Below are 57,671 nucleotides of genomic sequence, written 5' to 3'. Positions count from 1 at the left end.
GAGCTGATTTGCACACCGGGAACTTTTCCTGTAAGGGCGTTTACAAAGTTTACTTCTTTTGCTTCCTGTACGGCATTACCGCTTACTTCCTGTATGGCATAACCTACGGAGCGGGGATTCTTTTTAATGCCGAGGGCCGTGACTACTACTTCTCCCAAAACTTTTTTGGTAGCATTGGAGGGAACCAGGGTAACATCGAGTTCACCTCTTTTTTCTACCGGGATAGACTGTTCACCGAAAGTAGGAGCTGTGACGAGTATAGTATCGCGTACGGCCGCCTTAATGGTGTATTGACCAGTTGGGTCTGACTGTGCGTTTAGTTTAGATGTTTTATTCCGGATAACGGCGCCGGGAATAGGAGTTCCTTTATCATCTTTCACTGTTCCTGTAAGCTGGAATTTTCCAACTTCGCTTTTGGCCGTAGCTGAGTCCGGGGGAAGGATGAGTGCGGTATCCTCTTTAGGTTTTACTACAGCCGTTTTGGCGGTATCGGTTACTGGTTTGGAAGTATCCTGTTTCGGTTTAACAGTGGAATCGGTAGCAGCAGGTTTAATGACTACCGGAGCAGTGGTATCCTGTTTAGGTTTAACACTGGTATCAGCAGCAGCGGGTTTAATCACTACCGGAACGGTGGTATCAGCTTGCAGCTGTTTTGCTGTGAGATACCCTTCGGGTTTTGCGTATGCGCTGCTGGAGGTATAGCAGAAAAAGGCATAGCACAGCCCCGACCAGGCTAGTACATGGCTTCTCATCGTATTATGAAAGATTTGGTTACAAAATTTTTTGACAGGATTCCTATGCTGTCTGTTGTTATATTGGTTATCCATCAATATAACAATACAATCAAAACGCCTTCTACAATGGGTTGCAGAAGCAAAAAAATAAAAAATAATTAATTCAGGTTTTTCCTCATTTCGTAGTGCGGAATGCCCACCTCTGTAAATTCTTCTCCACAGATTTTATAGCCCAGTTTCTGATAGAATCCCGTGGCTTCTTTCCGGGCGTGCATGGTTAATTCATCAAAGCCGTTGCTACGTGCATATTGTTCCGCGAATACCACAATTTCTCTGCCTATTCCTTTGCCCTGCAGGCGGGGCGACACTGCCATTTGTCTTAACTGTACTGTGTTTTCACTGACAGGAGTGAGAATACAACAACCGGCGAGTATTTCATGATCGTTCCCTTGTGTAAAGCCGGCAATGAAAATATCATTGATTTCTTTTTGTAATTGTTCGGCTGAAAACGTAAGCCCCAATGGTTTTCGAAGCACCTCGCTACGAAGGTCAATCATGGTGTGGTAGTCGCAACTACCGTATTCGAGTATACGAAAATCAAGCATAATGATTTGTCAGATTTGCAGATGGCCGATTTATGCCATTTCAATTTCAGGAATTACCGCTGCATGGTTCACAAGTGTCTGGATGACAAATAGCCTGCCAACAGGAATCAGGAGTGCTGTGACTGAAAATAATTGACGATCAGCTGGTCGACTGATTTAACAAGCAACATATCGTCGTTGATGGTGATGGCATTGGGATGGGTATCTGTGCAGACTACCTTTTTAATGAGACCTGATTGCTTGATTTTTTCGAAGCCATTTCCTGCAAAGATGCCGTGGGTGGTGATAACGAAGATATTTCCGGCACCGGCATCACGATAAGATTGTGCGGCATGGATCAGAGATCCGCCGGTGCGGATCATGTCATCGTAGATGATCACTGTTTTGTCTTTTACATCGGCGCTAATGGCAGTAATAGCTGTTTCATCGCCGGAAAGGCGGCGTTTGAACGCGAAAGCCGCCGGTACATGCAGGTCGTTGGCAAGGGATTCTACCCATTTAGCCCTGCCCGCATCCGTGCTGGCCAGCACAAAAGGCTCTCCGGCTGCGAGCTCCATGGCCGTATTCATTACAAATTCCTTTGCATATAAATGCACCGGGCGAACATCGTTTTCAAAATACCAGGTAATACCATCCACATGAAGATCAATCATTACGATCCTGTTACCACGGGAGGTATTGGGTAAAGACGAAAACAATACAGCGCGTGTTTTGGCCTTTACAATTTCGCCATATTTTACGGCGCGTTCCATAGTAGAATATCCAAAAAAAGGAATGATGATGGTCAGGGAATAAGCTCCCAGCTGGATACAACCGCTGGCCAGATCATATAGTTCCAGCGTTTCTTTATCGTCGATAGTGCCACCGAGCAAAATCACTTCTTTGTTGCTGACATTACTCAAAATGCGGTGATAATGCTCCCCATCGGGGAAATCACGTATGTCTAATTCCCCATTTTCCCAGGTGGAGCCTGCAATTGAGAGGATCCTGTTTTTCAGATACTGATAATGTTGGGTAGCAAAGATGATTTTCTGTGGCATGACTTTTACACAATAATGGGTGATAACCGTAAAAATAAGTGATTAGAGGGATATTTATAATGTTGATAATTAATAATTTTGCTGCTGAGCACTCATATTTCTCCCGTTTTTTAACTTTTCATTTGCGGGTGGAACATTAAATTTGAAGGATTAGTATATTCATGATTCGTATTACAGCATATATCGGAGCACTGTTTTTTTTCTTTTTCATTAACATGCAGGGAACCTTCGCACAGGTGCGTTTGTCCGGTATGGTGGCGGATCAGGATTCCAAAACGGGATTGCCTTTTGTTTCTATTGTTAACAAGAGGACAATGACGGGCACATTAAGTAATGAAAATGGCCGTTTTTATATTGAGGCACTGCCGGGAGATACCCTTGAATTTTCCATGTTGAGCTATACACCTAAAATGTTGCTTGTTCCGGGAATGTCAGCTTCCCAGGATGTATATATGCAGAAGCGGTTGTTTGAATTGCAGGGGGTAAATATCCGGGGTAAGAACTACCGTAACGATTCTATGGCGCTGAGAGATGAATATGGACGATACTTTGATTACCGTAAGCCGGGGGCGATGGATGTACTTAAAACCTTGCCGGCAAACCCTATTACGGCTTTAAGTTATCTAGTGCCAAGTAAAGTGCGTAAAAGAAAAGAGCAGTTTCATGAACAGCTGGTTTATTGGGAGAAGGAGAAGTTCATCGACTATCGCTACTCTCCTGAACTGGTGGGAAGAATGACCAAGCTACAGAGCCCGGAACTGGATTCGTTTATGTATAAATACAGGCCGGGATACCAGTTTTTAAATTCCGCTTCAGACTACGATCTGTTACTTTATATAAAACAATCGTTTGAAGAATATCAGAAGCGAAAGATAGAAAAGAAAGAACCTTAAATAATGTTACGCCGGAGAGTTATCTCCGGCGTAATTGTTTATATCTGCTATGAATTTTTTTAATATTTATGTTTTTACCATGTGGTATGCTGACGGCGAACCCACGAATTTTAATCAGCTGGTTCCAATTCCTGTTTTAAGGCCGGCAATGAAAAATAGCGATGTTGTTTGAGAAAATCCTCCAGCCCTTTGTCTTCGTTAAGCATATTTTCCAGTACCGATGAACCCGGCCATATACCTGGATTTTTAGGCATAAGCTGGTGCTGAAGTGGTTCATAAATATTGGCGATATAGGCCACAATTTTTCTTTTTTCATCCAGCGAAAATGTTTCAAAGGGATTATTAGCGAATATGTCGTTACTGGTATTGCTATATAAAGAATAGGCGTATTGCTCCAGCGCCCGAAGCAAGGCGTTATCATTGACACGGGTATGATCCGAAATCCATTGTAGTAATTCCTGCTTTATTTCTAACACACCTTCTGCGTTTTTTACAAAGATGATCTCGCCTACTGTAGGCATGTGATTATTGTCGAGATCCAGGTAATCGTTCATAGCCAGCGTATTTATCTTTTCTTCTTTGGTATAGCCGAATGATTTGACCAGTGTTTTGAGGAAGAGCGTATCTTCGGCGAGAAGATAGGCAAGATCTGATTGGCTGTTGTTGAAGAGGTATTTGTTGCGTGAGATTATTTTTGGATGGAGATCAATTTTATAACTGTTGTTATCTTCAAATTCAATGAAATCCCCTAATAGAGGAACCCAGGAGATAAATTTGTATTCTATGGAAACGAAGATATTCTCGATTGTATAGTCATATTCATCTTCTTTTTCGTATCCTTCTTCAATAATAGTATTGAATTTGTTATGAAACCTGACTCCGTCATTTTTACGACTAAGTATTTTTCCAAATATATCGGTCAGCGCTTTATTAAAAGAACTATCGCTGAGCTGTTTAAACCCTTTGTCTTTTAAACCTTGAGCAATAATAGGTAAAGCGATATTAACATCTTGCTCTGTATACGTATAGCTTGCAGGTATTCCGTCCTCCGTTGATTCTATGTGGGATTGCCATTCTATGTGTCGTTTAATGGCGTCTATATTCATGGTGTACATTTTTTCTTTTTTGATAACGTTATTCTTTCCAATGCTTTGTACTGGTTGCTGCTGGGTGTTTTGACAGCTTACATTGCTAAGTATAAAGACTATCAGTATTAAATTTACTGTTCTCATTTTTTTATTTTTTTCCTGAGACCGAGATGAAAATGATCTTGATGTGCGATTGTAGAACTGCCAAGCGTATTATTAATACGTTTGTTATAAGCGAAATTGTTTCTAAATTCCCATTTAGTGGCAATGTTGAGTAGCTTCTCCAACACTTTCAGAAATTCTTTTTCGCTGCCATATGTCTCCATCGCTTCCGTCCATAATACAGATCCTTTCCTGTTTGAGCTTCCGGGGTACCTGATATCAATGTCGTTCCCATTAATATGTCCTTTATGACCTATGTTCCGTTTGTCTCCGGCGGAGATATCGTTATAATAAAGTGTATCTGTGTAGCCATTCTGTGGTAACGAATAGAAGAATCCAAACAAAGGAGCGGCAATATCAGGAGCTATATAATTATCATCTCCTCCATCCCTGGTGCCGTATCTTCCCCAGTTGGGACCAGTTTCGGGGAATGGCAGCAGGCCGTATCTGTTTTTTTGCAGCAAGAATGTTTTAATATGTGTACCGGCGTTGTACAGGTCGTATTTGTATTGATTGGAAGTAACATTTTGTTCCACCAGTGTGTAGCTGAAGGCATCTATTTTGACAATATACCTGTTCAATGCACCTTCGGATATTTTTCGATGCCGGCAGTTGTTTACCTGGAATAAGACAGATGAATTTGTGTCGAAGAAATGTTTCTTTTCAGCATGTGAACTCTTGCCATTTGAAATCGCATCCAGGCCTACTACCTTGCTTATTTTAGCGGTTACTTCTGTATTGCCATTAGCAGCAAGCTGCAATCCCTTCCATTTCCAGAAAGCCATTGAAGATAGTACGGCAATTTTTATATCTGTGGCTACCAGGTCTGGTTGAAGAAGAATATCGGCCTTTTCTTTCCGGGTAAACTTGTTTGCATAAGTATAAGCTTCCCGGCCGGTAAGCTGGATCAGTCCCCTGCCTCGGAATTTCCATCCATCTCCCGGTTGTATGTTGCCCAATGATTTCCCCTTTACCGAATCGGGACCGTATACATAATCAGCAATATGCCGTTGGTTTTCTTTTGTTACGCCAGGACGAGCCGGTTTTCTTATCGCTCTCCCCCATGCTTTCGCTTTTATTTTACCTGCCGCTGTTCTGAATGGGGGAAAGTTCTTTCCCAGGTCTTCCCAATACCAGTTGAAGCTTTCTCCTTCTTTAACATTCAAACATCCACCGCTTTCTATAGCCACCTGGGCGAAAAAGTGTGCCTTATTCCAGCAGGTATTCATACCGGTTTGTTCCATAAACCTGTTGTAAGTGGCGGCTGCAATCTGCAATGAGGAGGTTGTTGCATGAGGGAATATTTTAGCCAGCTGTTCTATCGTAATCATCTCTTCGCATGCCGGACACCTGGAGTCAAGCTCATTTATTTCAAGTTGCTCGCCCAGTACTACCGGTGCATTTGCCCTGGAATGCCTGTTTATAAAATTATCAAACCAGTTGGATAGTTTTATATGCTGGTAGTAACTGATATTATCAGGGTTCAGGATATTTTTATCCGCTATCTCATGTGGATAGAAATAGTTATCCGGAGAAGACTTTATTACTGCATAGAAGCAGCGGAGAAAACTATCTTCCAGTGTATTCCCCGCTTTCAGCTGGTTTGAATCTATTGTTGCATTTGCGGTTCCATATTCATTTATATGCAACCTGCCGCTGAACCAATGTTTATCTTTTCCCTGATACCGGTTTTCCCATATCTGAAAGGATAATTCCTCTCCGGCAAGGTTAGCGGTTTGTACGAGCATGCTGAATTTCTGTCCGTATTTGTAAACTTTATAGGCAGGATATTTACGCTGATCGTGAAAGTGTACAGATACTACACGTCGTTTGTTATTGAGCTCCAGGTACCCTCCCTTTTCCTGCATACGTTTGTTGCTTTGCTTTTGCGGCACCCAGTATGCTGTTCCTTCACAGGTAATGGTTTTCATTTCAGCAAACCGGATGCAATTAGCAGACAAAGGTATTGCGAACAACAGGCGAAATGTATCCCATTCGAAACTGGTATTAGTTAATAATGGTTTCAGGCTATTTATGCTAACATCGAGTTGCAATAGTCCATCCGTATTGAAAGCCACCTCTCCCAGATCCTTTACATGATGAATGCAGTTTGCAGGATTTATCTGCAACAGGTGAAGCGGTATCTTTTCATTTGCCGCTTCATGGCTACTGATAACTATACGGACTATCTCCTGCCAACCAGCCGATGGTCTATAAATTAATTGCTCATCCGTAAAACACCAACGTGTGAGCGTGGCTTTTATGGCACTGATACTGAGCGTTTTCCGGGAATTTCCCAGACGGGCACTGATCATGAAGCTTCCTTCCTGTGAAGCTGATGCAGTTGATATCTTATTGGTATGAGCTCCATAGGGATTCCAGAAAACAGGGCCATCGAGTGTTTCCTCATAATCCATTAGTGTTTGCGCAAAAACAGTATAATACCTTCCAACGATCCAGTTGGTACTATCTCCCGGCACCAGCATCTTTAATACTTCATTGTTTTTTACTTCAAAGTGCCAATAGGCTTGTTGAATATTATTACGCTCCCCCTCCATGATATTTACACGTACTTCTACTGTATACTTTCCGGGAAGTATAAGATGAACATCGCCATTGATTGTAATGTGGAGCCCTATGCCTACTGGCCGGCCGTTTAACAACCATTGAATAGCTGCTGGAGGTACTGGTGGCAGTTTAGTATGCAGCATTTGTGAAACGTGGAAATTCATATTTGTGCGGGGCCTTACCACATGTGTTGACGCCCCGTTGCTCACTGATATGGCCCCGTTGTTTTGGGTATGGATTTCTTTGCGGATCTGTTGCGGATGTATACCCGTACGCATGATGGCTGAAACAACGTAAGTGGCAGATGCGTTGGTGGGCGTGAACCAGATTTTATCATTATCGGATATGGCAATTATGTTTTTGCTGTTATCGGTTACTTGCATAGACACCAGCGCTCTTTCTGCTTCAGTTGGGGGAGTTATCTTGTATACAGCTTCTGCACAAACCGGAGTTCCACTTTGCAGGTAGCCTGACTTATAAGGTGTTTCACTAATGATGAATTCCTCTTTAAGCGTGTTGTTATTCGCATATAGATCAATGAAGGCATCGCTATCTGTTTGTTCTTTTCCGAAGGCCTGTACCCTGTAGTGCCCGGATGCATCGAATGAAAATGTTAACCGTGAGCCGGATGATTCGATTAACACCACATCGTTGCCGTCATTGTGAAGATTGAGTACTTTCCATTGTACCGCTGATTCGTCCGGGATCACATGATTATAATAGCTTTCAACCTCAAACAATAACGGCTCCATGATCCTGACGGAAACCTCCTCCTTCTTTTCACTGGTAAAGATTGCCGCAGGGTTACGTTTTTCAATACATAAGGTAATTGTGCGTATGGCAGGAACTTCCCTGCACTTCAAACGGCTGGCAACTAGGGGATTTAGCGCCGGTATAATAGCGGATTCATTTTCCGCAATGCTATCCTCAGCTACATAAGCTGTTTGACCGTGATGGATAATACAAACACAAGGAGCCCCGGCTGCCGCGCAAACAGCAGTGCTTTTTTCTGTTAGTATTTTCCCTCCGTTCGAAAGTGTAACGCCGGGCAATACATTGTCCCATTGAATGATGTTAGGCGTGCAAGGCTTGTGGGTTAACATGCACATTCCAAATGTGCCTGGCATGAAGGGATTGCCTATCTCATTGGAACCTGCAGCTGGTTTGGAGTTTCCACTGACGTCGTTCATGTATTCTGCATTTGCGGAAACCTGTATTTTAGCGGGAGCATTACCGAAATTACATCTGCATAATGCTCCTTGCACCACAACGTGTTTATCAGCCATCTTTTTAATGCAATTTTATTTTTCAGGATTATGAATGTCTGATGATATTTTATGGAATTTTACACCCTTCTGTTTGCCGTTGATGATTACTGATTTGCCGGAATGAAGAAACAGTTCTCCTGAACTATGCCAACGAATGCTCTTCCCTGTTTCTATATATTTTTTGCAGACAATCAGCATGCCTCCTGTGGGGGTATCTCGCATTTGTTGGTGTTTTAGAATAGTTTTGACTTTTCTGTACTCTTTATATTGACTGACTTTCCTGAGCTTATCTGCATGTTTTCTTTGGAGCTGTCGATGTTTATTTCTTCCGCATGTTTATCTATTTCTCTCGCCTGCAGGTTGATATTTTCCATCGCTATTTTTGTGATATTGGTTGCGGTTAATTGATAATCGTTCACCGTATATTGATAAAGACAGTTACCTGCCTGTTGAAGAATATCCATCCCTGCGGAGTGGTTGATGTTACTCCCGGCATTTATATTGATATTTTCAGTGGCATTAACGTCGATATTTTTGGCGGTTAGGTTTATTCTTTCGGGCGCCGAAATTGAAATGTTCTGTCCCTGGGTATCCATCGTGATCATGTTGCCACCTTTATCGGTGATGATAATATTTTCGTTGCCATCTGTATCGTCGAGGCGGATCATGTGGCCACTACGTGTTTTAATTGCTTTAATGTTATTCATTGGATCCCCGAAGGCAGCAGTTGCTTTTCCGTTGTACGCACAGCCGGTAACGTATGGTGCTTCAGGGTTACCGCCTTCGAAATCTACCCATACCTCTTCATTTATTTCAGGAATAAAGTAAAAACCTTTATTGATTCCGCCATGCGGTTGATGAAGTCTGATCCAGGGCGTACTTCCCTGCTGCCAGTTAAATTTTACCCGGACGCGTCCAAGACCTTTGGGGTCATTGTTATCCGTTACTAAGGCGCTCTGGGCTTCGCAATATGGCATGTTTTTCAGGTTCATAGCAGGTACTGCTATATCGGCCGGAATACCTTCAAATGTATTGTAATAGTCGCCATTCCCATTACAATGGTGTTCCAGCCTTGTAAGTATAAATTCACCATGATCTTCACGGGCGGATAGCTGTTCCTTTACGTCAATAATGTTTCCGATACACAGACCGGTATTCCTGCTACTGCCTTTTATGAAAACCAATTCTGCTATTCGTCCTTTATAGAAGCGATTGGTAAATGCAGAAAGTTCTGCGGCGGCATTCTTGCCAAATACATGTGGTACTTTATAGCTGGTTTTATAAGGATACAGTTTCCTGCTCACTGATCCCGCGTGATACGAGTGATGGTTCATGTTGCCGAAGGCTGCATTACAACTATCTTCCGCTACTATATTATGTAACCTGTATTCATATGTTTGAAACGTTTGATGGATGGGTGAAACTTTATATTCCAGCTGGAAATCAATCAGGTCTTTCTGATGTACCAGGTCGTTTTTTGGGGAGCTGTACTGACCGAAAATAATTTGCTGCCCATTGTAGAAGAAATGTTCTCCAAAACGCTGAGAAAGCCGCTGAAGAAAGTCGAATCCGGTTTCTTTGTATTGTACAATATACTTCAGCGGTTGTGTGAAATTGGGATTCACCTGCGGATGCGCAGCAAAGGGATAACAGTTTTTCATGACGGTGTTTACAATGGATGATAAGGCCAGTTGCTCATAAGATTGCATATGTGGATTACCTGAAAGCAATATGGTAGGACTGTTGCCATGAAGTATGCAGCTGCCGGTATTGCCATTATTTTCTTTTCCGGCGTGGACTCCTGTAATGATACCATTAAACAGCAACTGGTTAAATGTTCCCAGGGATTCGACAGGCCGGATACAGATGCTGATTTCTTTTCCCAGTAACGACCTGCCTGCTGCAACCGCATTCGATCCGTATTGTGATAGCCAATCGTATTGTATCCCTATCTCAAATTCGTGGTGCTGGTCCATGTATTGTTTCAGGTGCAGGAAGTTGAATTGACTGAACTGTTGTTCGTCTACTGATATGGTTGTTTTTGTATACAGTGCCATGACTAAATGAGTTGAAAGAGTTGAGGATATGTTTTGGTGAGGAGTTAACTTGAAGTTATTGTTGATAACAAACGTGAAAACTAAATTATGCAATTAATTTTAATTGATGAAAAATTAATTAAGATTCCTACCTAAAAATTATTTTTATCTTTTCATTTTTCAAAATTTATTTTTAGTATCATTTTGATACAACTCATATCAACATTGCCTTTCCTGAGATTTCGTTTTAGTGTAGCAAACGAAAGTATTTTTTACCTGTGTTTATTTTATCCGGAAAAAATAATAAATTGTGACGTTGTTCGCTGGTTTATTACCGGAAATACTTTCACAACAACAGGTGTTCCATCTATAGTAAATGTATGTTGCAAAGGGCAGGTTAAACTGATCTATTCATTCAGTTATAGTCTGGTTCTATGATTTATTGTTCATGTTAATCTATCATGGAAATGATTCACGCAACACGGCCTGGATTGGTGCTTGGTTTTCACGGTTGTGAAGAAGACGTACGAGACGCATTAGTGAGAGGGAGTATTAGAATGAGTCCCAGCAGTAAGCCATATGATTGGCTGGGAAGTGGCTGCTATTTCTGGGAGAACAGTTATGAACGGGCATATGATTATGCCTGTAATCCTCCGGGAAATAAAGTAATCCGCTCACCGGCGGTATTGGGAGCAGTTATTGATCTGAAGTTCTGTCTTGATTTGCTGGATGCAACATGTTTAAACCTTGTACGTGAATCCTATCATGCATTGTTCAAAGCTGTTGTTAATGATAAAAGAACGCTACCCGTGAATATGCCGGCACGAGGATCACAGGATTTATTGTTAAGAAATCTCGATTGTGCAGTAATTGAGAACCTGCATATCGACAGACAAATGAAGAATTTAATACCCTACGATTCTGTGAGAAGTGTTTTCATGGAAGGTAATGAGCTTTACCCTAACGCGGGATTTAAGGATAAAAACCACATACAGATCTGCGTCCGGAATCCTAATTGTATCAGAGGCTATTTTAACCCTGTGAAGGACATACACTGGCAAGGTCGGGTTCCATTAAGAAATACCGGCCCTAAAAGGTTTGACGAGATCTGATTTTCCTGGTTGATAAATTTATAAGATGACAGAGAAAGATTACAATGAGATGCTACAGATTCTTAAAGAACAGCAGGAGCTTGTTAGCAGTGACGCTGACGCTGCCCATGAACTTCTGGTAAGACTTAACATTCTTCATCTTTGCATCCCCAAAGATGCCTATACAGAGATGGAAGTAGTATATCCTGTAGACACCTTTTCAGAAGGGATTTATGTCGAAACTAAGCTTCGCACTTTTCTATGTGACTAAACACCAAATAAAAAAGGCTTTAAGAACACATGTTCTCAAAGCCCGACTTCTAACTTATCAATCAACAATCTTAATTTAGTTTCAGATTCTTCCAGTCCCCGCCGGAGCCGTTACCAACCCAGTAACCAATCATTCCTGTTTTTTGTTTGCCGAGTAATGTAACTGTTAAGCATCTTTCGCCATTCAGATAGGTACTTGCTTCCGTATCAGTTACTACTATCTTTACATGAAACCATTTGTTGGGATCTGTGGAAGGATTTACTTCATGCTCATATTTTCCGGGGTATTGTTCTCTTAAAAATGGCCAGTCGTTTCCGGGAAGTGAAATGTATTGCACCGCGTGCCCTCTTCTGCCGGCTTCAGGAACCTGGAAATTGAACGGTCTGAAATAAATGGCGTCATAAGTAGAATCGTTTACGCCATGGAAAGCAATACCTACAAAACTCTGTTGCAAAACATTCTTTCCTTTTACATCAAACTCAATAGTGCCACTGGCAAATTGTTTATTTTTAATCCAGGCTATTCCTGCGCTTGGCGCTTCGTTCAAATGGATAATGGAGTCACTGACCATTGCGCGGTTTACCACCCGCAGCTCCTGGGCTGTACATATGTAGGTAAAGCAGATAATGCCGCTTAAAGTAAGCATAATGTAACGTAACATGTGTATCGTGTTTTATAATCCGGTGGAGATATTTGCAAAATCATGCCGGACGAATCAGCTTTGAGTGGTAATCCTTTTTATATTGTCTATTATTTAATGTGTTCGTTAATGATACAAGTGCCTGTTCATGCCCGTACAGTTGATGATAAGATCAAAAAAAGAAGCGGATAAGCAGGATATATCTCCCTTACTTATCCGCTTCTGATATAAAAAAATAATCTATTGCAGCAATGCGCCGTTCAGGCGACCCAGCTCCGTTTCCGCAAGCTTGGTATTATAACGCGCCTGTATAAGCCGGTAATAGGAATCTTCCAGGCTTTGTTGCGCTATTTTTACTTCAAGAATGGTAGATACGCCTTGTTTGAAGCGCTCCAGCGCAACCATCGCATTCTCTCTGGCAAGATCGTTTGTTTCTTCTTCCAGCGACACTTGTTTTTTATAGTATTCGTAGTCTTTGAACGCGTTGTTGAGCGACAGGTCTACCTGGGATCTTACGTTATCCAATGTGATATTCTGGAAATCAAAGTCGATCCGCGCATTTTGCACCTGTCTTTTTACATTAAATCCATTGAAGATAGGGATAGCAGCGGTGAAGCCGTAGTTGAAAACGGCATTCCGGCTGAAACGGGGACTGAATGCGTTAGATGCAGCATTGGAGGTATTCCTGTTATAATTATATCCTGAATTGAAGGAGATAACCGGGAAGTAATCTGCTTTACGCTCCCTGACCGTCAGGGCAGAAATATTCACATTCTGTTGCTGTACTTTAATAGCGGTATTGTTGTTAGCAATGTTTTGTTGCAGCACCGAAAAGGATAGCCCGCTGTTAAGCGGAATGGAATCTACCACGTCATATCCGGTAGCGCCGGCGGGTACGGCCATCAACTGGTTCAGCAGGGCTTTACTTTGTTCTATCAGCGTTTGCTGGCGGATGTATAATGCCTTCTGCGCATTCAGGTCTACTTTTGATTGCAGCAAATCCGTTTTGGGCGCGAGACCTGTACTGAATTTGGCGTCAGACAATTTTACCCGTTCTTCGGAGATGGACATCTGCTCTGCCAGGGCTTTCAACTGTTGCTTTTGTTGTACAATGTTATAGTATCCGCCGATGATAGTGGAGATGGAATTCTGCACCTGGTCTTTTATGGCCAGTTCCCCTAGGTCGCGGATAGATGCTATTTTATTGCGTGTAGCGAACATCTTTAAACCGTCAAACAACGTCCAGCTGAGGGTTACGTTGCCAGTGAGATTGTTGCCCTTGATGCCGCTGGTATCGCGTTTGGTACCGTTTACAAACTCCTGTTTGGTAGCGGTGCTATTCCAGGTAGTACCTGCAGTAGCATTCACGCGCGGTACAAATGCAAAATTCGCATAGGCGTAGTCGTTAGCAGACAGTTCAGCTGTATTCCTGGCCAGGCGGATATCAAAGTTGTTTTTCAGCGCCACATCTATTGCCTGTTCAAGGGTAAGCACCTGTTGCTGTGCCTTTAACGCACCCGCACTTAGGAGTAACAGGAATAAGAAGAAACACTTCTTTATATTTTTCATCATAAATAGCATAATCGTGATCATTCAAATCTGTTATTATCAGGCATGTGCTGCTGCTACCTGTGCTTCCTCATTGTTTGCCATTTCGTCTTCCTCGTCAGTATTATTATTTCTGCCTCTGCGCGACAGGAAGGTATACATCGCCGGAATTACAAATAAAGTTAACACCAGTGAAAAGATGATTCCACCCACTATAACGATTCCCAGCGGAATGCGGCTGGTGGCGGCAGCGCCGAGCGACATCGCAATCGGCAATGCACCCAGCGCCATAGCGAGGCTCGTCATCAGGATAGGACGTAAACGCATCGAGGAGGCATGGATTACGGCATCGGCTTTTGCCATCCCGGTATCACGCTGATGGTTGGCAAATTCCACGATCAGGATACCATTCTTCGTTACCAGCCCTATCAGCATAATTACACCGATCTGCGAAAAGATATTCCAGGTTTGGTCAAATACCCATAGCGACAGCAACGCTCCAGCAAATGCCAGCGGTACCGTTAACATGATGATCAGCGGATCCACCCAGCTTTCAAACTGTGCGGCTAATACCAGGTAAATGAGTACCAATGCCAGTCCTAATGCAAACATAGTATTGGAGCCGCTTTCCGCATAGTCGCGGGAGGAACCGGACAAGGCGGTATTAAAGGATTCATTCAGCACACTTTCATTTTGCAGTTTATTATAGATCCGGTACATTTCGGTGATACCATCGCCAATAGTTTTGCCCGGCGCCAATCCTGCTGACACCGTAGCGGATTTGTAACGGTTAAAGTGATAAATGATCGGCGGACTGGTTTCTTCTTCTATACTTACCACGTTATCGAGCTGTATCGCTTCGCCACGTGAGTTACGTACATAAAGGTTTTGCAGATCCATTGGATCATCACGGTCGGCGCGGAACACCTGTCCCATTACCTGGTATTGTTTACCATTCCTGATAAAATAACCATAGCGGAGGTTACTCAGTGCCAGCTGCAGTGTGGAGGATATATCCTGTACAGATACGCCGAGTTGTGTTGCTTTATCGCGGTTAATATGTATGCGCAGTTCCGGTTTATTGAATTTCAGGTCCACATCCGTTCCCTGGAAAACAGGGCTGTTGCCCACTTCTTCCATAAACTTGGGCAGCACCCTGGTAAGACTGTCGAAGTTGATATGTTCCAACACAAAAGACACCGGCAATCCCGCGCGGCGGCCTACCTGGATAGTCTGGGATTCGATGGCAAAAACTTTACCCTCCGGAAACTTGTTCATGCTCCGGTTTACCATATTCACGATATCTTTCTGGGAGCGGGTTCGATCGTGCGGCTCTGTGAGCATTACGTTGGCAAAGGCGGTGTTTACCGCACCGGACCCACTGAAGCCGGGAGAAGTTACGCTCAGGATGATCTTCTTTTCAGGAATAGAGTCCATCATGAACTTAGTAAGCTTGTCCACATAATTATCCATGTAATCGAATGCGGTGCCCTCCGGAGTGGTAATAGACAGGCGGAAAGTGCTGCGGTCTTCCAGTGGCGCCAGTTCCGACTGCAACGTTTTAAAGAGGAAGTAAATCATTGCCAGGCAGCCGACGATGATTAGTCCGGCTACCCAACGGATACGCATAAACGATTCCAGCGATTTTCTGTATCCGTCTTCCATCCAGCGGAAGAAAGGTTCCGTTTTGGTATAAAACCAGGAATGGGTATGTGTTTTACGGCCCAGCTTTACGTTTAGTACAGGCGTTAACGTGAGTGATACAAAGGCAGAGATGATTACTGCGCCGGCCACCACGATGCCAAATTCACGGAACAGTTGTCCCACGAAGCCCTGGAGGAAGATGATCGGTAAGAATACAAAGGCCAGTGTGATCGACGTAGCGATTACGGCAAAGAATATTTCTTCAGATCCTTCGCGTGCAGCCCTCATACGAGGCATTCCCTGTTCTATCTTCTTATAAATATTTTCTGTTACCACAATACCATCATCCACTACCAGACCGGTGGCCAGTACAATGGCCAGCAGGGTGAGGATGTTAATGGTAAAGCCGCAGGCGTACATAATAAAGAAGGCGCCGATTAAAGATACGGGGATATCTATCAGCGGACGGAGCGCCATGAGCCAGTCGCGGAAGAACAGGTATACAATAATAATTACGAGTACCAGTGCTACTATGAGAGTTTCTTCTACTTCATCGATCGATTGTTTGATGAAGCGGGTGTTATCCATTGCAATATTTACGGAATAATCTTCCGGGATATCTTTTTTCAGTTGTTCGAATCTTTTATAGAATTCTTCTGCAATGGCTACATAGTTGGATCCGGGCTGCGGGATGAGGGCGAGTGCAATCATCGGGCTGCCGGATTCTTTCAGCACGGTTTCTTCGTTTTCAGGTCCCAGCACTGCCTGGCCGATGTCGCGGATGCGTATCTCGCTGCCGTTTACATTTTTAATGATCAGGCCGTTGAAATCGTCTTCAGATACCAGCCGTCCGAAGGTACGTACGGTAAAGTCGGTGGCGTTGCCGGCAATTTTGCCGGAGGGCAGTTCCACGTTTTCGCGTAACAGGGCGGCCTGTACATCGCCGGGGGTAAGGCTGTAGGACGATAACCTGGCAGGGTCCATCCAGATACGCATGGCGTATTTTTTTTCTCCCCATATCTGTATGGCGCTTACGCCGGGAATGGTTTGCAGTTTTTCCAGGAGTACGTTGGAGGCGTATTCGGTTACTTCCAGCTGGTTGCGGGTGTTGCTCTGCACCGTCATGGAGATGATGGGGTCGGAGTTGGCGTCCTGCTTGGATACTACGGGTGGAGCATCAATATCGGGTGGCAGCTGGCGCAGCGCCTGTGATACTTTATCACGCACATCGTTGGTCGCGCCTTCCAGGTCTTCTCCCAGTTCAAATTCCACGGTGATGTTGCTGCTTCCCTGGCTGCTGCTGGAAGAAATATTTTTGATCCCTGCGATACCATTGATCTGTTTTTCCAGTGGTTCGGTGATCTGTGTTTCGATGATATCGGAGTTAGCGCCTGCATACGAGGTGCGTACGTTCACGACAGGCGGATCGATCGCCGGGAAATCCCTTACCCCCAGAAAAGTAAAGCCCACCAGGCCGAATATCACGATAATGATATTCATCACGATAGCAAATACGGGGCGTTTGAGAGATAATGAAGGTAAACTCATGATAATTATTTTCAGGTTTTCTGCCGGGCTTTCCTGTTGGCAGCGATGCTGCCGGTGGTAGTGCCGTTGGGAAAACTATTATTGTATCTTATTGTACTTCAACTGCATGCCTGGTTTCAGCTGGAGAATACCAGTGGTAATAACCGTGTCACCAGGTTGTAGGCCACTGGTGATCTGTACACTGCTTTCGGTTCTGATGCCTGTTTCTACTGTTACAAACTTGGCCTGGCCTTTATCGGCAATAATTACTTTTTTATCACGGGTACCGGGAATAACGGCCTGTGACGGTATCAACATAGCATCCGGGAGGTCTTTCAGCAAAATTTTCACTTTGGCAAAGGAGCCGGGGAACAGGATACCGTTATTATTAGGAACGATAGCACGGAGCTTTACAGTACGGGTGGTAAGATCTATTTTCGGATCGATGGCATAAATGCTGCCTTTATATTCTTTATTGTCACCGGATACCAGGAAGTTGACCTGGTCGCCATTTTTGATGGCGTTGCGGTATTTCTCGGCCACGGAGAAGTCCATTTTCAGCGGATCTATTTGCTGGAGGGTGGTAATAATGGTAAGGGACGACACGATGGCGCCTTCGCTTACGTTGCGTAAACCGAGCTTACCGCTGAAGGGAGCGCGTAGTTCTGTTTTCTGCAACTGGGTTTGGGTATACTCCATATCGGCTCCGTAGGCGCTTACCTGGTTGCGGGTCACATCTACGTCCTGTTGGCTGATTCCATTTATTTTAAGGAGGTTTTCCTGGCGTTCCAGGGTTGTTTTGGCCAGTTGCTGCTGTAATTTGAGCTTCTGAAGCTGTGCTCTGAGGTCTTCGTCATACAGTTTAACCAGCAGATCTCCTTTTCTTACAGTGGTTCCTTCTTTAAAATAAAGGTGTGTGATGCGGCCATTAATTTCCGGTTTCACTTCTACTTCTTCATTGCTCTGCAAGGTGCCGCTTGCTTCAATAGATTGATCGAGCCGGGATGTTTTAACAATCCAGGCATCGGTAAGCAGCAGCCGGGAAGCGCCTCCTTTTGCGCCGGATGCGGCAGCGGCCGGCTCTCCGGCTGATTTTTTGCCGGATATTTTCTTAAAAGCGAGGTAAATGACGATACCGGCTGCGGCCAATATAACTATTGTGCGAACGGTCTTTTTGGTGATGGCCATATCTTATTTATATGTGTTTTTCTAACTTTTGCTACTGATTCATAACAGAGAAACAGGCTCCTGAAGGGATACTATCTCACAAGCCGGACAAATTTACGCATTGAGGAGGCTGAATGCTCCCGGCAACTGTTAAATAGCGTTAATGCTTTAGATAAGTGGCTAAATAGCCGGTTGAATGGAGATATTTTAAGATTTATATGTTTTGGATTTCAGAGAATGGCGTAATTGTCCCGAAAAAGGCGACTTTTGTGGTAAAATATGCAAATCTGTAATCCAGCCAGTATCAAAAATATATAAATTCTTTTATTAACAAAGCTATGAATATGTTTACTGTATTGGGTTTGGTGAGATTGGCCAGGTTAGAGCGTCCTTAAAATTCGGGCTATCTGTTGGCAATTCAATAAAAATTATATTTTTGCAGTCAAGTTTTAAACCAAAAACACTTAAAATTATGTCAGACATTGCATCAAGAGTTAAAAAGATCATCATTGACAAATTGGGCGTTGACGAAGCCGAGGTAACTCCTGAAGCCAGCTTCACCAATGACTTAGGCGCTGACTCTTTGGATACGGTAGAACTGATTATGGAATTCGAAAAAGAATTCAACATCTCCATTCCTGACGAACAAGCTGAAACTATTACTACTGTTGGCCAGGCAGTTGCTTACCTGGAAGAACATGTAAAATAATCCTCCTAATCAGAATTGTTTTAATGCAACCAAGACGAGTTGTCGTTACAGGTTTAGGCGCTCTTACACCGCTCGGCAATACTGTGGCCGATTTCTGGCACGGATTGACGAACGGTGTATCCGGCGCGGATTATATCAAGCAATTTGATGCTTCCAAGTTCAAAACCCGTTTTGCTTGCGAACTGAAAAATTTTGATCCTGCTAACTACCTGGACAAAAAAGAGGCCCGTAAAATGGACCCCTTTACACAGACGGCTGTAATTGCCGCAGATCAGGCGATACTAGACGCCAATATCAATAAAGACAAGATCAATGCTGATCGTGTTGGAGTGATATGGGGTACTGGTGTTGGAGGTATGATCAATTTCAGTCACGAGCTGAGAGATTTCCATACAGGGGATGGTACGCCCCGCTTCAGTCCTTTTCTAATTCCAAGGCTTATTCTTGATATCGCTGCCGGCTATATTTCTATCCGTCACGGTTTCAGGGGGCCCAACTTTTCCGTTGTATCAGCCTGCGCATCTGCTACCAATGCTATCATTGAGGCGATGTACAGTATCCGTTACGGCAAAACCGATATGGTGGTTACCGGCGGATCGGAAAATGTGATCAACGAGCCTTGTGTTGGTGGCTTCAACGCCATGAAGGCCCTGTCAGAAAGGAATGAAGATCCCAAAACTGCTTCCAGACCCTTTGATCTTGACCGCGATGGTTTTGTGATGGGCGAAGGAGCTGGCGCACTGATACTGGAGTCGTTAGAACACGCACAGGAAAGAGGCGCCAGGATATACGCAGAGTTAGCCGGCGGCGGCGCTACAGCAGATGCATATCACATCACAGCCCCACATCCGGAAGGACTAGGCGCTTTAAATGTAATGCGGAACGCTTTGGCAGATGCCGGAATGCAGGCCAACGAAATCGATTACATCAACGTTCACGGTACTTCCACTCCGTTGGGAGATATTGCCGAAGTAAAAGCCATTCAGCGCGTTTTTGAAGAGCATGCCTATCAAATGAACATCAGCTCTACAAAATCCATGACAGGGCACTTACTCGGGGCTGCCGGCGCCGTTGAATCCATAGCCGTAATTATGTCTATCCTCGATGGCATAGTTCCTCCTACGATCAACCACTTCACTGACGACCCGCAGTTAGACCCGAAGCTGAATTTTACTTTTAATATCGCACAAAGGAGAGAAGTAAACGCTGCATTGTCCAACACCTTCGGGTTTGGCGGACATAATGCTTCCGTGATTTTCAAAAAATTTGTTCCTTGATCTTGATTGTGTGAGTTTACTGCCAGGTTTTTTATATCGACTTGTTTCCAAAAAAAGGCACTTATATAAAGAGCTGCACAACCTGCTGGGCTTCCCGCCTGGTAACTTTGCCCTTTATGAAGTGGCCCTGAGCCATCGTTCCAGTAAAGAAAAATTCCTAGAAAGCAACGAAAGGCTGGAATACCTCGGTGACGCTATTCTCGGCGCCATTGTGGGTGACTATCTCTTTAAAAAATATCCCTATAAAACAGAAGGATATTTAACCGAGATGCGCTCCAAGATCGTTAACCGGCAACAATTGAACGACATTGCCATCAAAATGGGCTTAAGAAAGCTCACCATCTACGACAAATACAACAGCTTCCTCAAAATAAGCCAGATATTCGGCAACACCCTCGAAGCCCTCGTAGGTGCTGTATACCTCGACCGCGGCTATAATAAAACCCAACAGTTTGTGCATAAACGCATTATCATGCCTTATATAGACATGGAACTGCTGGAAACCGTGGAAATGAACCACAAGAACAAATTATACGGCTGGGCCAATAAAAATGGCAAAACACTGGAATTCGAACTCCTCGAAGAACAGATGGACAACGGCCGGCGCATCTTCACCGTAGGGGCTGTAGTAGATGGCGAACTCATTTGCAGCGGCAAAGCCTTCAATAAAAAAGATGCCAGCCAGATCGCTGCACAACAAGCCATTATACAACTCGGGTTAACCGACTAACTGTTTTTGGTAAGATGTGCTCCGCCCATCATCAGCTACTTACTTACCGGGTGTCTTAATATCGTTTTCAGCTTTTCCGGCGCCGTTTTCCTGAAATCCGACAGGTAAATTTCATGATGCCGCCCATTCATGCGCAACCCCTGCTGAAGCATGAACTCCTCCATCTTTTTCAATGATACCGGCTCTTCACTATAAGGACCAATATGCATCAGCTGAACACTCAGCCCCTCTTCTATATGCTTTAAATCCACCTGCCTGATAAAAACAGACTTCTTCTTTTTCTCTGCAGCAAGCACTGCTTCGGAAAACTGCTGGCGGGTGATGTCGTCCGGCATCCTGATGGCCAGTTCGTAGTGCCATTGATCTCGGGATACCTGCAGCGGATCTGCGGTATTAACGTTTACCCACCAGAAACCTTCCAGCTTGCTCACGGTAAAGTCGCGGCCCTTTTGCTTGCTGCTGAACTTAATACCATATGCCACTGCATACAACGCTGCCGTTACTTCACTAAACATGGGACCATTGGGATCCCCTTTGCCTGTGATAGTTACAAACAGTCCCTTTTCTATGGTAACCAGTTCAGGTACTAACGCGGCAGTATAGTACTGTTTGAATTCCTTTGTTAAATCCAGTTTACTCATATTTTTAAATGTTAATTGTATATCAAATGCAAAGGTGATGAGCAGCAGCCATCCCATGATGATATAGACTTTCATTGTTTTAAGAGTTAAAATCCCCCGGGGAGTGCCAGGGGATGTTTACGCCGGCTAGCGTAACCCAATCTGTATGTTGGTGATATTCTGCGCCGGTTGTTCAAAATTATACCGGAGGTATTGTTCCCGCGTATAGCCGGTTACCTCCATACCCAGTATACCGATACCGGTAAATAACTGCCCGTAGGTAGTGATGAGCTGTTCCCAGGGGCCTTTGTGCTGCATGCTTACGCAGTTGAAGGCGGGCAGTGTTTCGCATTGCCACGGCGCTGTAACTGTTTGCACGGCCGTTACCGGCAGGCCGATATCCAGGGTGAATACGGTATCTGGTTTTCCGTCGAAGTTGCGGTAGTGCCATTCGGGGGCGCCGCATATTTCCAGTCCGGCGTTGATGGCCTCCCGGTACACGTCTTTAATAGCGGTGCGTACGAGCGACAGCATACCGGCATAATTAGTTTCGTAACGCTGATAGAAGAAATGAAAGGGCGCCGCAGATAACATCTCCGGAAGAACAGCCGAATGATCAAAGAAGCCAAACCAAAACTTCAGGGGTTCTATCTCCAGTAAATTAAAATGCTGATAGATAGCTTTGGCAAAGGCTGTCATTGCAGTACCGCTGGCGGTTATGATCTGCTTATCAGCTACTGCGGGTTCATCCAGGTATTTTCCGGCGCCTTTATAAGCAGGGGCCTGTTGCTTTAGCACTTCAGGGTGATTGCTGGTATGGGCAATGTTGTCCAGGAAGCCGTGCTGCCCCAGCAGCACAGTGGCGCCGCAGATAGCCGCGACTGTTTTTTGCTGTGCCAGCAGTTGTTTAACAAGTGGAATGATTGCAGCATTGGAATCATTTTCCATGGCCGCACCTCCAGGAAGTATCAGCAGGTCGATATCCGCTTTCAATGCCTCATCAAGACTTGCACGGGGTTGTATCTTTAGCTGCCCGCCGGAAGTAACGGGTTCGCCGGTAAAGGAAAAGGTAACGATGTTGGTATCTGTGAAGCTTCCCAGGCCATACATGGCCAGCGCGGGTTCCCAGTCGGAGTAGCCATCGAACAGGAATACATAGCAATTGCTGAGCTTTTTCATATTTGTATTGTTTTTGATCACAATACAAAAGAACAGCCTGGGAGTGACAACCTTATGTCAGCAGCATTTCCGGATTTATAAATAATGTCCGTGGAGTTCTGTTACAAGATCTCCGATAGCGGTTTTGAGCTCCTGGGGCTGCAGTACTTCCACCCGGTTGCCAAACATAATCAACCACCTGGCGAAATGGCCCAGGGAGGCCTGGAGGAATGTAAGCTCTGTTTTATCGCCCACCACTTTTTCGTCCATAAGGCCATAGTAATACTTCTGTTCCCTTACATACCGCAACATATCGTTGTCCAGCGCTATTTTTACGAGATAGGTATTTTCGCTGTTCCGGCTGCGCTGCTGTTCCAGGTAATCCTGCAAAGAAAGATGCTTGTTTTTCTTATAAGTGGCAGGCAGCACGGTTAATTTACGGATACGGTCTACCCGGAAGTCGCGGTAGCCCTGCCGGAGCTTGCAGAAGGCGATCAGGTGCCAGTTGGCGCTGCTATGAAAAATACCTATTGGTTCTACTTCCCTGCGTGTGGCCACTTCTTCCTGGAAGGAAAAGTACTCCATACTGATCACCTGGTTCATGCCCAGGGCTTGCTGAATATCGGAAAGGAACCGGTTGGGGAACTCCGCCGCATCCGCTACTACAGGCCGGTACCTCAATACGGCGATGTTTTCATCCAGTGATTCGAGGTAGTCCTTTTCTGTTCCACGGAGTACGGAACGGATCTTTTCCATAGCAAGACTAAACTGTTTCCGGTTACTGTGGTCACTGAATTGTTCCATCAGTTTTTCCCCGGTCAGGAGTGCGGCTGCCTCTTCTTTGGAAAACATCACAGGGGGCAGGTGATAGCCTTCCACGATATAATAACCGGTACCCGCTTCTGCACCAATGGGCACGCCGGCTTCCTGCAGGGCTTTTACATCCCTGTACACCGTTCTTAAGCTAATGTTAAAGCGGTCGGAAATCTCCGCGGCCTTTACTATTTTTTTACCCTGTAGTTGTATGAGAATGGCGGTAAGCCGGTCGATACGATTCATGGAAGTGATCAATTCTGGGTACTAATTTCGGCTTCCCGGAATTATTTTCAGAAATTTTTTTAAACCGGTTAAACTTTTATCAAAGCAGGCCGTCTTAAATACATCTCTCCTGATAAAAGATAGGATACGGGAAAATGATAACTGGCGACTTTCGGGAGATCATCAACACAATGCTACAGTACAGAATATAGGTTAAATGGTAAGTCCCTGCAATTTCTTGCGGGGACCTGTTTTTTTAGCCAATAGCTAATATCTAATAACTCATTTCGTTCAGCTTCACTTTACCCCGGAATGTCCAGAATAAGAAAGTAGTATATCCAATTACCATCGGGGTGCCTATGGCTGCAATGAGCAGCATAATTTTCAACGATTTAACAGAAGACGCCGCTGCATAAATGCTGATACTATAAGCAGGATCAGTAGTAGATATCACAATGTTGGGATACAGGCCTACCGCGAAGAGGATAAGCAAACAGGCAGTGATAATAGAAGAATAGAGGAAGGCGGTATAATATCTGCGTGCATCCACATTCCTTTTGATATTCAGCAGGATCAGTACCGCCAGCATGGGCAGCAGGAACAGCTGCGGATGCGATTTAAACTGGAACGTCATGTGCGGCACATAAATAAGGGTAGCCATTGACGTTAGAATAAAGCAAAGAATGAAGAACTTGCTGCAGTTGTTCACTATCACCGTAAGCCTGGTGTACAGCCTGTTTTCCGTTTTCATTACCAGGTAAATAGAACCATGCAGCATGAACAGCGATAAGGTGGTAAAAGCAATCAGTATCGCATAAGGATTAAAAAAGGTGAGCAGCGTACCGGTAAATTCATGTTCCTTATTAATCGGGAGACCGTGAATGAGGTTGCCCAGTACCAATCCCAGCAGCAGCGTAATACCGGTGCTGGACACTGTATAACTGATATCCCACATTTTGCGCCACCATAGCCAGGTTTCCTTACTTCTGAATTCTATTGAAATAGCCCGGAAGATGAGGGCTACGAGGAATAACATAAAGGGAATGTAGAAGGTAGACAGTACCACGCCGTATACCAGCGGAAAGCCGGCAAACAAGGCCCCGCCGGCAATTACCAGCCATACCTCATTTCCATCCCATACCGGTCCTATCGCATTCAGCACCAGGCGCCGGCTTTCTTCTTTTTTAAAAAACAGGTGCAAGGCACCAGCACCCAGGTCGAAGCCATCCAGCACACCATAACCAGTGATCAATCCGCCAATCACTAAAAACCACCAGGTGGGAAGATCCAGTCCGAGAATTGTTTCCATGAGTTATAATTTAGTGGGATGGTAAGTTATATTATCGTGATAATAGCCGTCGTATTCAATTTCAGCATTCTCTGAAACATCTGGTCCGTGCTGTATTTTCCGCGTTAGCAGATAGATGAACAGCGTAAACAGCAACATATATACCAGCGTAAATAATATCAGCGAGAACATTACCTGGTCTGCGGTTACTTTACGCGACAGTGCATCAGATGTGCGCAGCAGTTTGTACACCACCCAGGGCTGGCGTCCTACTTCCGCGGCATACCAGCCTACCTGGTTGGCTATTTGCGGCAGCAGTACCGCCCATGCAAATATGATCATCAGCCAGCGCTGGTTAAACAGTTTCTTTCTCCATAAAAAGAAAACGGCCAGCAGCGTAAGTCCTATGAGTATCATGCCGATCGTAATCATCAAATGATACATCTGGAATACAAAGTTCACTGCGCCGGGCCTGTCTGCCTTGGGCGTGGCTCTGAGACCTTCTACCGGGGCGGAGAAGCTGCCATGCGTAAGGAAAGAAAGGCCTCCCGGAATTTTTATGCCGGTTGTTTTTTCATTTTTATTATCTACCCAACCCACAATATACATGGGCGCTACTGCAGAACTATCGTAGTGCCCTTCCATAGCAGCCAGTTTAGCGGGTTGATATTTGCTTACATAGTGAGCGGAACGGTGACCGGTGAAAAGCTGCATCAGCGCAGCAATTACAGCTACGCCCAGGCCTACTTTAAACATAGCCTGTGCATGTTTGGCAAAGCGGTTTTTAAGTACATACCAGGCGGCAACGCTCATCACCAGGAAAGAGCCGGCGAGAAAAGAACCAATAATCACATGTGAGAACCTGTCGACCGAAGAAGGGTTAAACACCATCTCCCAGAAATCAGTAACTACTGCACGCGCCTGCAGATCATGCCCTTCTATGCGGTAACCGGTTGGCGTTTGCTGCCAGGAATTGGCAATAACGATCCACAATGCAGAAAAGATAGAGCCCAGCGCCACCATACACGTAGAAAAGAAATGTACGCCCTTGTGAACGCGGTTCCAGCCAAACAATAATACGCCCAGGAAGGCAGATTCCATCGCAAATGCAAAGATGCCTTCCGCTGCCAGCGCACTTCCGAAAATGTCGCCTACGTAATGTGAATAAGTAGCCCAGTTAGTGCCGAATTCAAATTCCATTACAATGCCGGTGGCTACGCCGATACCGAAGATCAATGCAAATATTTTAATCCAATATCGTGTAATGTCCTTGTAAAGCGACAAACCGGTTCTGAGGTACAGGCCCTCCATGATCACGAGGCACAGTCCCAGCCCTATACTCAGCGGAGGATAGATGTAATGGAAGGCAATGGTAAAGGCAAACTGTATTCTGGATAGTATTTCTACTGAAGGCATAATGTTCAATTATTGATGCAAAGGTAGCAGGTGAAGATATCCATGAAACTGATGTTTGTCATGTATTGATAAAAATATAATGTTATCATCACCTTAACAAGGAAATAACCCGCTTTTCAACTTGTTTTTACTATCTTGAAACAATAATTTTAGTGTAATGGTTTACTTGGTATAACGTCCTGCCGATGCGCAGGACGTTTATATGTTCACCACTTTACTTCATTTCTATTACTACTTTCCCGAAATAATTACCGCCGCCCATATACCTGAATGCTTCCTGCGCCTCGCTTACAGGGAATACGCTGTCTATTACCGGATGGATATCATTTATTGCTATTGCGGCAGCCAGCTCCTGGAAACTTTTCAGGCTGCCTACAGAGTAGCCCTGCAGCCGGATATAGCTGCCTACAACTGTAAACAGGTCTACCGGCAGCTGTGCGCCTTCAATGAAGCCTACCAGGCCCACAAAGCCATTGAAGCCTACCGACTTAACAGAATTAACGATGGTGGCGGCGCCGGCAATATCCAAGGTAGCATGTACACCTTCCCCGCCCGTGATACGTTTTACTTCTTCATGCCAGTTGGGATATTTTTTATAATCGATTACTTCGTGGGCGCCCAGCTCCTGTAATTTCTTCAGTTTATCCGGATGACTGCTGGTGGCAATCACCTTCGCGCCTGCTGCCAATGCGATTTGCATGGTAAAAAGGGAGACGCCGCCGGTGCCTTGTGTAAGTACGGTTTGCCCTGCTTTGATACCAGCATAGCCCATCAGGCCTGTCCATGCGGTAACGCCGGCAACAGGCAATGTAGCGGCTTCCACGCTGGTTAAATTGGCAGGAGTGCGTACCAGTGCATATTCAGGGATTACTGCATATTCTGCCAGCAGGCCGGGCGTGCTTACACCGGTTCTGATATGATTGGTACCGGCGGTGGCCAGGCCATGCTGCCAGAGCTGGTTGTAATGAATAGCCACCCGATCGCCCGGTTGCCATTTGGTAACGTTATCACCGATGGCGGCTACTACACCGGCGCCATCGGAAGTGGGAATGCGGGGCAGCGGTAATTCCTTGCTGTAAGTGCCGGTAGCGAGGGCTACATCGAGGTAATTGAGTGCTGCGGCCTCTATTTTTACCAGTACTTCACCGGGGCCGGCTATGGGAGTGGGTATTTCTTTGAGCTGTAAACTTTCCAGTCCGAAGGCTACTTGTTGTATTGCTTTCATAAGAACTATTTTTTTCTTTCACAAAATTGCTCCCTAACTTCATATAAGACAAGTATGCACCATTTGGGAATGTAGGTACCAGATGGATACTATTGCTGATAATCAATGCCAAAAAAATGAAGAAATCCGGAAAAAATATTCATGCTGACACGATCTGCGCGGTTGATTACGCTTTCCAACGGATTGGCGGGAAGCATAAAGGACGTGTTATTTACCACCTGAGAAACGGGGTGAAAAGATATGGAGAACTACGCCGGATCATGACCGGTATAACCCCTAAAATGCTCACACAAGTGCTGCGTGAACTGGAGGACGACGACCTGGTTACCCGCCATGTATACCTGGAGGTGCCGCCCCGCGTGGAATACCAACTAACGGATACGGGCAGTGAACTACTACCCTTCATTACCCTGCTGAGCGAATGGGGCCGCAAACAAATGGGACGGGAGCCGCAATGCCAACCAGCACCCGCTCTGGCGGCAATGTCCTAAGCGAAGGTTGTCTTTCTCAGGATTACGCTGATTTTACTGATTTTACTTTTTGGATTTTTTAAGATTTTTAGATTTAATAATTAAGGGAGATAAAAGCGAATATATCCGCTTATATCTCCCTTAATCCTTTATAAAATCCAAAAAGTAAAAATCCAGTTAATCAGTATAATCAGCGTAATCCTGAGAAAGACAACCTTCGCTTAGGACATTGCCGCCATGGATTCGAACTCTTTCTTCCTGTCGCGGTATTCTTCCATCGTGAAGTTGTATACCACGGAGTCGCGTTTGTTTTTATTTGCTACAAAATGACACGCATGGATATATGGTTCTGCGATATTCAGTTTGTCCAGTGGCGTTACTACCAGTAGCTGCAGGTTCAGTTGTCCGCAATATTCCATGAGGTAGTGACTCTTTTCAGGGTCCAGTTTGCTGAAGGCTTCATCTACTGTGATGAAGCGCAGGCTGCGGTGTTGACGGTTGGCTTCATTGATGCCAAACTGGTAGGCAATGGCGGCTCCCAGGATGGTGTAGGTGAACTGTGCTTTTTCGCCACCGGAAAGACTAGCCGTATCCTCGTAATATTTGAATGCCTTGTTGTCGGCCACATAGAATTCTTTTGCGCCGAAGTCGAGCCAGTTGCGTACATCCGTTACTTTGCGGCGCCATGCTTCGTTTTGTTGTAACTCGGTGATGAGCAGTTTGATATTTTCAAACAGCTGATCGCCATAGGCTTCATCTTTTTCAAGTTGATATTTATAAGAATCCGGTACTGCGTTGCTGAGTTTTTCCTTGAAGTTCCGGATCTCCACATCACGTACATGGCGGCATTCCAGCTGGAGATAGGTATCCGGATTTTTATTGAAGGTGATGTTGCGTAAAGGTTCGTTCAGGTCTTCCATTACTTCGCGTATCAGGTCTTCCTGTCCGTATATCCATGCCCGGTAGTTGGTGATGGCATTGAGCATGCTGGTGTCCATGTATTTACGGAAGCGTTCTTTATGTTCAATGAGCCGCTGGAATTTAATCCGCTCATAGAGCGAGGTAAATTCGTCGAGGTATTTCACATGCGGCTGCAGGTCTGTAACATCACCGAGCCAGTCAGGGAAGGTATCGTGGATGGATTTTGGCGGCATCACAAATGCTGCCAGCTGCCGGGTGATTTCAGCTTCTTTTTCCGCGGTCAGACGCATCGCGTCGTGCATGGTTGCCTTCATGTTATCATCTGCCCGTTTCCGGTAAGATGCCAGCTCAAGGGTTGTTTCCGCCGGTTCGGTCAGCGACAGATCTGTAAGGTATTCCAGCACGTATTGCAGGGAAACGTCGTCCAGTTTATTGACCTTCAGTTGATTGAAGTGGCGCAGTTTCTCCGCGGCTTTATCGTCCAGGCGGCCTTTTTCCTGGAGGGTGCCTTCTTTCTCTTTTTCCTTGCCTTGTATTTGCCCGGTAATATCGTCCAGCTGATCACAGATCACCTGGTATTTATCGCTGGTTTTGAGCAGCGTTGCTTTTTCGCGTGCAAATGATTCAATGACGCCGGCATGGATCTGCCAGTTGATTTCACTGTAGTTACGCAGCGACAGCAATGCGTTCAGCAGCGCATTGATATTGGCAATGGCTTTCCTGCTGTCTTCCAGCTGGGAAATGCTATGCTGCAGCGTTTCAATATTCTTGTTGCATTCATCCTGTTCTTCTTTTAACAGGCGCAATTTGTTTTTGTTGTTCCATCCCAGCACATAATTATTTTTCTGGGAACGGTTAGGGCGATCATCTTTTTCATGGCGTGTAGCCTGCCGCGTTAGTCCGTTGGAAGTTACTGCTTTCCGGCAACGGTTGAATACAGTCATGTCGTCGGTACAGGTATAATCGAACTGATCGAGCAGCTGGTTCTGTAACCATTCCTTGAAGATGGTGCCGGGTTTGATATCTATTTTTTGCAGCAGGCTTTCTTTTTCAGAAGGCATCCGCAACATGGTATAACTCTCCTCTTCTACTTTGTGGTATACGAGGCGGGTTTGCAGGTTATTGGAATTGATGTAGCGGTTGATGTCCAGGATATATTCTTCGGGTACCAGGAGGCGCAGGCCGAAGTTGTGCAATACTTTTTCGATGGCGCTTTCCCAATGGATCTCTGCATCTTTTACTTTGATCAGTTCACCGGCAAAAGGCAGGTCATCTTCCTGGATATCCAGCATATTTGCCAGCTGCTGACGGATACGGATCAGCTCATAAGGGATATTATTTTTCCGGTGCAGGAAGGAATCTATTTCTTCTTCCAGCTTTGATACCTGTGTCCTTTCTGCGGCGAGGCTGCTTTTGTGATGAAAAATTTCTTCCTGTAATGTTTCCAGTTGTTTATCGTGCGCTGTTTTCATCTGTTCAGCGCCTGCAATATTTTCATGGAACTGCTGTTCATCCGGATTGGGTGCGAGCTCCAGCCGGTCTGTGAGCATATTGTATTCTTCCATCTTATTACGTTTGGCCTCCATGGCTTTTTGCTCGTAATGGATGGATTTTTCGATAGAGCGCAGTTGTTCATCTACGCTGTTATTGGCTTTCTGGGCTATCAGCTCGTCTTTGCGGAGGTGCAGCGACTGGAGTTGCTCATTGATATTGGTAAGACTGCGGGTAGTTGCCTGTTGTTCTTTCTGTAAAGATTCCAGTTCTCTTTCCAGGATATCTTTTTCCTGTTTATTAAACCAGGAGGGCAGGATATCCTGGAGCATTTGCAACTCCCGGTTCCTGTCTTGTAATTGCTGCCAGGCCGCGCGGTTTTCGATGATAGGTTCCAGCAGTTTCAGCTGGGTTTCATCTTTCTGAATGGCACGATGACTGGTGAGTAAACTATCATAGTTTTCGCGCAGTTTCAGGAATTCGTTTTCGCTGTCTGTTTCTTCCAGCATCTGTCCGCGGATAAATGTGTTCAGATCGCCGAGTACTTTGATACCAACGGTTTGGTTAAAGAGAGACAGGGCTTTTTCGCTTCGCAGTCCGAAGATGTTGCTGAACAGGGCTGCGTATTCTTTAAAGCTGTCGGTGATTTCTGTTTTGGGAAATTCGAGGCGCAGTCTTTTTTTCCAGTCGCCTTTTACATCAAATTTCCCGTTGCCGAAGTGATCGTTGATATTAAGTTTATGCGGCGAAACGATGTATTGCCGTTTCATTTCCCCGGAGTACCATCTAACCTGCGCCAGTGTGATCTGGTGCATGGTAGCGGCGTTGTAGAAGTAGGCCAGCAGTACTGAGTAAGGGTTGTTTTCCTTATGACGGAGCTGGTCCGTTTTGGACTGCTGCGATTCTTCGGAGAAGGTTTTACCGTAGTAGCCCCAGAAATAGGATTCTTCTCCTCTGTCGCGGCGTTGTTCTGTTCCGGACGATTGGTTATAGAATCTTTTCCCGGCGGGCACCAGCAGTGTTAAGAGCGCATCGATCAGGGTAGTTTTACCGCTACCGTTTGCGCCGGTGAGCAGGGAGGTATTACCGTTGGTATTGACACGATATATTTTATTGTGGAAGGTTCCCCAGTTGTATATTTCAAAATATTGCAACCGGAATCCACTTTCTTTTGAATCACTATTGAACAGGGTGGACATGCAGGTTTAATTTTGATTTTATTTCTTCCAGTTTCTCGTTATTTACCAGTGCTTTGATGATTCTTTTTACCTCGTATTGATGCAGTTCCTTGTTGGCAGCGTCCTCCCGGGTCATTTTCAGCACGCCTACATTTAAGAGGCTGTTGATGGGTTTATTGAGATCTTTCAGTAGTTTGGATTTGTTGTGTCGTTCTTTAAAGAAGAGCGCGAGTCTTTCTTTGATTTCTTTTTGTGTCATAAAAAGACGGGTGCCATTGCCCTGGATATCAAATTCATCGAGGGCTTCACGGAGCACAATGCACAGCAGCGTGGCTTCGTAGGTAAGCCGTGATTTGCGCATGAGGCGAGGCAGTGGTTTTTCGTTGGTTTCATCTGCTTCCGGTTGCACGATACGTGCAAATCCGTCGGCTTCGTTTACCACCAGTTGGAGACCGGTTTGCTGCAGGTATTTGCTGAGCTCTGTTTGCCATCCAAGCAGGTCTTTCCAGTAAGATTTATCTTCTTCGTATACAGGTCCCTGCATGAGTTTTAGAAACACGTGTGCAAAGGGAGATATATTTTTCTCGGCCATGATATTAGTTTTGTGAATTTGTGAACAGCACCATCGGCATATTGATGGTGCGGCTGCCCAGCATCACCGGGTCCGGGGTTTCCAGGATAATATGGTGTGCCGACTGGCTCGCGATGGAAAAATAGGTAATGAGTTCAGTGAGCCCTTTTTCGGCGCCATAAATTTCTACCAGTTCTTTCAGGCTTACCTGTTTTTTATTTTGCAGTTGTGTGGAAATGCGATCTTCCAGCAGGGCGCGGTCTATGTTAAAATGGTTAAATAATGCGTTCAGGTCGTTGTCGTCAAATTCGGTACCACCCATTCCTTCGGGGAATTCCACTTCAACGTTGGGTTTCTTCTCTTCCGCCATATCCCAGCGGTCGAGGAGGTCTATTTCTGGATCGCTTTCTATCTCTATAAAAAATTCCTCCCCTGGTGGGTTCTCGAGCGATTGGAACGCCAGCTGCCGGATATCGTTGATAAGCTCCATTGCTTTGCGGTGATCCGTAAGATTATTTTCGCTGAGCACGCGGCTGAGTTTATCGCTCAGTTTTTTATTGGCGTCAATTACCTTTTTGCCGGAGGCATGAAGAAATTGTTTGAGTTTTTTTAAGAAGCGGTCATTTTTATATTCGATGTTCCGGTCTTCCAGGAGGAGATAAAGTTTTTCGATCAGCTCCCGCATTTCCTCTTGTTTGTTTTCATCCATGAGGAACTGCCAGAAGGAGTAGAAGCTTTTCCCCTGGTCTTTCTGGCGGAGCGCTTCGAAGGAGTCGAGGGTATACGCCAGCAGTGCGCCTTTCGCGATATCTTTTTCGCTTTGTTTGCGATAAATTTCCTGGGTGATCTGTTCAAAGTTTTGTTCCACTTCTTTGAAATCGCTCAGGAGTTCGCGCGACATGCGATTGACGTCGTAAAATCTTTCCTTTATCTGGGTATCATCAAACACCTGTACTTTACCGGTGATGGTGATCGCTTTTATTTCCTGTTCTATTTCATATTTCTTTTTCTCCAGTTCCTGGATCCTTTGTTCCGGGTCTTTATTGCTCTGGTCAATCAGCTCTTTGAGTTTGGAGAAGATGTCTTTGAAGCGGCTTTCTGTGCCAACAAATTCTCTTTTCTGGAGGGTGGATACCCAGTGCATTACTTTTTCCATGTCGCTGCTCAGCTCATGGATATCCAGTCCGTCGTCGTCGGGATATTTGCGGAGAAAGCCTTTATTGCTCCATTGATCGATATATTTCCTGGCCTTCACATCGTCGTGTTCCAGCAGGCTGGTAGCGTCTATTTCATCATCTGCGGCCCGGTAGCCGGTTACGCCGAGGTAGTCGGACAAGCGGGTTACCAGTTCCACATTGGAAATGGTAGTATGATTTTTTTCCTTGAATGTGTAATGAAAAAATGACAACATCATTGGCGCGCTACGTGCCCGTAGTATCTTGAGGGTAACTGACTGGGCATATAGATTACATAATTGGTCATACGTCATAGGTGTAAAAATAAGGAATTACGTATTACAAAGTAAATACGTTTCGCTATGGGCTTACATTACGTACAAACCTTCCTGTCGCGGCAATACCGGTGCGGGTACCGGTTCATCTCCCAGCAGCTGGATAACGTTGATTTCAATGGTCCGGGCGATGCTGTCGAGCGGAATAGCGAGTGGCTGAAAATCAAACGGGTCCATGAGGGTGATGCCGTTCAGGTGGGTTACATGGAATACGAAGCCGAACATCCATCCGAAAGGAATGGCCCATGCGCCGATGGATTCCGTCATCATCAGTGTATTCATGATAACGTAAAACCAGATAAACATCTGCGTAAAATATACATAGCTGGGAGGGAATACGGTGTTCCTGATCCGTTCCGACTGGCCCATGCAGTCGCAGTGTTTTACCAGGATCTGGTTCAGTTCTATAAAAGTGAAGCCATCGATGCTGCCGGAGGCCCGGAGTTGCTGTAAGTCGCGGGTCTGCAGGTTCAGGATGGCATTGGGGATATTACTTTGTTTTTGTACTTCTTCAATTTCTTCTGTGGTAAGGTAGCGGGTGTAGTAGTCGTCGGGCCGTTTGCGGAGAACGGTTTTGAGCGCATAAATAAAGGCGAGGTGCCGGTAAATCATGTGACGGATGAGGGCTTTGGTTTCGGGCGTAGCGTCCGGGGAGGGATAGTTGAGCATGGACCGGCTCCAGGTGCGGGAGTCGTTTACCAGTGCGCCCCATATTTTACGGGCTTCCCACCAGCGGTCGTAAGCCTGGTTGTTATTGAAGCCGATAAAGAAGGCGATGGCGGTACCCAGTACGGTAGATACGGCTATAGGGATGTTAATATGTGCTGCCAGCCAGCGTGAGTCGAGAAAATATACCAGGGTACAACATCCCAGCAACATAAGGTCTACCTTCCAGGTAAAGGAAAAGATCTGGCCGAGTGATAGTCTGTGTTTCAGCAGCATATGTCAATATTTATTCTTTTATGGCTTCGCTGTAAATTATGTCATCCGGGTTTATCCTGGCACGTTTTTATCGTTTTTTTTAAAGATGGGCGCCCCTGGTTGCTATAACTTTATAACAATAACGGGTACACGCTTTGAATGTTTGGCGCCGGACTTAAATACCCCTGTTTTCATCTCCCGGAAAAATATTTTCCTCTCAAAGCTATTAGGAACCAGTTATTTAGAATTTATAATCCTAATAGTCTATAGGAATAGTAGGGTAATTAAAATATTCTCCCTATCTTTGTTTTACGAAAGCAAAAGATATTCACCAAACCTATAACAGCGGCCATTTTATCAGCCATTATAAAAGCCTTTAATATGTCATCATTGTATAGATACGCCGATTACTTACCGCAGCCCACACCGGAAAACTTCCCCAGTCCTGTAAGGAACAGGGAAAAAATTAACCCGTTAAAATCAGGCAGCTTTTTTCCTGAATTTTTTATTGAAGAAGCGCGTGTGATCAACGCTGGTCCGCTGCTGAATAATGCCCATTCCGGCGCATCATTGCACAGTCTTACTTTGCAGCCGCTGGTAGTGGTGTTTTATTCCTGGCATTGGAACAATTACGCTGATCAGCTGATGGAACGATTGAAAGAAAGCCATGCGGCCATAGTGGCTGCCGGCGCCCGTTTGCTGGTATTGTCCAGCGAGGATAAGAAGCAGTTTACATCGGTTTATCCGGAGGTGTTGCCATTTGATGTAGTGCACGACGCACAGTTCCGCATAGCCAGGAAAGCAGGCATTTACAGGGAATCAGACCCGATCTGGGGCTTTGTTTCCGGTGTTAATGCAGACGTACCTGTGCCGGCGGCATATCTTATTGCGCCTTCACTGGAAATCAGTTACGATTTTGTTGACCTGTATTTGCAGGAAGAATTTTCGCCGGAAGCCGTGGTGGCTGCCATTGGCAAAAAGCTGGCTATCAGCGCCTGATTAGCAGGCTGGTTCCAATGCCGTGCATTTACGTATGTGCATCAAGGCATACCGGTAAATGCTCCACTGTAAGCTGTTACATTCCAATGGTGACAAACTTTCTATTTTTTCCTGGAGGGAGGTGAAGATTTCTTTATATAAAGCAGCATGTTCCTTTTTTATGGTTTCCAGTAACTGGTCAGCCTGCTGGTAATCTGTTATGGCGCCTAATTGTGCTATGGTCTCTAAAGCATGTTCGTCTGCAGTCATTGTATTAATTTTTGTATTACTTAGTCCTATCTTCTGATCCACATTTTTAGCATTAAATCCGTAGAAGCATCCACCATCTGATAACAGGGAGGTACTTCATCTTCAAGACTGTGGTATGTTACCAGTCTTGTACCGCTTGCACTGCTTTCCAGTTTTTTAAATAAAAAGCGGCTGTAATAATTATATAAACTTGTTGAATATTCTACGTTGTTATCTATCTGATCCTGATCTACCAGGTTTTCAAAGAAAGAATTATAGAAGTAAAAACCGTCATACGCAGAAAAATCCTCCTGCGTAAAATTGCCGTGAATAAAGCTCACATTCCTGATTTGCGTGGCAGCCTTTGCTTCAAGTGCGTGCTGATAAAGCTCTTCCCGTTGCTCAATGCCGTAAAAATTGGTTCCCGGGTAAAAGCGGGCGCCTACCAGGCAAAATTTTCCGACACCGCTGCCGATGTCCAGAATTTTTTTCCCTGGTTCATTTGCGAGGAAACGGGCCGCTGCTTTAGCGATACTGAGTGGCGTCCAGTGCCTTCTTGATAGTTGCTGTATTCTTTCAGGATACAACCAGTCAAACCCGGCATCATTTACGTAGCAATTAGGCTTTAATAAAGTAGAAGTCTGCATGAAGCCGCAAAGTTACGCTTTTACCGGCATTTTTGGAGGATTTAACCCTTATATATATGCAAAACGGGGCATATAAACCGGTACAGTGGCCAGTAATACCTTTTTTTTTACATGTCGCTATTACAATTTACCTGCTAAGCGGATTTTGTCTTGGCTCAGGATTACGCTGATTTTACTGATTACCTGGATTTTTACTTTTGGATTTATAAAGGATTAGGGGAGATAGAAGCGGATATTCGCTCTTATCTCCCTTAATTATTACATTATAAATCTGAAAATCCAAAAAAATCCAAAAGTAAAAATCCAGGTAATCAGTAAAATCAGCGTAATCCTGAGCCAAGACAAAATCCGCGTTAAACGAAAGTCCGCGTCCCTGAAGAGGTATAAGCCAGCCTGAATTCCTTGGGTGTACAATCTTTTTTCTTTTTAAAGATGCGGTTGAAGTTGGAGATATTATTAAAACCGCACTTATAGGCGATTTCATTTACTGTGTGTGTGGTTTCTATTAATAGCCGGGAAGCGTGTCCCAGCCTGATTTCTATGAGGGTATCCACAAAGGTTTTACCGATTTTGGCCTTGAAAAAGCGGCTGAAGGCTACCTCCGTCATGGCAGCGAGCCTGGCGGCTTCCCCCAGTGAAATGTTTTTATCGTAATTGGCATTCAGGTAGGTCATGATCTTTTCCACGCGGCGGCTATTGTAGGAGAAGGTTTCCGTGTTGCCGAAAGTGGAATCAGACAGGATGCGCATATTCCGGCTGATAGACAGGTCGTGCAAAATAGACATCAGTTCCAGGACGGAATCGAAGCCTTGCTGTTGCGGCAACCGGATCAGGCGGTGCATGATCTGCTGGGTGGTTTCGGTAGAAAAGAGGATTCCCCGCAGAGAACGTTCAAACATGTTTTTGATGAAATTCATCTGGTTGCGCTGCAGGAATTTATCATCAAACAGATCGCGGTGGAACTGGATGGTGATTTCCTTAACGCTGCCTCCTTCATGGTTATTGGCAAACCAGCCATGTTGCAGGTTGGGCCCTACCAGTACCAGCTCAAGGTCGCTTATCTCTTCAATATGATCCCCGATGATCCGTTTGGCCCCACTGGCATACTGGATAAAGTTTAATTCAAATTCGTCGTGGTAATGCAACGGGAAATCGAACACTTTTTTCTCACGGGCAAACAACGTAAAGCAATCACTTTGCGTAAGAGGAGTGATTTCCCTTAATAATTTACTCTTCATAATGAGCGCAGTTTTTATAACACACCGGAATCCTGACGTGGAATGTAAGTACTGGTTGTTGATTTTTATGACCTGGTTGCTAAAAAAGCATTATAAAAATAAGGTTATCGGGCGTAAAATACAATTTTTACTTTTTTCCTTATAGTATTAACTGCCGGGCGATTTGAGTATATAGGTGTTATTATTACACTTATTATATCATGAATTTGATTATCAAAGTATAATTAAAAGATAAAAAAGTATTAAGCAGATGTGTGAATAAAAGGCATTTTTGTATAGAAACATTTCCAGGGGAAGAATAATATTATTTCCAGGTGTTTATGGCCGGCGTGGTGTTGTAAGGGGGAGGACGAATATTACCGGAAGGAGCTGGCTGTTGAAATCAACGATCCGGATGCGCGGATAGTTGATTTTACAATGGTTCCGGAAGGGAACATAGCCGGCCGTAACACCTGGATTTTTATTGCTTACTGTATTAATACGGATCTTTTTACAGATGGACTGTTGCATTTTTCCGTTCCACTTTCACGTTTTATTACTCAGTTTTACCAATGGTGTTGCTTTCCGGCAGGGGCTTGTCCCCCTGCGGCAGGCGACCATAAGCTCCATTCTTAGTAAACGATTATAACGGGTACGGGCATACGGAGTACTTAAGACTTTGGAGCAAGTTTTCTTTCAAGTGCATTTCCATCTATTAAACCCCAGTGCTCCGCGATCCGGTTGTCCTGCAATCGAAAGCAACGATAGCCAGGAATGCTTACTGTTAAGCCGGTAGGGCTTATTCCCCGCCATAATCCAATGTGTTTCATGCGCATGGTTACTTTTATGATACACTTCCCGGGTTCGGCTACCTGTTCTTCTATAATGGTTTCGGGGTGGAAGGATTCATGCGTTAATGCAATCCATTGTTTCAGGCCGGTAGCATTGCCGGGCAGCGCAGGCGGCAAGGAATGATCCACATAATCCGGATGCAGGAATTGCTCCAAACGACTGGTATCGCCCTGGTTCCAGATGGTGGCAATGTAGTGTCCGATGAAATCTTTCTGTTCTTGTATAGTCATGACCGTTAGTTTTATACCGTAAAGGTAGAAGGCCAGCTATAAAGCAATTGTGTCAAACGTCACATAATGGGTTCAGGGCAGGCGGCGGCGGATGCGGCTGAGGGTTTCCCGCGAGATGCCGAGATAAGAGCTGAGTTGTGTAAGAGATACACGTTGCAGGAGTTCGGGTTGCGTAGTTAGTATGGACTGGTACCGTTCTTCGGGATTGTGTCTTTTAAGCCATTGGTTATGTTTTTCCTGTTCAATGAACAGGTGTTCCAGCCACTGGCGGCCAAAGGCGGTGATTTCGGATGACTGCTGATAGAGTGAAAACAGATTGTCCTTATGCCATTTCCATATGGTGCCGGCTTCAATAGCTTGTATATTGTAATCGGCCGTAACGTTGTTTCGCAGGCTGTTCAGGTTAGTGAGGAATGTATTTTCAAAGTAGAAGCTGGTATTGATCTCTTTTTCATTGTGATGTTGAAAGGCTCTGCAGGCACCGGTTTCAATGAGCCATATGTGTTGGCAGCGTTGTCCTTCACGCAGTAGATAGTCACCCTTTTTTACTATTTGTGAAGTAGTATGTGTTGCAAATAGTTCCCTTGCTTCATCGCTAAGGGGAGCAATGTGCGAAAGGCTTTGGAGGAAATGTTCCGGACTGGCTTTCATGATAGGAAGGTCATTTATTTTTTAAAAATACTCACATGTAGGTATTTGTTTCCCTTTAGCTTTAACATATCTTTGTGAAAGTAATCTGATTTCACATTATTCTATATAAAGTCATCCACCTGATTTAGTCAATCACCGTATTTTCTATCCCCAAAAAAGGGTCTCTTCTTTGTGAGGGACCCTTTCTTATTTTCACTACATTTGTTGCCGAAAGAGCACTGAAGTAAGTAGTCAACCAACATCACAGAGGATTCCTATACACGATTTTATATCAGGTACATGATTGAGCACGCTGCATTTAATAATGACGGATCAGGGCTGGAAGAGAAGCTGAACGCTTTAAGGGCCATTGATCAGGAGCTTCCGGTAGTGGTAATTGTAATGAATGTGGTAAAGAGCTACGTGGAGTATATGTCGCCACGGGGCTGCCGGGAACTCGATATTACGCTGGAGGCTTTACGGGAAATGGGCGCCGGGTATTACGACACCTTCTTTAACCCACACGATGTAGCGGATTACCTGCCAAAGATCATCAACATGCTGGACGCACCGGCGGAAGCCAATATAACGGTCACCTTTTTCCAGCAGGTACGAACCACTGCGTCGCGGGACTGGACCTGGCATCTGGGCTCTACGCGGGTATTTATGCGGGATGCCGGAGGGCTTCCCACACACGTTATTACCTGCGCCATTCCCATTGATCCGCTGCATCACGTTACCAGCAAGGTAAACCGCCTGCTGGAAGAAAATAACTTCCTGCGCCGCAACCAGCATATTTTTGCTTCCCTTACCAAAAGGGAAAAGGAAATCCTGCGGCTGCTGGCCCTCGGACTCAGCGCCAGTGAAATTGCCGAAAAGGCGGGGATCTCCGAAAAGACCGCCGTTACGCACCGGCGAAATATCAAAGCGAAGATTGGGGCACAGTCGAGCTACGACCTGACCAGTTTTGCCCAGGCATTTGATCTTATATAGTTATTAAACCGTATATCAACAACTGGCTGGAAGGGCCATCCCTGCGGGATCCATTGGCTTCCTTCAAAAATAACCCTCAATTTTTCGGCATGTAAACAGAAATGTGTATTTTCATTCTGTATACCATATTTTTGTGCCTGTCTGTTGTGCCTTGCAACGGACCTGTTAACCAGATTAATTATGTCTTTTAAAGCTGTTCTCAACATCGACGGGGAAGAAATGAACATCCTGGAATGCAGGTTTTCATTTACCCAAAATACAGATCATAACGGGAAACCTGCCGCCCGCCCCAAAGGAGGCACTATTAACCTGCTGATCGAGTCTGCCGGTGAAACCAGTTTGTTTGACTGGATGATTTCCAACACCCAGACGAAAAACGGCAGTATCACCTTTTTCCGGCGGGATTCCATGTCGAGGCTCAAAGAGCTGAAGTTTACAGACGCCTATTGCGTAGAATACGAAGAGACGTTTAATTCCGCCAATGAGCAACCCCTGCAAATACAGCTGACCTTGTCTTCGAGGGAGGTGAAATTAAATAACTCCACTTACCAGAATCCCTGGCCTGCATAGCGCTAGCCGTTGTACATCTTTTTAAAAAAGAACAACCCGCATGAACACCTGTTACATGCGGGTTGTACCTGTATATTTAAAAAGATATGCCTGTTGATAAGTATAGCAACTGAATAATGATTATTTTAACTGTATGCTGGTACTTAATTTTAACCCCTTTCCGACGCTCGTTTCCGAACGATTTATTTTGAGGGCTCCTGCCTTGAGTGATGATGAAGCCATTGCTGCTCTCAGGTCGGACCCGCGTGTGAACCAGTTCCTGAACCGGGCTGCCACCACTACAGTAGCAGAGGCCCGGCAATTTATTGAAAAGCTTCAGGCAGGCATTGCAGCCCACAAATCGTTGTACTGGATAATTATCGACAAAGAAAGCGACCAACTCGTTGGTACTATCTGTTGCTGGAACATAGTACCTGAATCCGGCCGGGCTGAAATTGGCTACGAGCTTCGCTCTGCCTTCTTTGGAAAAGGCATTATGCAGGAAGTGATACCGGTGGTCATAAAGTTTGGATTTGAGCAATTGCATCTTCAAAAAATTGCAGCTCTCCCCGCTGACAAAAATGAAAAATCCATTAAGCTCCTCGAACGTCATCACTTTGAAATCGATCACGCATTGAGAGAAGAACTGGAAAAGGAAGATGATCTGACGGGGCTGTTGTGTTACTCCCTCGCCAGGCCCGCATAATATGGGCCTGCCGGGAAGCGCATAATTTTTTACCTTCAGGGTAAAAGAAAATTGATCATGCCAGCGAGAAAGGGAATAAGGGTATATGGTCCTGGTTCATTTACTGCCAGGTTTATGCAACCTAAGAAGGAGCTTGATAACATCTTAAGACCCGATTTTGATAAGTTTTTTATAGTGAAAGTGGAAGAGATGTACCGGCTGGTAACGCAGTCAGTACCGGCTTCCAGGTCTACCAACCATAGCTGCCTGTTTATTACCAGTGGAGAAGCAAGTATAAAAATTGGCAGTGAATTGTATACCATCCACAAAAATGAAATGTTGTTTGTACCGGCGGGACAGGTTTTTTCCTTTAAAAGCGGGGAAGTGAACAAGGGATATCTGTGTAATTTCCATACTGATATCCTTACCGGCAAATACAATACACAAGAGCCGCTGAGAGCATTTGATTTTTTAAGGGTATGGGGCAATCCAAGGATCAGTCTCGACAGGCAAACCGCGGGGTTTGTGGTACATCTTTTCAAACGCCTGTTATTTGATTACAGCCGGAACGGGCTGCAGCACCTGGAAATTATCCAGCCATACCTGATCACATTACTATGCGAAGTAAAGCTGCTTTACAAGCCGCTGACGGGCAGTCATCAAACGGCAGCCGTCAATACCACCAATCGTTTTAAGGAGCTGGTATTTACCAATGTCCGGTCGCGGCACCTGGTAACGGATTATGCATCCCTGCTGAATATTTCCCCCAATCATTTAAACAAATCAGTGAAAGCGGTTACCGGTAAATCACCTGCGCGGTGGATCGACGAGGCCATCGTGCTGGAAGCAAAAGTATTGTTAAGTCAAAGTGATCTCACCATCAGCGAAGTAGCGGGGGAAGTGGGTTTCGGGGATCAGTCGTACTTCACCCGGCTCTTTAAAAAGTATGAAGGTATTACCCCTACTGATTTCCGCAGGAAGATTGAATTGTCCTAAAACAACCCTTATTTGTCCTAACAGCCCGTTGCTTTTCGTCAGAGCTTTGCGGGCATGTATTTCTTTTTGTTATTCATACATTCATTATTCCGCTGGGCAGTAGTACTAAGCCTTTTATACGCTGTATACCGTGGCATACGCGGATGGAGCCGCAAAGAAGTATTTACCCGGCAGGATGATCTGGTAAGACATGGTACCGCCACCATTGCACATATCCAGCTGGCGATTGGTTACATCCTGTACTTCAAGAGCCCTGTGGTGGCTTATTTCAGGTCTCATTTCCATGAAGCCATCCGGCAATTTGATTTCCTGTTTTTCGGGTTAATACATATTGTGCTGATGACCATCGCCATCGTTTTTATAACCATTGGTTCATCGGTAGCCAAACGGCAAAATACCGATGCTGGCAGGTTCCGTACTATGACCATTTGGTTTTCCCTCGCGCTTATTATTATTTTCATTGCAATACCGTGGCCGTTCTCACCGCTGGCGAACCGGCCATATATAAGACCATTTTAACTATGCTGAAGTTCTTTAATACAAAAATCGGAAGATTGCGGCTGATCGCCTTTTTAGAAGGGATTTCCCTGCTGATACTGATTGGAGTGGCAGTACCGCTGAAGTATGTATATCATGATGCCTCCCTGGTAAAGGCAATAGGCCCCGTGCACGGAATATTATTCCTGTTCTTTATCCTGAATACCCTGAGTGTAGGAATTGCCTATAAGTGGAAATTCAGTACAACTACCTGGAAAGTTTTACTGGCGTGTATTATTCCTTTCGGAACGTTTTATGTGGACCGGGTTATTTTGTCGCGGATGATGGCGTGAGAACTATGAGGGATGAAGCTAGCCGGGCTTGATTGCCGAAGTTAGTTCGTAGCTGCAAGACAACAGGTTTGTTTCGACGAAAAACTTTTTGGGATAAAAGCCTTAAAACGCTGGCAACTTAAGCTACCAGCGCTTTAAAGCTTGTTCAGAAGATTTTGCACTGAATAGTTGTAGTAAACAGATTAAAAATCAATTGTCTGAGCTGGATTCCATATACTATTAATACTAACACTGAATCCACTATTGACATTAGTTACCGGTGGTATTGCGGGATATAAACTACCAGTCAGTATTGTTTTTGTATTTTTAGTAAGTGTAATAGGACCAATTGTTTTAGTTAACATCGTATTTGTTACTTTGTCTGGATAATTGATATCTATCCTGATTTCTTCACTTGTATTCATAATCAGTTCGCTAAATAAATGCTGAGTTCTTTGGGGAATTTTCAGTTGCATAGGAATCCCTGTATATGCCCAGGCCGAAAAAATCTCAAAATAGGTGTTTTCAGATCTTACGTTGACGGTTATATTTGAATCAGCTCTAATAGCAGGAGCATCTGTAATATTTACTTCCAAAGAAGCCATGATGCGTTCCAGAGATAAACTGAAGTTGTTTGCGGTAGTGTCGGGTCCAACTGTAATTTGCATCTTTTTGTAAAAGATATCCGGGAACGCAGCTAATATAGTATTGTTGTTATAATCTGCATTAAGATTTATACCAGCGTTACGTAATTCATCACTTATTATCAGAGAATCACTGGAAGCAATCAGGGCTATTGTACATTCTCCACTTGGTAATGAATCTGAAATAACGCCAAAATCAGCATCGGTGGATCTTTGATGTATATAACTAATTCTGTCTCCATTATTTTTAAAGGCAAAAAAGTAAATATCAGAAACCGCTGTATTAAGCGTTGAATCTTTTGCAAAAATTGACGAAGGAGCCATTCTGCCGGAAGCGCTGGGTAGCTGCTGCACTTTTTTTATAAACTCAGCAACGCTTACTTTGAATGGAATTTGTACCTGACGGGTGTCTGGTCTTTCATTGGTGTTGTCTTTGCTACAGGCATAAAACAGTACACTTAGCGATAACGCTATAAGCCATTTTTTTTTCATAGATAAAATGTGTTTGAGAATTTAAATATAAGGGTTGAAAATTTTGACAAATAATAGATTGTATGGATTATGGGTTCACAACTCTCGTTAAAACAATGACTAATTATACTTTTTCTTCAAATAAAGGAATATCTTATTGTGGAAGTCTAAAGATACTTTCCATTTTAGAAAAAATGAAATATCCCACACGAAATTACAGCACTATTTTTAAGTAGATAAGCAAAACAAAAAAGCCCTGATAACTTGCGTTACCAGAGCTTTAAAGCTTGCGGAGAAGAAGGGATTCGAACCCTTGATAGGCTTTCACCTATACACACTTTCCAGGCGTGCCAGTTCAACCACTCCTGCACTTCTCCGTGATTATCTTTGCCTGAATACAAAGGAAGGGTTGATTTTCCAATTCAGGGTTGCAAAGATAATCCTTTAGTTTATATTTCAAAAAAAAGTTTAATTCTTATCGTACAGCTTCCATATTCCTCCGCCTAAAAGCCCGCCTACAATGGGTCCTACGAGGAACACCCACAAATGGGAAAGGGCGGCGCCACCAACAAACAGAGCCGGTCCGATGCTCCTTGCGGGGTTCACAGATACCCCTGTAACCGGGATGCCTACAATATGGATCATGGTAAGGCAGAGACCTATTGCCAGTCCGGCAAATGCGCTGTTGCCGTTGTTTTTACTGGTGCTGCCATGAACTACCACCAGGAAAATGGCGGTAAGAACGATTTCAGCAATCAATCCACTGATCAGTGAATAATGGTCTGGTGAGCCATCTTCCACACCATTGGCGCCAAGGCCATTAGCAGCAAGACTGTAATCTGCTTTTCCCTGTGCAATAAAATACAGGAGTGCAGCAGCAACAATACCTCCGATGATCTGTGCTACAATATATCCGCCCGCATCTTTGCCGGATATTTTGCCTGTAGACCACAGGGAAATAGTAATAGCCGGATTCAAATGACATCCGGAGATGTGGCCTACAGCGTACGCCATGGTTACTACTGATAAACCAAATGCAAAAGCGATACCTAGAAACCCTACGTGCGTACCGGCTAACACGGCACTGCCGCAACCCATAAATACCAGGACAAAAGTGCCGAAGAATTCAGCAATGCATTTCTGTGATAAGGAAACTCCCATAGAATAATGAATTTTGTGGTGAATAGAAAATAGGGGAAGAGAATTTGGTGATGTTTAAAATTACCTTAAATATTCAAAATAAAAAAAAGCGAAAGTACAACTGAATGTATCTCCCGCTTGTATAAGCTTCCGTTAAAAAGGTATTTAGTATACTTCGATTGGCGTTAGTTCGCCCCGCAGGGATGTTTCCAGCATTGTCTTTGCATCTTCTACAGAGAGGCCCTGACCCAATACGAACATCAGTTTGGTGACTGCTGCTTCAAAGGTCATATCATGCCCGCTCACTACACCAATTTCCACTAAATGCTGACTGGTTTCATATTTGCCTAACTCCACAGAGCCGCCATCACACTGGGTAATGTCTACTACAATGGCGCCATGATCAATCACTTTTTTTATGCTCTCAATAAACCAGGGCTGTGTGTTGGTGTTGCCACTGCCAAAGGTTTCCATGATCACACCTTTCAAACCGGATACACCCAGTGTGGCTTCTACAGCTCTCCTGGTAATGCCCGGGAATAATTTCAGTACGGTGATATTTGTTTCCAGTTCCTTATGCACCTTCAGTGGTTGTGTAGGCGGCGGTAAAATAAACTGATGCTTGAATTTAATATCAATGCCGGCTTCCGCAAGCTGAGGATAGTTCATGGTATAGAAGGCCTCAAATTTTTCCGCATTATATTTTTTTGAACGGTTGCCTCTGAACAGGGAGAAGTCAAAGTAAATACATACTTCAGGTACCATAGAGATGGCAGTGCCATTATGCCTGCTGCAGGCTATTTCCATCGCTGTAATGATGTTCTCTTTGGCATCTGTACGTATTTTCCCGATGGGAAGCTGGGAGCCGGTTAAGATAACGGGCTTCGACAGGTTTTCCAGCATGAAGCTCAGGGCGGACGCCGTGAAGGCCATTGTATCGGATCCGTGCAGAATTACAAAACCATCGTACCGGTCGTACCGGTCTTCAATTATACTGGCCAGTTCCACCCATATCTCCGGCTGCATGTCTGATGAATCAATAGGCGGATTAAATGCGTACACATAAAAATCGATGCCCATCCGGTATAGTTCCGGTAAATTATTCCTTATTTCATTGAAGCCGATCGGGCGCAGTGCTTTGGTTTTATCGTCGTAGATCATACCTACAGTACCGCCCGTGTAAATTATCAGAATTTTACTCATTGTGCTAGTAGCCATTGCCTGCAAAGGTATTCACTAAACAGTTAGAGCATTTTGAATAATTTCCGGGCATTGCTGCTTGTTATAGCTGCAACGTCTGCTATTTTTAGATTTTTTATATCTGCCACCTTTTCACCTGCCAGCGGGAGGTAAGCACTTTCATTGCGTTTACCGCGATAAGGAACCGGCGCCAGATAGGGTGCATCTGTTTCCATCACGATATGCGCCAGGTCTATTTCTCCCAGCAGCTTATCCAAACCGGACTTCTTGAAGGTAACTACCCCGCCTATGCCCAGGTAAAAGCCCAGGTCAATGATTTCCTTAGCTTCTTCCAGGGTGCCTGAAAAACAGTGAAAAACACCGCTTAAACGGCCATCCTGCAATGCCTTTACTTCGTTGATACATTCCCGTGTAGCTTCCCGGCTGTGAATGGATACGGGCAACCCATACTCCCGCGCCAGCATCAGTTGCTCCTGGAAAGCCTTGTATTGCTGAATGAGCAGGGATTTATCCCAGTAAAAATCCAGTCCTATTTCCCCGATCGCCCGGAAAGGCCGCTGCTGTAACCAGGCTCTTACCAGGTCCAGCTGCTCATCTACGGCCTCCTTTACATAACAGGGGTGTATTCCCATCATGGCATAAATATGACCGGGATACCTGGCTTCCAGCGCCAGCATCCCTTCAATGGAACTCTCGTCTATATTCGGCAACAACAGTTTATCTACCCCCGCTGCTATGGCCCGCGCTACCATTTCGTCCCGGTCGGCCTCAAATTCTTCAGAATAAAGGTGCGTGTGGGTATCTATCCAAAGCATAATAATTATTTTATTAAATTTGTAATTTCTTTAATATTTAAACGGTATCTTTATTTCTGTAAAGGTAAAGACCGAAAAACCTAATTGCTAATAAAACCTAAACTATGAAAAGCTATTTCAGTACCAATCGTGTGCTGGCGTGGACCTTCACCAGCGTGGCGGTAGTCACCATTTTCTTTGCCTGTAAGAAGGAAGTAACCACAGATACCGCACCGAATAATCAATCAGATAACAATACCATTGCTGCTTCGCAACACGAGGCGGCTGCCAGTGCTATGTACAGCGGACTGTTTGAAACAGTGGCGGAAGTAGCTATTACGCAGGGTTTGTTTACCGCCCGCAAGGCAGATAACGTAAACAATGCGCTGGCCAATACAGCCTCCACTGGCTGCCCGGTAGCAGAACTGCAGGATGTTACGAGCCCTGATAAATGGCCGAAAAAAGTAGTGATCAATTTTGGCACATCATGCCTCGACAGGTATGGCGTATTCCGCAGCGGCATATTGAATGTTACTTTCAGCGGTCCGTTATTTAATCCTGCTTCAATCATCCTGGTGGAGCCGGTTGGTTATAAACTCAATGGAAAATCAGTAGAAGGCCGCTTTACCATCAGTGGCGTGAGCTACAGCGCAACAACCGGTATCCAGTATACCACCGAGTTAACTAACGGAAAAGTAACGCTCAGCGATACCATTGTAATCAACTACGCCAGTAAGAAAACCATTAAGCAAACAGCAGGTTTTGACCCGGTAACACCGTTGTTAAATCCTTCTGATGATGTGTTTACCGTAGAGGGAACAGCCAGCATTTCTTATGAAAAAGGACCTGTAATTGGTGTTACGGGCACTTTTACAACACAGGAGGCACTGGTGAAAATATTTGACTGCCAGCACTTCGTTAAAGGAAAACTGAAGGTTGAATTTGATAAAGTAACCGGGGTAATTGATTATGGTAATGGTAAATGTACCGATCCCATTACGATTACTGTGGGAGATAAAACCAAAGAGATTAAATTATAAAACCTCTTAACTGTTGCTGATAAATGAGTTTATCAGCAACAGTTATTATAGTATAGCGGCTACTTCAAATTTTTGCTTCCTGCAATACTCCAGTACCCGTGGCAGCGCATACTCCAGCCGGTCCCAGGCTTTGGCGCTGTCGTGAAAAACCACAATAGATCCCGGCTGCAACTTGAATACTACATTCTGCACACAGGCTTCCCCGTTGATTTGCGTATCAAAATCGCCGCTGAGAATGTCCCACATAATAATTTTAGCGCCCGGTATCTTATTCCTGATCTGACGGATCTGGAAGGGAGTGATCCTGCCATAGGGAGGTCTGAACAATGGGGAGGCAATATATTTTGCTGCTTCCAGCACATTCTCAATATATTTTCCGGTATTGGTTTTCCATCCGTTCAAATGGTTTTGGGTATGATTGCCGGTAGTATGCCCTGCTTCCAGTATCTGCTGATAGATAGCGGGATGCTCCAGTACATTTTTTCCTATACAGAAAAAAGTAGCTTTGGCATTGAACTTTGCCAGTTGCTCGAGCACAAAGGGCGTTGCCTGCGGATGCGGACCATCATCAAAAGTAAGATATACCTTATTCCCTGCCGGGGACAGATTCCAGACACAGCTTTTGTATAAGGCTTTCAGGATGCCGGGAGTTTTAGTAAGATAGAACATATAGCCTTTGGCTTTTTAGCGATGAGCTTTAGTATTGCAATATACTTAATGTCTGTTAGCAGGGCTTCGTATTAAAAAATTTTAATCTCCCAATTATCTCCCTGGCAATAACTTCCACCTAAAAGCTAAATCCTTATCTTTGCGGCCTATGGATCACAAAAAAGTAAGAGTGCGTTTTGCGCCCAGTCCTACTGGTGGCTTACATCTTGGAGGTGTACGCACTGTATTGTTCAACTATTTGTTTGCGAAGCAGCATAACGGCGATTTTGTGCTGCGTATAGAAGACACAGACCAAACCCGTTACGTTCCCGGCGCGGAAGAGTATATCAATGAATGTTTGCGTTGGTGTGGCCTTATTCCTGATGAAAGCCCGGAAGCAGGCGGACCGTTTGCTCCTTACCGTCAGAGTGAGCGCAAGCACTTATACCGTCAATATGCGGAACAGCTGGTAAAAGCCGGCCATGCATACTACGCCTTCGATACCCCCGAAGAACTGGAAAGTATGCGTGAGCGCCTGAAAACGCCGGAGAATCCTTCTCCGCAATACAACCATATTGTAAGGGCCAAAATGCGTAATTCCCTTACGCTCTCCGATGCTGAAGTACAGGACCTGCTGGCGAAGGATACGCCACATGTTATCCGTATAAATATGCCTGCCAATGAAGAAGTTACTTTTACAGACCTGGTTCGCGGAGAAGTTACCTTCCATACTTCGCAGGTAGATGATAAAGTTTTGCTGAAAGCAGATGGTATGCCTACCTATCACCTTGCTGTGGTGGTGGACGATTATCTCATGAAAATAACCCATGCCTTCCGCGGAGAAGAATGGCTTCCTTCGGCGCCGGTACATCTCCTGCTTTGGAAATTCCTGGGTTGGGAAGCGGATATGCCGCAATGGGCGCATCTTCCACTGATCCTGAAACCGGATGGCAATGGTAAACTGAGCAAACGTGACGGCGATCGTTTAGGCTTCCCCGTATACGCCATGAACTGGACTGACCCCGTGAGCAAAGAAGTAACGAAAGGCTTCCGTGAACGCGGTTTCCTGCCGGAAGCATTTATTAATATGCTGGTGATGCTGGGCTGGAATGATGGTACCGAACAGGAAATTTTCTCCCTGGAGGAGTTGATCCAAAAGTTCTCCCTGGAGCGCGTGCATAAGGCGGGTGCTAAATTCGATTTTGAAAAAGCCAAATGGTTTAACCACCAGTATATTCACCACAAAGACAATGAAAGCCTGGCAGCCTTGTTCCAGCCGGTGCTGGATGAAAAAGGTGTTACCGCCGATCCTGCTTATGTGGCTACCGTTGCTGGCCTGGTAAAGGAGCGCTGCTATTTTGTGAATGAAATATGGGATCACGGATTTTTCTTCTTCCAAAACCCTGACAGCCATGATGAAGCTGCTGTAAAACCAAAATGGAATGCAGATAAAGAAGCATTTTTCCATACCTGGTCTGAACAGCTGGAATCGTTATCTGCAGCTGCTGCAGCCGATTTGGAAACTGCCTTCAAAGCGCTGGCTGCTGAAAAGAATCTTAAAATGGGAGATGTACAACTGCCGTTCCGCATTATGCTGACCGGCGGTAAATTCGGCCCTCCTGTATTTGATATCGTGGCCACGCTCGGTGTAGCGGAAACCCGTAACAGGATTGCAAAGGGACTGGCAGCGTTTAAGTAGAATTGTTAGTAGTTTCAAATAAATGAAGGCTAAGCGACGTGAGTCGCTTAGCCTTAGTTATTTTTCCATGTTTTTAATTCCGAGTGCGTGCTGATCAGCTCAAAGTCGCTGTCGTTGTGCACCACTTCCAGGTCAAAGCTCATGGCATAAAAAGCAATTACGCAATCGTTGCTTTTGCGAATAGTAATACCTTTTTTGCGGAGTGAACGGAATAAGGAGGAGGCGCCCATAGCGGCTGCCATAGGCGCTATTTCCAGTCTTGTAAAACGGCGGAATGTTTCCTTTACTTTCTGATGCTGGTTATCATCTCTTATTCCTTGCAGGCACTCCTGAACAACAATGGGAATAAGCGGAATTTCAAAATCATTATCGATGTAATGAGTTAACAGGTTGGTTTGTGGTGTTTCCTTCCGCCGTAAAGCATCAATCCAAACGGATGTGTCGAAGAGTAGTGGTCGCATTATTTACCTCGCATTTCGTTTAAATCTCCTTCCCATTCAATCTTTCCCTTCAGGTCTAAAAATTTACGCTGATTCATACCTAAAATATACTTCCTCAGCGCCTCGTTTATAACTTCCTCTTTGGTTTTACCCTTGTTAAGCTTCATCGCTTCTTTGATCAGCTTATCGTCTAAGTCTATATTGGTTTTAGCCATATAAAGTGATTTACTGTAAATAAAAATACATATAATTATACACATAAAAAGGCCGGACAGTAACTGCCCGGCCTTCACTTTTTTTAAAAAAATATTTATTTCCCTTTGGCGCTTTCTTTTGCCCAGGCATCTTTCAGTGTTACGGTCCGGTTGAACACTATTTTTTCCGGCGTGCTGTCTTTATCCACCACAAAGTAGCCTTTGCGCAGGAACTGGAATCGTTCACCCGGGGCAGCCTGCAGCAGTCCTGGTTCCACATACGCCTGTTTGATGATGTGCAGCGAATCCGGGTTGATGAGCGTTTTGAAGTCGGCTTCCTCTGCCTGCGGATTTTCCGCGGTAAACAGGCGGTCGTAGATCCGCACTTCAGCGGTAGCGGCATGTGCTGCGCTTACCCAGTGAATGGTACCTTTAACGGTTAAGCCGCTCTGGTCGCCGCCACTTTTGCTTTCGGGCAGGTACGTGGCGTAAATGGTAGTGATATTGCCATCGGCATCTTTCTCAAAGCTTTCGCCTTTGATGATATAGGCATTTTTCAGCCGTACCATCAGGCCGGGACCGAGCCGGAAGAACTTTTTAGGAGGCGCCTCCATGAAGTCTTCCCGCTCAATGTACAGGGTATTGCTGAAAGGCAGGGTGCGGGAGCCAGCGTTTTCATCTTCCGGGTTATTATCGGCAGCCATTTCTTCTACCTGTCCTTCCGGGTAATTGGTGATCACCAGCTTTACCGGGTCCAGCACTGCCATTACGCGGTTGGCGGTTCTGTTCAGCTCTTCGCGGATACAGAATTCCAGCAGGCTGAGTTCAATCATGTTGTCACGTTTCTGTACACCTACGCGTTCGCAGAGCTGGCGGATGCTGGCGGCGGTGTAGCCGCGACGGCGCAGACCACTGATGGTAGGCATGCGGGGATCGTCCCATCCGCTTACATGACCTTCTTCCACCAGTTGTTTCAGTTTTCGTTTACTCATCACCGTATAGGTGAGGTTTAAACGCGCAAACTCGTACTGGCGGCTAGGGAAGATCTCCAGTTCTTTGATGAACCAGTCGTACAGCGGGCGGTGCGGGATGAACTCCAGCGTACAGATGGAATGGGTAATATGTTCGATGCTATCGCTCTGTCCGTGCGCAAAATCATACATCGGGTAGATGCACCATTTGTCGCCGGTACGGTGGTGATGGGCATGTTTAATGCGATACATGAGCGGGTCGCGCATGTGCATATTGGGGGAAGCCAGGTCTCCTTTGGCGCGGAGTGTTTTTTCCCCGTCTTTGAATTCGCCTTTGCGCATCCGCTCAAACAGGTCCAGGTTTTCCGCTGCAGAGCGGCTTCTGGCCGGCGTGGGCGTACCGGGTACGGTGGGGGTACCTTTGGCTGCGGCAATTTCATCGGCGCTGGCATCTTCTACATAGGCCAGTCCTTTTTCTATCATTTTTACGGCAAATGCGTAAAGCTGTTCAAAATAGTCAGAGGCATACAATTCCTTTTCCCACTCAAATCCCAGCCAGCGGATATCCTCTTTAATGGAATCCACGTATTCAGTATCTTCTGTTACCGGGTTGGTATCATCAAAGCGGAGATTGGTTTTTCCATTGTATTTCTGGGCCAGTCCAAAGTTCAGCACTATGGATTTGGCATGACCTATATGCAGGTAGCCATTAGGTTCTGGCGGAAAACGGGTCAGTACCCTTCCGTCGTTAACGCCGTTCGCTATGTCTTCTTCAACAATTTGTTCTATAAAGTTGAGGGATCTTTCTTCGCTCATAATGATTTTATCTTGGACGGCAAATGTACAAAAAAGCCGAGAGCTTAAGCTTTCTGCTTTTTCGTACATTTACTTCCTTAATATGATAATGGTATGGTCAACCCGTTAAATCGTCCTGTTCGTGTATTGGTAGCTAAAGTGGGCCTGGATGGCCACGACAGGGGCGCAAAAGTAATTGCGGCAGCACTGCGGGATGCCGGAATGGAGGTAATATATACCGGTTTACGCCAAACCCCGGAAATGGTGGTGAATGCAGCCCTGCAGGAAGACGTGGATGCTATTGGTATCAGTATCCTCTCCGGCGCCCATATGACCGTATTCCCCAAGATCATTGCCCAGATGAAGGAAAAGGGTATGAACGACGTACTGCTGACCGGTGGCGGCATTATCCCCGATGCCGATATGGAAACACTGCAGGAAATGGGAGTAGGAAAACTGTTCCCTCCCGGCACCAACACCAAAGATATTTCCGAGTATATCACCAGCTGGGTGGCCAGTCATAGGGATTTTTAAAAATATTTCCCTGTTGCCGTAACATTTTCTAAACCGGGTCGTCTTTAATGGAAATAGTCCACCAAATATCTAAAAACCATAACACCCGTTTTTATGAAATGTAAGTTGTGCCCGTTATTCCTGTTACTGTTGATGTTGTGTTGTAATGTATTTGCCCAGGAGAAAAAAGATTCAGCCAATGCTGCTGCCCCCGATACTACTACCGGGAAAACCGTTTTTTCCATCATTTTCGGAAAATATCCCAAACACCGGGAAGGGGTATACGTAACCCACGGTGGCGACGGCCCCCTGCTGTCCTTTGCTTCTATGAAAGAAAACGGGGAGCATCTGCGCAATATCCCCCGGTTTACCCTCTTTCTTAATGTTGGCTCTAACTTTAATAAAGATTTCTCTAAAAACTTTGGAGTTTTTACGGGCATCAATATCAAAAATATTGGTCTGATCTCCAAACCTACCGACTCTCTGAAGCTTAAACAGCGGGTGTATACCCTTGGTGTTCCGCTGGGGATAAAGATAGGTGATGTGACTTCCGGCAGCTTCTTCTTTTTTGCCGGTGGAGAAATAGACCTGGCCGTTAATTATAAAGAGAAACAATTTGTAGATGGCGATAAAGTCCATAAGTTCAATGAATGGTTCAGCGACCGTACACCGCTGCTGATGCCCTCCTTTTTTGCCGGGTTCCGCATTAACCCCGGCTTCGGACTGAAAGTGCAATACTACCCGCAGAATTTCTTTAATAAAGACTTTAAAACAAAAGATAAAGACGGTAATTCCGTTTATCCGTATAAAAACTTAGAAGCAAATATGATGTTCGTTACGCTCAATTATAACTTCAGCGGTATCGATTATTTTAAAGTAAAGAAGAAAAGACACTATATGAAGATGAAAAATGGCAAAGCAGAGTTTGAAGTGAACTATTAAGAAATATATCCGCTATTTTTAGCAAACCGGAACTAATTGTAAAATTGGTTCCGGTTTTTTTTGTCGATAGCGGTTATCACCAAAATGAGGGGAGGCGGCTATCGGGCTGATTCGTTAGGTTATTGAATATTGCTTAATATTGATAAACTAAAATACGGCACATGTATCAGACGTTAAGCACACAATTGGAAAACAATATCCTCACGATTACGATCAACCGCCCGGAAAAGCTGAATGCCCTCAACCAGCAGGTGCTGGCCGACCTGGCATTGGCGGTAGATGAAATATACAGCAACCGGGAAATCAAGGGCGCCATTATTACCGGTGCAGGTGAAAAAGCTTTTGTGGCAGGTGCAGATATCAGCGAGTTTCTTACTTTATCAGATAAACAAGGAGAAGAACTGGCCAAGAAAGGGCACGTAATTTTCCAGCGTATAGAAAGCAGCCCTAAGCCCATCATTGCCGCCGTAAACGGCTTTGCACTGGGCGGGGGCTGTGAACTGGCGATGGCCTGCCATTTCCGGATTGCCAGCGACAACGCAAAGTTTGGCCAGCCGGAAGTAAACCTCGGGCTCATTCCGGGTTATGGCGGTACACAGCGTCTTACGCAGCTCATAGGAAAGGGGAAAGCCCTGGAACTGATGCTCACCGGGGACATGATCAATGCCACAGAAGCACAGGCCTGGGGATTGGTGAACCATGTTTTAAAGCTCGAAGAATTGCTGCCCAAAGCGAAATCCATCTTACAAAAAATACAAACAAAAGCGCCGCTGGCAGTAGCCCGCGTGATTAAATGCGCTAATGCCGCACTGGATAAGGACATGGACGGCTTTGAGCTGGAACTGAAGGAGTTCGGGGCCTGCTTCGCTACAAAAGATCTGCAGGAAGGCGCTGCCGCCTTTATTCAGAAAAGACAGGCGAATTTTACCGGGGAATAGCTTGCAGCCCAACCCGTAAAGCCGTACTTTTGTAGCCTTAAAAGTTTAAGTCATGGAATTCAGAATAGAGAAAGACACAATGGGCGAGGTTAAAGTGCCTGTAAATGCCTATTATGGCGCTCAAACACAGCGCTCCATTGAAAATTTCAAGATCGCGCAGGATATCAACAAAATGCCGAAGGAAATTATCAAGGCATTCGCTTACCTGAAGAAAGCGGCAGCTATCACTAACCTCGAAGCAGGCGTACTGCCCAAAGAAAAAAGTGATCTGATTGGCCAGGTTTGCGATGAAATCCTGGAAGGTAAACTGGACGATCAGTTTCCGCTGGTAGTATGGCAAACAGGCTCCGGTACCCAGTCTAACATGAACGTAAACGAAGTGGTGGCTTACCGCGCCCACGTAATTCATGGCGGTCAGCTTACTGATAAAGACAAATTTGTTCATCCCAACGATGATGTGAACAAGTCACAGTCTTCCAACGACACCTTCCCTACTGCTATGCACATCGCTGCTTACAAAATGCTGCAGGAAGTTACCATTCCCGGCATCACAAAGCTCCGCGACACGCTGGCGAAAAAGGCAGAAGCGTTTAAAAACGTAGTGAAAATTGGCCGTACCCATTTTATGGATGCCACCCCGCTTACTCTCGGGCAGGAAATCAGCGGCTATGTAGCCCAGCTGAATCACGGCCTGAAAGCCATCAACAATTCACTGGCTCACCTGAGCGAGCTGGCATTGGGTGGCACTGCAGTAGGCACCGGCATCAATACGCCAAAAGGCTATTCTGAAAATGTGGCAAAGAATATCGCCCTGTTAACCGGGTTGCCTTTTATTACAGCAGAAAATAAATTTGAAGCCCTCGCAGCACACGATGCCATCGTAGAAGCACATGGTGCGCTGAAAACAGTGGCGGTAAGTTTAATGAAGATAGCCAACGACATACGCATGCTGAGCTCCGGCCCACGCGCGGGTATCGGCGAAATTCATATTCCCGACAATGAACCGGGATCGTCTATCATGCCGGGCAAAGTGAATCCAACCCAGTGCGAAGCCCTCACCATGATTGCTGCCCAGGTAATGGGTAACGATGTTACTATCAGTATCGGCGGTTCCAACGGACACTTTGAACTGAACGTATTTAAGCCGGTAATGATCTTCAACTTCCTGCACTCTGCACGCCTTATCGGCGACGGCTGCGTAAGCTTCAACGATAAATGCGCAGAAGGCATCGAACCTATTGAAGCCAATATCAAAAAACATGTGGAAAATTCCCTGATGCTGGTAACGGCACTGAACACCAAAATTGGCTACTACAAAGCAGCCGAAATTGCGCAGAAAGCCCACAAGGAAGGAACTACCCTTAAAGAAATGGCCGTGAAACTGGGTTATGTAACCCCGGCTGAATTTGATGAATGGGTAGTACCCGCAAACATGGTAGGAGAAATCAAGTAATAACAGATCATATTTATGGAAGAAAAGAAGCTGTCTCATAATTAATTGAGACAGCTTCTTTGTTTTAGCCAAAAGATGGCCTAATAATCATTATGATGATCAGGTGTTTTTTAAGAGAATAAATAGTTAATGTCAGCTTGCTTTAGCAA

The 57,671-nt window shown here is 45.0% G+C and carries 53 protein-coding genes and 1 tRNA gene (1 of these 54 running past the window's edge); 20 read left to right on the top strand and 34 right to left on the bottom strand.

Annotation, left to right across the window (positions count from 1 at the left end):
* The 3 genes from ACLHR0_RS29350 to prs all read right to left on the bottom strand — a co-directional run.
* Positions 1-752, bottom strand: partial view of a SusC/RagA family TonB-linked outer membrane protein gene (locus ACLHR0_RS29350; protein WP_436491429.1) — the start only. Its footprint begins 2,773 nt before the window's first position; 752 of the gene's 3,525 nt are visible here — the first part of the coding sequence; it begins with the start codon at positions 750-752; its stop codon lies off the left edge, out of view.
* 140 nt (positions 753-892) lie between these two features.
* Entirely contained in the window at positions 893-1,339 is a 447-nt protein-coding gene (locus ACLHR0_RS29345; RefSeq protein WP_429043926.1) for a GNAT family N-acetyltransferase, read from the bottom strand.
* A gap of 107 nt (positions 1,340-1,446) precedes the next feature.
* Entirely contained in the window at positions 1,447-2,379 is a 933-nt protein-coding gene (gene prs, locus ACLHR0_RS29340) for a ribose-phosphate diphosphokinase (protein WP_370911232.1), read from the bottom strand.
* Between the two features lie 215 nt (positions 2,380-2,594).
* Here prs and ACLHR0_RS29335 point away from each other — a divergent pair, with 215 nt between their 5' ends.
* Positions 2,595-3,272 carry a carboxypeptidase-like regulatory domain-containing protein gene (locus ACLHR0_RS29335; protein WP_429043928.1) on the top strand — a complete coding sequence of 226 codons (678 nt, stop codon included), beginning with the start codon at positions 2,595-2,597 and terminating at the stop codon, positions 3,270-3,272.
* A 110-nt stretch (positions 3,273-3,382) separates the two neighbouring features.
* Here ACLHR0_RS29335 and ACLHR0_RS29330 read toward each other — a convergent pair whose 3' ends face one another.
* The 3 genes from ACLHR0_RS29330 to ACLHR0_RS29320 all read right to left on the bottom strand — a co-directional run bounded on the left by ACLHR0_RS29330 (position 3,383) and on the right by ACLHR0_RS29320 (position 10,415).
* A complete protein-coding gene (locus ACLHR0_RS29330; protein WP_436491428.1) occupies positions 3,383-4,504 on the bottom strand; it encodes a hypothetical protein in 1,122 nt (373 codons plus the stop codon).
* Positions 4,501-8,376, bottom strand: coding sequence for a PAAR-like protein (locus ACLHR0_RS29325; RefSeq protein ID WP_436491427.1), 3,876 nt, complete (start codon positions 8,374-8,376; stop codon positions 4,501-4,503). The genes ACLHR0_RS29330 and ACLHR0_RS29325 overlap by 4 nt, the downstream gene beginning before the upstream one ends.
* Before the next feature lie 215 nt (positions 8,377-8,591).
* The gene (locus ACLHR0_RS29320) at positions 8,592-10,415 is read right to left on the bottom strand and encodes a type VI secretion system Vgr family protein (RefSeq protein ID WP_436491426.1); all 1,824 of its coding nucleotides are present in this window, start codon (positions 10,413-10,415) and stop codon (positions 8,592-8,594) included.
* A 446-nt stretch (positions 10,416-10,861) separates the two neighbouring features.
* On the opposite strand from ACLHR0_RS29320, the gene ACLHR0_RS29315 reads away from it, so the two are divergent.
* Together ACLHR0_RS29315 and ACLHR0_RS29310 are read left to right on the top strand one after the other, a co-directional pair.
* Positions 10,862-11,506, top strand: a complete 645-nt coding sequence (locus ACLHR0_RS29315) for a hypothetical protein (RefSeq protein WP_436491425.1) — start codon at positions 10,862-10,864, stop codon at positions 11,504-11,506.
* A 25-nt stretch (positions 11,507-11,531) separates the two neighbouring features.
* Positions 11,532-11,756 carry a hypothetical protein gene (locus ACLHR0_RS29310; protein WP_436491424.1) on the top strand — a complete coding sequence of 75 codons (225 nt, stop codon included), beginning with the start codon at positions 11,532-11,534 and terminating at the stop codon, positions 11,754-11,756.
* A 70-nt stretch (positions 11,757-11,826) separates the two neighbouring features.
* Here the strand turns inward: ACLHR0_RS29310 and ACLHR0_RS29305 are convergent, their stop codons facing one another.
* The 4 genes from ACLHR0_RS29305 to ACLHR0_RS29290 all read right to left on the bottom strand — a co-directional run bounded on the left by ACLHR0_RS29305 (position 11,827) and on the right by ACLHR0_RS29290 (position 18,303).
* Complete coding sequence (locus tag ACLHR0_RS29305; RefSeq protein ID WP_436491423.1) at positions 11,827-12,417, bottom strand: family 16 glycoside hydrolase; 591 nt, start codon at positions 12,415-12,417, stop codon at positions 11,827-11,829.
* A 219-nt stretch (positions 12,418-12,636) separates the two neighbouring features.
* Positions 12,637-13,968: a TolC family protein gene (locus tag ACLHR0_RS29300; RefSeq protein ID WP_436491422.1), complete on the bottom strand. Its 1,332-nt coding sequence runs from the start codon at positions 13,966-13,968 to the stop codon at positions 12,637-12,639.
* 36 nt (positions 13,969-14,004) lie between these two features.
* Entirely contained in the window at positions 14,005-17,136 is a 3,132-nt protein-coding gene (locus tag ACLHR0_RS29295; protein WP_436491420.1) for an efflux RND transporter permease subunit, read from the bottom strand.
* Between the two features lie 78 nt (positions 17,137-17,214).
* A complete protein-coding gene (locus ACLHR0_RS29290) occupies positions 17,215-18,303 on the bottom strand; it encodes an efflux RND transporter periplasmic adaptor subunit (RefSeq protein WP_436491418.1) in 1,089 nt (362 codons plus the stop codon).
* A 451-nt stretch (positions 18,304-18,754) separates the two neighbouring features.
* On the opposite strand from ACLHR0_RS29290, the gene ACLHR0_RS29285 reads away from it, so the two are divergent.
* From ACLHR0_RS29285 to rnc, 3 genes are read left to right on the top strand one after another with little or no spacing between them, the layout of a single operon-like run.
* Positions 18,755-18,991, top strand: a complete 237-nt coding sequence (locus ACLHR0_RS29285) for an acyl carrier protein (protein WP_012788038.1) — start codon at positions 18,755-18,757, stop codon at positions 18,989-18,991.
* A 23-nt stretch (positions 18,992-19,014) separates the two neighbouring features.
* Positions 19,015-20,268 (top strand): beta-ketoacyl-ACP synthase II, encoded by a 1,254-nt coding sequence (gene fabF, locus ACLHR0_RS29280; protein ID WP_370911221.1) that lies wholly within the window; start codon positions 19,015-19,017, stop codon positions 20,266-20,268.
* A gap of 10 nt (positions 20,269-20,278) precedes the next feature.
* A complete protein-coding gene (rnc, locus tag ACLHR0_RS29275) occupies positions 20,279-20,998 on the top strand; it encodes a ribonuclease III (RefSeq protein ID WP_079469778.1) in 720 nt (239 codons plus the stop codon).
* Between the two features lie 35 nt (positions 20,999-21,033).
* Here rnc and ACLHR0_RS29270 read toward each other — a convergent pair whose 3' ends face one another.
* The 6 genes from ACLHR0_RS29270 to ACLHR0_RS29245 all read right to left on the bottom strand — a co-directional run bounded on the left by ACLHR0_RS29270 (position 21,034) and on the right by ACLHR0_RS29245 (position 27,743).
* Positions 21,034-21,714: a GyrI-like domain-containing protein gene (locus ACLHR0_RS29270; protein WP_436491413.1), complete on the bottom strand. Its 681-nt coding sequence runs from the start codon at positions 21,712-21,714 to the stop codon at positions 21,034-21,036.
* A gap of 51 nt (positions 21,715-21,765) precedes the next feature.
* Positions 21,766-22,797, bottom strand: a complete 1,032-nt coding sequence (locus ACLHR0_RS29265; RefSeq protein WP_436491411.1) for a DJ-1/PfpI family protein — start codon at positions 22,795-22,797, stop codon at positions 21,766-21,768.
* Positions 22,798-22,872: 75 nt separating this feature from the next.
* Positions 22,873-23,835 carry a helix-turn-helix transcriptional regulator gene (locus ACLHR0_RS29260; RefSeq protein WP_436491409.1) on the bottom strand — a complete coding sequence of 321 codons (963 nt, stop codon included), beginning with the start codon at positions 23,833-23,835 and terminating at the stop codon, positions 22,873-22,875.
* Between the two features lie 253 nt (positions 23,836-24,088).
* A complete protein-coding gene (gene cydB, locus ACLHR0_RS29255) occupies positions 24,089-25,123 on the bottom strand; it encodes a cytochrome d ubiquinol oxidase subunit II (protein ID WP_370911217.1) in 1,035 nt (344 codons plus the stop codon).
* Positions 25,124-25,126: 3 nt separating this feature from the next.
* Complete coding sequence (locus ACLHR0_RS29250; protein ID WP_436491406.1) at positions 25,127-26,518, bottom strand: cytochrome ubiquinol oxidase subunit I; 1,392 nt, start codon at positions 26,516-26,518, stop codon at positions 25,127-25,129.
* Between the two features lie 214 nt (positions 26,519-26,732).
* On the bottom strand, positions 26,733-27,743 hold the full coding sequence (locus ACLHR0_RS29245; protein WP_436491405.1) for a zinc-dependent alcohol dehydrogenase family protein: 1,011 nt from the start codon (positions 27,741-27,743) through the stop codon (positions 26,733-26,735).
* Positions 27,744-27,859: 116 nt separating this feature from the next.
* On the opposite strand from ACLHR0_RS29245, the gene ACLHR0_RS29240 reads away from it, so the two are divergent.
* Entirely contained in the window at positions 27,860-28,234 is a 375-nt protein-coding gene (locus tag ACLHR0_RS29240) for a winged helix-turn-helix transcriptional regulator (RefSeq protein WP_436491403.1), read from the top strand.
* A 200-nt stretch (positions 28,235-28,434) separates the two neighbouring features.
* Here the strand turns inward: ACLHR0_RS29240 and ACLHR0_RS29235 are convergent, their stop codons facing one another.
* Genes ACLHR0_RS29235 through ACLHR0_RS29220 form a run of 4 tightly spaced genes read right to left on the bottom strand, consistent with a single transcriptional unit; the run spans position 28,435 to position 34,826 of the window.
* Positions 28,435-31,824: an ATP-binding protein gene (locus ACLHR0_RS29235; protein WP_436491401.1), complete on the bottom strand. Its 3,390-nt coding sequence runs from the start codon at positions 31,822-31,824 to the stop codon at positions 28,435-28,437.
* Complete coding sequence (locus tag ACLHR0_RS29230; RefSeq protein ID WP_370911212.1) at positions 31,805-32,395, bottom strand: DUF4194 domain-containing protein; 591 nt, start codon at positions 32,393-32,395, stop codon at positions 31,805-31,807. Before ACLHR0_RS29230 ends, ACLHR0_RS29235 begins: the two co-directional genes overlap by 20 nt.
* A gap of 4 nt (positions 32,396-32,399) precedes the next feature.
* On the bottom strand, positions 32,400-33,863 hold the full coding sequence (locus tag ACLHR0_RS29225) for a DUF3375 domain-containing protein (protein ID WP_370911211.1): 1,464 nt from the start codon (positions 33,861-33,863) through the stop codon (positions 32,400-32,402).
* A 54-nt stretch (positions 33,864-33,917) separates the two neighbouring features.
* The gene (locus tag ACLHR0_RS29220; protein WP_429061971.1) at positions 33,918-34,826 is read right to left on the bottom strand and encodes a bestrophin family protein; all 909 of its coding nucleotides are present in this window, start codon (positions 34,824-34,826) and stop codon (positions 33,918-33,920) included.
* A gap of 360 nt (positions 34,827-35,186) precedes the next feature.
* On the opposite strand from ACLHR0_RS29220, the gene ACLHR0_RS29215 reads away from it, so the two are divergent.
* Positions 35,187-35,804: a redoxin domain-containing protein gene (locus ACLHR0_RS29215; protein ID WP_370911209.1), complete on the top strand. Its 618-nt coding sequence runs from the start codon at positions 35,187-35,189 to the stop codon at positions 35,802-35,804.
* On the opposite strand, the gene ACLHR0_RS29210 is transcribed toward ACLHR0_RS29215, so the two are convergent.
* From ACLHR0_RS29210 to ACLHR0_RS29190, 5 genes are all read right to left on the bottom strand, one after another.
* Positions 35,805-36,053, bottom strand: coding sequence for a hypothetical protein (locus ACLHR0_RS29210; RefSeq protein ID WP_429043982.1), 249 nt, complete (start codon positions 36,051-36,053; stop codon positions 35,805-35,807).
* A 26-nt stretch (positions 36,054-36,079) separates the two neighbouring features.
* On the bottom strand, positions 36,080-36,679 hold the full coding sequence (locus tag ACLHR0_RS29205) for a class I SAM-dependent methyltransferase (RefSeq protein WP_436491397.1): 600 nt from the start codon (positions 36,677-36,679) through the stop codon (positions 36,080-36,082).
* Positions 36,680-37,032: 353 nt separating this feature from the next.
* Positions 37,033-37,917, bottom strand: coding sequence for an AraC family transcriptional regulator (locus tag ACLHR0_RS29200; protein ID WP_436491395.1), 885 nt, complete (start codon positions 37,915-37,917; stop codon positions 37,033-37,035).
* A gap of 650 nt (positions 37,918-38,567) precedes the next feature.
* Positions 38,568-38,978 carry an ester cyclase gene (locus ACLHR0_RS29195; RefSeq protein WP_436491393.1) on the bottom strand — a complete coding sequence of 137 codons (411 nt, stop codon included), beginning with the start codon at positions 38,976-38,978 and terminating at the stop codon, positions 38,568-38,570.
* Between the two features lie 72 nt (positions 38,979-39,050).
* Entirely contained in the window at positions 39,051-39,629 is a 579-nt protein-coding gene (locus tag ACLHR0_RS29190) for a Crp/Fnr family transcriptional regulator (protein ID WP_436491392.1), read from the bottom strand.
* Between the two features lie 279 nt (positions 39,630-39,908).
* Here ACLHR0_RS29190 and ACLHR0_RS29185 point away from each other — a divergent pair, with 279 nt between their 5' ends.
* From ACLHR0_RS29185 to ACLHR0_RS29160, 6 genes are all read left to right on the top strand, one after another.
* Positions 39,909-40,601 (top strand): response regulator transcription factor, encoded by a 693-nt coding sequence (locus tag ACLHR0_RS29185; RefSeq protein WP_370911203.1) that lies wholly within the window; start codon positions 39,909-39,911, stop codon positions 40,599-40,601.
* Positions 40,602-40,781: 180 nt separating this feature from the next.
* Positions 40,782-41,171, top strand: a complete 390-nt coding sequence (gene tssD / locus ACLHR0_RS29180; RefSeq protein WP_079469761.1) for a type VI secretion system tube protein TssD — start codon at positions 40,782-40,784, stop codon at positions 41,169-41,171.
* 133 nt (positions 41,172-41,304) lie between these two features.
* A complete protein-coding gene (locus tag ACLHR0_RS29175; RefSeq protein WP_436491389.1) occupies positions 41,305-41,856 on the top strand; it encodes a GNAT family N-acetyltransferase in 552 nt (183 codons plus the stop codon).
* Between the two features lie 57 nt (positions 41,857-41,913).
* A complete protein-coding gene (locus ACLHR0_RS29170; RefSeq protein ID WP_429061967.1) occupies positions 41,914-42,831 on the top strand; it encodes a helix-turn-helix domain-containing protein in 918 nt (305 codons plus the stop codon).
* A gap of 66 nt (positions 42,832-42,897) precedes the next feature.
* A complete protein-coding gene (locus ACLHR0_RS29165; RefSeq protein WP_436491387.1) occupies positions 42,898-43,350 on the top strand; it encodes a hypothetical protein in 453 nt (150 codons plus the stop codon).
* Positions 43,351-43,352: 2 nt separating this feature from the next.
* Entirely contained in the window at positions 43,353-43,661 is a 309-nt protein-coding gene (locus tag ACLHR0_RS29160) for a DUF3817 domain-containing protein (protein ID WP_370911199.1), read from the top strand.
* A 182-nt stretch (positions 43,662-43,843) separates the two neighbouring features.
* On the opposite strand, the gene ACLHR0_RS29155 is transcribed toward ACLHR0_RS29160, so the two are convergent.
* From ACLHR0_RS29155 to ACLHR0_RS29135, 5 genes are all read right to left on the bottom strand, one after another.
* Positions 43,844-44,776, bottom strand: a complete 933-nt coding sequence (locus ACLHR0_RS29155) for a FimB/Mfa2 family fimbrial subunit (RefSeq protein ID WP_436491384.1) — start codon at positions 44,774-44,776, stop codon at positions 43,844-43,846.
* Positions 44,777-45,045: 269 nt separating this feature from the next.
* Positions 45,046-45,132: transfer RNA gene (locus tag ACLHR0_RS29150), tRNA-Ser, on the bottom strand.
* Positions 45,133-45,223: 91 nt separating this feature from the next.
* A complete protein-coding gene (gene aqpZ, locus ACLHR0_RS29145) occupies positions 45,224-45,916 on the bottom strand; it encodes an aquaporin Z (RefSeq protein ID WP_370911196.1) in 693 nt (230 codons plus the stop codon).
* A 144-nt stretch (positions 45,917-46,060) separates the two neighbouring features.
* Entirely contained in the window at positions 46,061-47,098 is a 1,038-nt protein-coding gene (locus ACLHR0_RS29140; RefSeq protein ID WP_429044004.1) for an asparaginase, read from the bottom strand.
* 41 nt (positions 47,099-47,139) lie between these two features.
* The gene (locus ACLHR0_RS29135) at positions 47,140-47,910 is read right to left on the bottom strand and encodes a TatD family hydrolase (protein ID WP_436491382.1); all 771 of its coding nucleotides are present in this window, start codon (positions 47,908-47,910) and stop codon (positions 47,140-47,142) included.
* A 104-nt stretch (positions 47,911-48,014) separates the two neighbouring features.
* Here ACLHR0_RS29135 and ACLHR0_RS29130 point away from each other — a divergent pair, with 104 nt between their 5' ends.
* A complete protein-coding gene (locus ACLHR0_RS29130) occupies positions 48,015-48,929 on the top strand; it encodes a hypothetical protein (RefSeq protein ID WP_436491380.1) in 915 nt (304 codons plus the stop codon).
* Positions 48,930-48,974: 45 nt separating this feature from the next.
* On the opposite strand, the gene ACLHR0_RS29125 is transcribed toward ACLHR0_RS29130, so the two are convergent.
* Entirely contained in the window at positions 48,975-49,598 is a 624-nt protein-coding gene (locus tag ACLHR0_RS29125) for a polysaccharide deacetylase family protein (protein ID WP_429044010.1), read from the bottom strand.
* Positions 49,599-49,746: 148 nt separating this feature from the next.
* Here ACLHR0_RS29125 and gltX point away from each other — a divergent pair, with 148 nt between their 5' ends.
* Positions 49,747-51,276, top strand: a complete 1,530-nt coding sequence (gene gltX / locus ACLHR0_RS29120; RefSeq protein WP_436491377.1) for a glutamate--tRNA ligase — start codon at positions 49,747-49,749, stop codon at positions 51,274-51,276.
* Between the two features lie 53 nt (positions 51,277-51,329).
* Here gltX and vapC read toward each other — a convergent pair whose 3' ends face one another.
* The 3 genes from vapC to ACLHR0_RS29105 all read right to left on the bottom strand — a co-directional run bounded on the left by vapC (position 51,330) and on the right by ACLHR0_RS29105 (position 53,697).
* Positions 51,330-51,737, bottom strand: a complete 408-nt coding sequence (vapC, locus tag ACLHR0_RS29115) for a type II toxin-antitoxin system VapC family toxin (RefSeq protein ID WP_436491375.1) — start codon at positions 51,735-51,737, stop codon at positions 51,330-51,332.
* On the bottom strand, positions 51,737-51,931 hold the full coding sequence (locus tag ACLHR0_RS29110; protein WP_370911189.1) for a type II toxin-antitoxin system VapB family antitoxin: 195 nt from the start codon (positions 51,929-51,931) through the stop codon (positions 51,737-51,739). Before ACLHR0_RS29110 ends, vapC begins: the two co-directional genes overlap by 1 nt.
* 95 nt (positions 51,932-52,026) lie before the next feature.
* A complete protein-coding gene (locus ACLHR0_RS29105; protein ID WP_436491372.1) occupies positions 52,027-53,697 on the bottom strand; it encodes a glutamine--tRNA ligase/YqeY domain fusion protein in 1,671 nt (556 codons plus the stop codon).
* Positions 53,698-53,790: 93 nt separating this feature from the next.
* Between ACLHR0_RS29105 and ACLHR0_RS29100 the strand changes: the two genes are divergently transcribed.
* The 4 genes from ACLHR0_RS29100 to fumC all read left to right on the top strand — a co-directional run bounded on the left by ACLHR0_RS29100 (position 53,791) and on the right by fumC (position 57,522).
* Entirely contained in the window at positions 53,791-54,210 is a 420-nt protein-coding gene (locus ACLHR0_RS29100; RefSeq protein ID WP_436491370.1) for a cobalamin B12-binding domain-containing protein, read from the top strand.
* A gap of 93 nt (positions 54,211-54,303) precedes the next feature.
* On the top strand, positions 54,304-55,131 hold the full coding sequence (locus ACLHR0_RS29095) for a hypothetical protein (protein ID WP_429044024.1): 828 nt from the start codon (positions 54,304-54,306) through the stop codon (positions 55,129-55,131).
* A gap of 161 nt (positions 55,132-55,292) precedes the next feature.
* Positions 55,293-56,069 (top strand): enoyl-CoA hydratase/isomerase family protein, encoded by a 777-nt coding sequence (locus ACLHR0_RS29090; RefSeq protein ID WP_370911186.1) that lies wholly within the window; start codon positions 55,293-55,295, stop codon positions 56,067-56,069.
* Positions 56,070-56,121: 52 nt separating this feature from the next.
* Positions 56,122-57,522: a class II fumarate hydratase gene (fumC, locus tag ACLHR0_RS29085; RefSeq protein WP_370911185.1), complete on the top strand. Its 1,401-nt coding sequence runs from the start codon at positions 56,122-56,124 to the stop codon at positions 57,520-57,522.
* The last annotated feature ends 149 nt before the right edge of the window (positions 57,523-57,671 follow it).

Origin of the sequence: Chitinophaga sp. ARDCPP14 (genome assembly GCF_051362515.1) — a bacterium.
In the GTDB taxonomy this organism is placed as follows: domain Bacteria; phylum Bacteroidota; class Bacteroidia; order Chitinophagales; family Chitinophagaceae; genus Chitinophaga.
The sequence above is the reverse complement of the archived record's forward strand: the minus strand, read 5'-3'. Positions and strand labels throughout refer to the sequence as shown.

Bases quoted from the DNA above. Each gene is read 5' to 3' on its own strand.
- ACLHR0_RS29325 (WP_436491427.1), bottom strand. From the start codon at position 8,376: ATGGCTGATAAACACGTTGTGGTGCAAGGAGCATTATGCAGATGTAAT.
- ACLHR0_RS29130 (WP_436491380.1), top strand. From the start codon at position 48,015: ATGAAAAGCTATTTCAGTACCAATCGTGTGCTGGCGTGGACCTTCACC.
- ACLHR0_RS29195 (WP_436491393.1), bottom strand. From the start codon at position 38,978: ATGACTATACAAGAACAGAAAGATTTCATCGGACACTACATTGCCACC.
- ACLHR0_RS29135 (WP_436491382.1), bottom strand. From the start codon at position 47,910: ATGCTTTGGATAGATACCCACACGCACCTTTATTCTGAAGAATTTGAG.
- gltX (WP_436491377.1), top strand. From the start codon at position 49,747: ATGGATCACAAAAAAGTAAGAGTGCGTTTTGCGCCCAGTCCTACTGGT.
- ACLHR0_RS29270 (WP_436491413.1), bottom strand. From the start codon at position 21,714: ATGAAAGTCTATATCATCATGGGATGGCTGCTGCTCATCACCTTTGCA.
- cydB (WP_370911217.1), bottom strand. From the start codon at position 25,123: ATGGAAACAATTCTCGGACTGGATCTTCCCACCTGGTGGTTTTTAGTG.
- ACLHR0_RS29125 (WP_429044010.1), bottom strand. From the start codon at position 49,598: ATGTTCTATCTTACTAAAACTCCCGGCATCCTGAAAGCCTTATACAAA.
- ACLHR0_RS29320 (WP_436491426.1), bottom strand. From the start codon at position 10,415: ATGGCACTGTATACAAAAACAACCATATCAGTAGACGAACAACAGTTC.
- tssD (WP_079469761.1), top strand. From the start codon at position 40,782: ATGTCTTTTAAAGCTGTTCTCAACATCGACGGGGAAGAAATGAACATC.
- ACLHR0_RS29315 (WP_436491425.1), top strand. From the start codon at position 10,862: ATGATTCACGCAACACGGCCTGGATTGGTGCTTGGTTTTCACGGTTGT.
- ACLHR0_RS29285 (WP_012788038.1), top strand. From the start codon at position 18,755: ATGTCAGACATTGCATCAAGAGTTAAAAAGATCATCATTGACAAATTG.
- ACLHR0_RS29230 (WP_370911212.1), bottom strand. From the start codon at position 32,395: ATGGCCGAGAAAAATATATCTCCCTTTGCACACGTGTTTCTAAAACTC.
- prs (WP_370911232.1), bottom strand. From the start codon at position 2,379: ATGCCACAGAAAATCATCTTTGCTACCCAACATTATCAGTATCTGAAA.
- ACLHR0_RS29105 (WP_436491372.1), bottom strand. From the start codon at position 53,697: ATGAGCGAAGAAAGATCCCTCAACTTTATAGAACAAATTGTTGAAGAA.
- ACLHR0_RS29220 (WP_429061971.1), bottom strand. From the start codon at position 34,826: ATGCTGCTGAAACACAGACTATCACTCGGCCAGATCTTTTCCTTTACC.
- ACLHR0_RS29215 (WP_370911209.1), top strand. From the start codon at position 35,187: ATGTCATCATTGTATAGATACGCCGATTACTTACCGCAGCCCACACCG.
- ACLHR0_RS29225 (WP_370911211.1), bottom strand. From the start codon at position 33,863: ATGACGTATGACCAATTATGTAATCTATATGCCCAGTCAGTTACCCTC.
- ACLHR0_RS29170 (WP_429061967.1), top strand. From the start codon at position 41,914: ATGCCAGCGAGAAAGGGAATAAGGGTATATGGTCCTGGTTCATTTACT.
- ACLHR0_RS29335 (WP_429043928.1), top strand. From the start codon at position 2,595: ATGCAGGGAACCTTCGCACAGGTGCGTTTGTCCGGTATGGTGGCGGAT.
- fabF (WP_370911221.1), top strand. From the start codon at position 19,015: ATGCAACCAAGACGAGTTGTCGTTACAGGTTTAGGCGCTCTTACACCG.
- ACLHR0_RS29160 (WP_370911199.1), top strand. From the start codon at position 43,353: ATGCTGAAGTTCTTTAATACAAAAATCGGAAGATTGCGGCTGATCGCC.
- aqpZ (WP_370911196.1), bottom strand. From the start codon at position 45,916: ATGGGAGTTTCCTTATCACAGAAATGCATTGCTGAATTCTTCGGCACT.
- ACLHR0_RS29310 (WP_436491424.1), top strand. From the start codon at position 11,532: ATGACAGAGAAAGATTACAATGAGATGCTACAGATTCTTAAAGAACAG.
- ACLHR0_RS29210 (WP_429043982.1), bottom strand. From the start codon at position 36,053: ATGACTGCAGACGAACATGCTTTAGAGACCATAGCACAATTAGGCGCC.
- ACLHR0_RS29240 (WP_436491403.1), top strand. From the start codon at position 27,860: ATGAAGAAATCCGGAAAAAATATTCATGCTGACACGATCTGCGCGGTT.
- ACLHR0_RS29260 (WP_436491409.1), bottom strand. From the start codon at position 23,835: ATGAATCGTATCGACCGGCTTACCGCCATTCTCATACAACTACAGGGT.
- fumC (WP_370911185.1), top strand. From the start codon at position 56,122: ATGGAATTCAGAATAGAGAAAGACACAATGGGCGAGGTTAAAGTGCCT.
- ACLHR0_RS29330 (WP_436491428.1), bottom strand. From the start codon at position 4,504: ATGAGAACAGTAAATTTAATACTGATAGTCTTTATACTTAGCAATGTA.
- ACLHR0_RS29175 (WP_436491389.1), top strand. From the start codon at position 41,305: ATGCTGGTACTTAATTTTAACCCCTTTCCGACGCTCGTTTCCGAACGA.
- ACLHR0_RS29290 (WP_436491418.1), bottom strand. From the start codon at position 18,303: ATGGCCATCACCAAAAAGACCGTTCGCACAATAGTTATATTGGCCGCA.
- ACLHR0_RS29200 (WP_436491395.1), bottom strand. From the start codon at position 37,917: ATGAAGAGTAAATTATTAAGGGAAATCACTCCTCTTACGCAAAGTGAT.
- ACLHR0_RS29190 (WP_436491392.1), bottom strand. From the start codon at position 39,629: ATGAAAGCCAGTCCGGAACATTTCCTCCAAAGCCTTTCGCACATTGCT.
- vapC (WP_436491375.1), bottom strand. From the start codon at position 51,737: ATGCGACCACTACTCTTCGACACATCCGTTTGGATTGATGCTTTACGG.
- ACLHR0_RS29205 (WP_436491397.1), bottom strand. From the start codon at position 36,679: ATGCAGACTTCTACTTTATTAAAGCCTAATTGCTACGTAAATGATGCC.
- ACLHR0_RS29300 (WP_436491422.1), bottom strand. From the start codon at position 13,968: ATGATGAAAAATATAAAGAAGTGTTTCTTCTTATTCCTGTTACTCCTA.
- ACLHR0_RS29095 (WP_429044024.1), top strand. From the start codon at position 54,304: ATGAAATGTAAGTTGTGCCCGTTATTCCTGTTACTGTTGATGTTGTGT.
- ACLHR0_RS29295 (WP_436491420.1), bottom strand. From the start codon at position 17,136: ATGAGTTTACCTTCATTATCTCTCAAACGCCCCGTATTTGCTATCGTG.
- ACLHR0_RS29185 (WP_370911203.1), top strand. From the start codon at position 39,909: ATGATTGAGCACGCTGCATTTAATAATGACGGATCAGGGCTGGAAGAG.
- ACLHR0_RS29100 (WP_436491370.1), top strand. From the start codon at position 53,791: ATGGTCAACCCGTTAAATCGTCCTGTTCGTGTATTGGTAGCTAAAGTG.
- ACLHR0_RS29155 (WP_436491384.1), bottom strand. From the start codon at position 44,776: ATGAAAAAAAAATGGCTTATAGCGTTATCGCTAAGTGTACTGTTTTAT.
- ACLHR0_RS29305 (WP_436491423.1), bottom strand. From the start codon at position 12,417: ATGTTACGTTACATTATGCTTACTTTAAGCGGCATTATCTGCTTTACC.
- ACLHR0_RS29250 (WP_436491406.1), bottom strand. From the start codon at position 26,518: ATGCCTTCAGTAGAAATACTATCCAGAATACAGTTTGCCTTTACCATT.
- ACLHR0_RS29110 (WP_370911189.1), bottom strand. From the start codon at position 51,931: ATGGCTAAAACCAATATAGACTTAGACGATAAGCTGATCAAAGAAGCG.
- ACLHR0_RS29140 (WP_429044004.1), bottom strand. From the start codon at position 47,098: ATGAGTAAAATTCTGATAATTTACACGGGCGGTACTGTAGGTATGATC.
- ACLHR0_RS29090 (WP_370911186.1), top strand. From the start codon at position 55,293: ATGTATCAGACGTTAAGCACACAATTGGAAAACAATATCCTCACGATT.
- ACLHR0_RS29245 (WP_436491405.1), bottom strand. From the start codon at position 27,743: ATGAAAGCAATACAACAAGTAGCCTTCGGACTGGAAAGTTTACAGCTC.
- ACLHR0_RS29235 (WP_436491401.1), bottom strand. From the start codon at position 31,824: ATGTCCACCCTGTTCAATAGTGATTCAAAAGAAAGTGGATTCCGGTTG.
- ACLHR0_RS29265 (WP_436491411.1), bottom strand. From the start codon at position 22,797: ATGAAAAAGCTCAGCAATTGCTATGTATTCCTGTTCGATGGCTACTCC.
- ACLHR0_RS29345 (WP_429043926.1), bottom strand. From the start codon at position 1,339: ATGCTTGATTTTCGTATACTCGAATACGGTAGTTGCGACTACCACACC.